Source organism: Parageobacillus sp. VR-IP, assembly GCF_013357975.1.
Taxonomy (GTDB): domain Bacteria; phylum Bacillota; class Bacilli; order Bacillales; family Anoxybacillaceae; genus Saccharococcus; species Saccharococcus caldoxylosilyticus.
The window spans coordinates 431,462-488,067 of the sequence record NZ_JABVYQ010000001.1 but is presented as its reverse complement, the minus strand read 5'-3'; the positions used below and the strand labels follow the sequence as shown (position 1 = coordinate 488,067).

63 protein-coding genes and 1 pseudogene (2 of these 64 running past the window's edge) are annotated in these 56,606 nt (G+C 44.6%); 11 read left to right on the top strand and 53 right to left on the bottom strand.

The features are described 5' to 3' along the window. From murB to HT574_RS02545, 17 genes are all read right to left on the bottom strand, one after another. Positions 1 to 554: the 5' portion of a UDP-N-acetylmuramate dehydrogenase gene (gene murB / locus HT574_RS02625; protein WP_175243366.1), read on the bottom strand. Its footprint begins 358 nt before the window's first position; the window shows 554 of its 912 coding nt (coding positions 1-554); the start codon lies at positions 552 to 554; its stop codon lies beyond the left edge, outside the window. A 129-nt stretch (positions 555 to 683) separates the two neighbouring features. Further along, entirely contained in the window at positions 684 to 1,784 is a 1,101-nt protein-coding gene (gene spoVE, locus HT574_RS02620) for a stage V sporulation protein E (protein WP_175243365.1), read from the bottom strand. A 52-nt stretch (positions 1,785 to 1,836) separates the two neighbouring features. Then, positions 1,837 to 3,192, bottom strand: a complete 1,356-nt coding sequence (gene murD / locus HT574_RS02615) for a UDP-N-acetylmuramoyl-L-alanine--D-glutamate ligase (protein ID WP_175243364.1) — start codon at positions 3,190 to 3,192, stop codon at positions 1,837 to 1,839. Next, positions 3,193 to 4,167, bottom strand: a complete 975-nt coding sequence (mraY, locus tag HT574_RS02610; protein ID WP_175243363.1) for a phospho-N-acetylmuramoyl-pentapeptide-transferase — start codon at positions 4,165 to 4,167, stop codon at positions 3,193 to 3,195. Further along, a complete protein-coding gene (locus HT574_RS02605) occupies positions 4,161 to 4,616 on the bottom strand; it encodes a hypothetical protein (protein WP_175243362.1) in 456 nt (151 codons plus the stop codon). The genes mraY and HT574_RS02605 overlap by 7 nt, the downstream gene beginning before the upstream one ends. Beyond that, on the bottom strand, positions 4,610 to 6,082 hold the full coding sequence (locus tag HT574_RS02600; protein WP_026078425.1) for a UDP-N-acetylmuramoyl-L-alanyl-D-glutamate--2,6-diaminopimelate ligase: 1,473 nt from the start codon (positions 6,080 to 6,082) through the stop codon (positions 4,610 to 4,612). Before HT574_RS02600 ends, HT574_RS02605 begins: the two co-directional genes overlap by 7 nt. A 115-nt stretch (positions 6,083 to 6,197) precedes the next feature. Then, complete coding sequence (locus tag HT574_RS02595) at positions 6,198 to 8,141, bottom strand: stage V sporulation protein D (RefSeq protein WP_175243361.1); 1,944 nt, start codon at positions 8,139 to 8,141, stop codon at positions 6,198 to 6,200. Positions 8,142 to 8,213: 72 nt separating this feature from the next. Continuing rightward, entirely contained in the window at positions 8,214 to 10,424 is a 2,211-nt protein-coding gene (locus HT574_RS02590) for a penicillin-binding protein (RefSeq protein WP_175243360.1), read from the bottom strand. Positions 10,425 to 10,430: 6 nt separating this feature from the next. Next, entirely contained in the window at positions 10,431 to 10,784 is a 354-nt protein-coding gene (gene ftsL / locus HT574_RS02585) for a cell division protein FtsL (RefSeq protein WP_017434695.1), read from the bottom strand. 72 nt (positions 10,785 to 10,856) lie between these two features. Next, positions 10,857 to 11,789 (bottom strand): 16S rRNA (cytosine(1402)-N(4))-methyltransferase RsmH, encoded by a 933-nt coding sequence (rsmH, locus tag HT574_RS02580; RefSeq protein ID WP_017434694.1) that lies wholly within the window; start codon positions 11,787 to 11,789, stop codon positions 10,857 to 10,859. A gap of 308 nt (positions 11,790 to 12,097) precedes the next feature. Next, the gene (gene bshC, locus HT574_RS02575; RefSeq protein WP_175243359.1) at positions 12,098 to 13,726 is read right to left on the bottom strand and encodes a bacillithiol biosynthesis cysteine-adding enzyme BshC; all 1,629 of its coding nucleotides are present in this window, start codon (positions 13,724 to 13,726) and stop codon (positions 12,098 to 12,100) included. 108 nt (positions 13,727 to 13,834) lie between these two features. Beyond that, positions 13,835 to 14,221: a DUF3397 domain-containing protein gene (locus HT574_RS02570; RefSeq protein ID WP_175243358.1), complete on the bottom strand. Its 387-nt coding sequence runs from the start codon at positions 14,219 to 14,221 to the stop codon at positions 13,835 to 13,837. Next, positions 14,214 to 15,113, bottom strand: coding sequence for a 2-dehydropantoate 2-reductase (locus HT574_RS02565; protein WP_175243357.1), 900 nt, complete (start codon positions 15,111 to 15,113; stop codon positions 14,214 to 14,216). Before HT574_RS02565 ends, HT574_RS02570 begins: the two co-directional genes overlap by 8 nt. Before the next feature lie 100 nt (positions 15,114 to 15,213). Next, the gene (locus tag HT574_RS02560) at positions 15,214 to 15,816 is read right to left on the bottom strand and encodes an RsfA family transcriptional regulator (protein ID WP_175243356.1); all 603 of its coding nucleotides are present in this window, start codon (positions 15,814 to 15,816) and stop codon (positions 15,214 to 15,216) included. 74 nt (positions 15,817 to 15,890) lie between these two features. Beyond that, positions 15,891 to 16,652, bottom strand: a complete 762-nt coding sequence (locus HT574_RS02555; RefSeq protein WP_175243355.1) for an enoyl-CoA hydratase/isomerase family protein — start codon at positions 16,650 to 16,652, stop codon at positions 15,891 to 15,893. 119 nt (positions 16,653 to 16,771) lie between these two features. Then, the gene (rpmF, locus tag HT574_RS02550; protein ID WP_003251950.1) at positions 16,772 to 16,945 is read right to left on the bottom strand and encodes a 50S ribosomal protein L32; all 174 of its coding nucleotides are present in this window, start codon (positions 16,943 to 16,945) and stop codon (positions 16,772 to 16,774) included. 67 nt (positions 16,946 to 17,012) lie between these two features. Beyond that, entirely contained in the window at positions 17,013 to 17,558 is a 546-nt protein-coding gene (locus HT574_RS02545) for a YceD family protein (RefSeq protein WP_175243354.1), read from the bottom strand. Positions 17,559 to 17,700: 142 nt separating this feature from the next. Here HT574_RS02545 and HT574_RS02540 point away from each other — a divergent pair, with 142 nt between their 5' ends. Continuing rightward, positions 17,701 to 18,906, top strand: coding sequence for a nucleotidyltransferase (locus HT574_RS02540; protein WP_175243353.1), 1,206 nt, complete (start codon positions 17,701 to 17,703; stop codon positions 18,904 to 18,906). A 22-nt stretch (positions 18,907 to 18,928) separates the two neighbouring features. Here HT574_RS02540 and HT574_RS02535 read toward each other — a convergent pair whose 3' ends face one another. After that, positions 18,929 to 19,942: a SepM family pheromone-processing serine protease gene (locus HT574_RS02535; RefSeq protein ID WP_017434686.1), complete on the bottom strand. Its 1,014-nt coding sequence runs from the start codon at positions 19,940 to 19,942 to the stop codon at positions 18,929 to 18,931. Further along, positions 19,942 to 20,727, bottom strand: coding sequence for a patatin-like phospholipase family protein (locus tag HT574_RS02530; RefSeq protein ID WP_175243352.1), 786 nt, complete (start codon positions 20,725 to 20,727; stop codon positions 19,942 to 19,944). Before HT574_RS02530 ends, HT574_RS02535 begins: the two co-directional genes overlap by 1 nt. A 152-nt stretch (positions 20,728 to 20,879) precedes the next feature. On the opposite strand from HT574_RS02530, the gene ylbJ reads away from it, so the two are divergent. Further along, positions 20,880 to 22,097: a sporulation integral membrane protein YlbJ gene (ylbJ, locus tag HT574_RS02525; RefSeq protein WP_175243772.1), complete on the top strand. Its 1,218-nt coding sequence runs from the start codon at positions 20,880 to 20,882 to the stop codon at positions 22,095 to 22,097. A gap of 51 nt (positions 22,098 to 22,148) precedes the next feature. On the opposite strand, the gene coaD is transcribed toward ylbJ, so the two are convergent. After that, complete coding sequence (coaD, locus tag HT574_RS02520; RefSeq protein WP_017434683.1) at positions 22,149 to 22,655, bottom strand: pantetheine-phosphate adenylyltransferase; 507 nt, start codon at positions 22,653 to 22,655, stop codon at positions 22,149 to 22,151. A gap of 4 nt (positions 22,656 to 22,659) precedes the next feature. After that, positions 22,660 to 23,229 carry a 16S rRNA (guanine(966)-N(2))-methyltransferase RsmD gene (gene rsmD / locus HT574_RS02515; RefSeq protein ID WP_175243351.1) on the bottom strand — a complete coding sequence of 190 codons (570 nt, stop codon included), beginning with the start codon at positions 23,227 to 23,229 and terminating at the stop codon, positions 22,660 to 22,662. A 396-nt stretch (positions 23,230 to 23,625) separates the two neighbouring features. Between rsmD and HT574_RS02510 the strand changes: the two genes are divergently transcribed. Then, a complete protein-coding gene (locus tag HT574_RS02510; RefSeq protein WP_017434680.1) occupies positions 23,626 to 24,015 on the top strand; it encodes a DUF7147 family protein in 390 nt (129 codons plus the stop codon). A gap of 58 nt (positions 24,016 to 24,073) precedes the next feature. Here HT574_RS02510 and HT574_RS02505 read toward each other — a convergent pair whose 3' ends face one another. From HT574_RS02505 to HT574_RS02470, 8 genes and pseudogenes are all read right to left on the bottom strand, one after another. Then, positions 24,074 to 24,355 (bottom strand): YlbG family protein, encoded by a 282-nt coding sequence (locus HT574_RS02505; protein ID WP_017434679.1) that lies wholly within the window; start codon positions 24,353 to 24,355, stop codon positions 24,074 to 24,076. A gap of 21 nt (positions 24,356 to 24,376) precedes the next feature. Then, positions 24,377 to 24,823: a YlbF/YmcA family competence regulator gene (locus HT574_RS02500; RefSeq protein WP_309138266.1), complete on the bottom strand. Its 447-nt coding sequence runs from the start codon at positions 24,821 to 24,823 to the stop codon at positions 24,377 to 24,379. Between the two features lie 117 nt (positions 24,824 to 24,940). Then, positions 24,941 to 25,330 carry a hypothetical protein gene (locus HT574_RS02495; RefSeq protein ID WP_175243350.1) on the bottom strand — a complete coding sequence of 130 codons (390 nt, stop codon included), beginning with the start codon at positions 25,328 to 25,330 and terminating at the stop codon, positions 24,941 to 24,943. Between the two features lie 39 nt (positions 25,331 to 25,369). After that, positions 25,370 to 25,603 (bottom strand): YlbE-like family protein, encoded by a 234-nt coding sequence (locus tag HT574_RS02490; RefSeq protein WP_017434676.1) that lies wholly within the window; start codon positions 25,601 to 25,603, stop codon positions 25,370 to 25,372. Positions 25,604 to 25,614: 11 nt separating this feature from the next. Next, a complete protein-coding gene (locus HT574_RS02485) occupies positions 25,615 to 26,004 on the bottom strand; it encodes a YlbD family protein (protein ID WP_175243349.1) in 390 nt (129 codons plus the stop codon). 103 nt (positions 26,005 to 26,107) lie between these two features. Then, the gene (locus HT574_RS02480) at positions 26,108 to 27,124 is read right to left on the bottom strand and encodes a CAP domain-containing protein (protein ID WP_175243348.1); all 1,017 of its coding nucleotides are present in this window, start codon (positions 27,122 to 27,124) and stop codon (positions 26,108 to 26,110) included. Between the two features lie 131 nt (positions 27,125 to 27,255). After that, positions 27,256 to 27,681: a CBS domain-containing protein gene (locus HT574_RS02475; protein ID WP_175243347.1), complete on the bottom strand. Its 426-nt coding sequence runs from the start codon at positions 27,679 to 27,681 to the stop codon at positions 27,256 to 27,258. A 65-nt stretch (positions 27,682 to 27,746) separates the two neighbouring features. Next, positions 27,747 to 27,937 (bottom strand): annotated as a pseudogene (locus tag HT574_RS02470) (CAP domain-containing protein); the annotation flags it as partial. Between the two features lie 255 nt (positions 27,938 to 28,192). Between HT574_RS02470 and HT574_RS02465 the strand changes: the two are divergent. After that, the gene (locus tag HT574_RS02465) at positions 28,193 to 28,552 is read left to right on the top strand and encodes a YugN family protein (protein ID WP_175243346.1); all 360 of its coding nucleotides are present in this window, start codon (positions 28,193 to 28,195) and stop codon (positions 28,550 to 28,552) included. An 85-nt stretch (positions 28,553 to 28,637) separates the two neighbouring features. On the opposite strand, the gene HT574_RS02460 is transcribed toward HT574_RS02465, so the two are convergent. The 8 genes from HT574_RS02460 to cyoE form a co-directional block, all read right to left on the bottom strand. Continuing rightward, positions 28,638 to 28,934: an Asp23/Gls24 family envelope stress response protein gene (locus HT574_RS02460; protein ID WP_175243345.1), complete on the bottom strand. Its 297-nt coding sequence runs from the start codon at positions 28,932 to 28,934 to the stop codon at positions 28,638 to 28,640. Positions 28,935 to 29,056: 122 nt separating this feature from the next. Beyond that, on the bottom strand, positions 29,057 to 29,512 hold the full coding sequence (locus HT574_RS02455) for a DUF420 domain-containing protein (RefSeq protein ID WP_081160321.1): 456 nt from the start codon (positions 29,510 to 29,512) through the stop codon (positions 29,057 to 29,059). Between the two features lie 44 nt (positions 29,513 to 29,556). Continuing rightward, positions 29,557 to 30,459 carry a cytochrome c oxidase assembly factor CtaG gene (gene ctaG, locus HT574_RS02450; RefSeq protein ID WP_175243344.1) on the bottom strand — a complete coding sequence of 301 codons (903 nt, stop codon included), beginning with the start codon at positions 30,457 to 30,459 and terminating at the stop codon, positions 29,557 to 29,559. Positions 30,460 to 30,581: 122 nt separating this feature from the next. Then, the gene (ctaF, locus tag HT574_RS02445) at positions 30,582 to 30,914 is read right to left on the bottom strand and encodes a cytochrome c oxidase subunit IVB (protein ID WP_017434666.1); all 333 of its coding nucleotides are present in this window, start codon (positions 30,912 to 30,914) and stop codon (positions 30,582 to 30,584) included. Between the two features lie 4 nt (positions 30,915 to 30,918). Continuing rightward, entirely contained in the window at positions 30,919 to 31,539 is a 621-nt protein-coding gene (gene ctaE, locus HT574_RS02440; RefSeq protein WP_017434665.1) for a cytochrome c oxidase subunit III, read from the bottom strand. Next, the gene (gene ctaD, locus HT574_RS02435) at positions 31,539 to 33,407 is read right to left on the bottom strand and encodes a cytochrome c oxidase subunit I (RefSeq protein WP_175243343.1); all 1,869 of its coding nucleotides are present in this window, start codon (positions 33,405 to 33,407) and stop codon (positions 31,539 to 31,541) included. Before ctaD ends, ctaE begins: the two co-directional genes overlap by 1 nt. A gap of 28 nt (positions 33,408 to 33,435) precedes the next feature. Then, positions 33,436 to 34,503: a cytochrome c oxidase subunit II gene (gene coxB, locus HT574_RS02430; RefSeq protein WP_175243342.1), complete on the bottom strand. Its 1,068-nt coding sequence runs from the start codon at positions 34,501 to 34,503 to the stop codon at positions 33,436 to 33,438. 92 nt (positions 34,504 to 34,595) lie between these two features. Next, positions 34,596 to 35,516: a heme o synthase gene (gene cyoE / locus HT574_RS02425; protein WP_175243341.1), complete on the bottom strand. Its 921-nt coding sequence runs from the start codon at positions 35,514 to 35,516 to the stop codon at positions 34,596 to 34,598. A gap of 474 nt (positions 35,517 to 35,990) precedes the next feature. On the opposite strand from cyoE, the gene HT574_RS02420 reads away from it, so the two are divergent. Then, positions 35,991 to 36,950: a COX15/CtaA family protein gene (locus HT574_RS02420; protein WP_175243340.1), complete on the top strand. Its 960-nt coding sequence runs from the start codon at positions 35,991 to 35,993 to the stop codon at positions 36,948 to 36,950. Positions 36,951 to 36,980: 30 nt separating this feature from the next. Here the strand turns inward: HT574_RS02420 and pyc are convergent, their stop codons facing one another. The 3 genes from pyc to HT574_RS02405 form a co-directional block, all read right to left on the bottom strand. Beyond that, a complete protein-coding gene (gene pyc / locus HT574_RS02415) occupies positions 36,981 to 40,424 on the bottom strand; it encodes a pyruvate carboxylase (protein ID WP_017434660.1) in 3,444 nt (1,147 codons plus the stop codon). A 64-nt stretch (positions 40,425 to 40,488) separates the two neighbouring features. After that, positions 40,489 to 41,700: an FtsW/RodA/SpoVE family cell cycle protein gene (locus HT574_RS02410; protein WP_175243770.1), complete on the bottom strand. Its 1,212-nt coding sequence runs from the start codon at positions 41,698 to 41,700 to the stop codon at positions 40,489 to 40,491. 127 nt (positions 41,701 to 41,827) lie between these two features. Then, entirely contained in the window at positions 41,828 to 42,121 is a 294-nt protein-coding gene (locus HT574_RS02405; RefSeq protein ID WP_081161298.1) for an Fpa/YlaN family protein, read from the bottom strand. Positions 42,122 to 42,351: 230 nt separating this feature from the next. Here HT574_RS02405 and HT574_RS02400 point away from each other — a divergent pair, with 230 nt between their 5' ends. After that, a complete protein-coding gene (locus HT574_RS02400) occupies positions 42,352 to 42,861 on the top strand; it encodes a hypothetical protein (RefSeq protein WP_042407293.1) in 510 nt (169 codons plus the stop codon). Positions 42,862 to 42,898: 37 nt separating this feature from the next. Here the strand turns inward: HT574_RS02400 and HT574_RS02395 are convergent, their stop codons facing one another. After that, positions 42,899 to 44,254 carry a PhoH family protein gene (locus HT574_RS02395; protein ID WP_175243339.1) on the bottom strand — a complete coding sequence of 452 codons (1,356 nt, stop codon included), beginning with the start codon at positions 44,252 to 44,254 and terminating at the stop codon, positions 42,899 to 42,901. Positions 44,255 to 44,370: 116 nt separating this feature from the next. Between HT574_RS02395 and HT574_RS02390 the strand changes: the two genes are divergently transcribed. Both HT574_RS02390 and HT574_RS02385 read left to right on the top strand, forming a co-directional pair. Then, positions 44,371 to 44,970, top strand: a complete 600-nt coding sequence (locus HT574_RS02390) for a YhcN/YlaJ family sporulation lipoprotein (RefSeq protein ID WP_017434655.1) — start codon at positions 44,371 to 44,373, stop codon at positions 44,968 to 44,970. A gap of 183 nt (positions 44,971 to 45,153) precedes the next feature. Beyond that, positions 45,154 to 45,354: a YlaI family protein gene (locus HT574_RS02385; protein WP_017434654.1), complete on the top strand. Its 201-nt coding sequence runs from the start codon at positions 45,154 to 45,156 to the stop codon at positions 45,352 to 45,354. A gap of 88 nt (positions 45,355 to 45,442) precedes the next feature. Here the strand turns inward: HT574_RS02385 and HT574_RS02380 are convergent, their stop codons facing one another. Genes HT574_RS02380 through typA form a run of 3 tightly spaced genes read right to left on the bottom strand, consistent with a single transcriptional unit; the run spans position 45,443 to position 47,924 of the window. Then, positions 45,443 to 45,736 (bottom strand): hypothetical protein, encoded by a 294-nt coding sequence (locus HT574_RS02380; RefSeq protein WP_017434653.1) that lies wholly within the window; start codon positions 45,734 to 45,736, stop codon positions 45,443 to 45,445. A 12-nt stretch (positions 45,737 to 45,748) separates the two neighbouring features. Then, a complete protein-coding gene (locus tag HT574_RS02375; RefSeq protein WP_017434652.1) occupies positions 45,749 to 46,066 on the bottom strand; it encodes a YlaH-like family protein in 318 nt (105 codons plus the stop codon). A gap of 13 nt (positions 46,067 to 46,079) precedes the next feature. Continuing rightward, positions 46,080 to 47,924, bottom strand: a complete 1,845-nt coding sequence (gene typA / locus HT574_RS02370) for a translational GTPase TypA (protein WP_175243338.1) — start codon at positions 47,922 to 47,924, stop codon at positions 46,080 to 46,082. A gap of 125 nt (positions 47,925 to 48,049) precedes the next feature. Between typA and HT574_RS02365 the strand changes: the two genes are divergently transcribed. After that, the gene (locus HT574_RS02365; protein WP_017434650.1) at positions 48,050 to 48,235 is read left to right on the top strand and encodes a YlaF family protein; all 186 of its coding nucleotides are present in this window, start codon (positions 48,050 to 48,052) and stop codon (positions 48,233 to 48,235) included. Between the two features lie 31 nt (positions 48,236 to 48,266). Here the strand turns inward: HT574_RS02365 and HT574_RS02360 are convergent, their stop codons facing one another. From HT574_RS02360 to HT574_RS02345, 4 genes are all read right to left on the bottom strand, one after another. Continuing rightward, positions 48,267 to 49,061, bottom strand: a complete 795-nt coding sequence (locus tag HT574_RS02360) for an inositol monophosphatase family protein (protein WP_175243337.1) — start codon at positions 49,059 to 49,061, stop codon at positions 48,267 to 48,269. Between the two features lie 125 nt (positions 49,062 to 49,186). Then, a complete protein-coding gene (locus HT574_RS02355) occupies positions 49,187 to 49,375 on the bottom strand; it encodes a hypothetical protein (protein ID WP_017434648.1) in 189 nt (62 codons plus the stop codon). Between the two features lie 165 nt (positions 49,376 to 49,540). Beyond that, the gene (locus tag HT574_RS02350; protein WP_017434647.1) at positions 49,541 to 49,813 is read right to left on the bottom strand and encodes a UPF0223 family protein; all 273 of its coding nucleotides are present in this window, start codon (positions 49,811 to 49,813) and stop codon (positions 49,541 to 49,543) included. A 17-nt stretch (positions 49,814 to 49,830) separates the two neighbouring features. Continuing rightward, positions 49,831 to 50,790, bottom strand: a complete 960-nt coding sequence (locus tag HT574_RS02345) for an NAD(P)H-dependent flavin oxidoreductase (protein ID WP_017434646.1) — start codon at positions 50,788 to 50,790, stop codon at positions 49,831 to 49,833. Between the two features lie 177 nt (positions 50,791 to 50,967). Between HT574_RS02345 and HT574_RS02340 the strand changes: the two genes are divergently transcribed. After that, positions 50,968 to 52,440 (top strand): aminotransferase class I/II-fold pyridoxal phosphate-dependent enzyme, encoded by a 1,473-nt coding sequence (locus tag HT574_RS02340; RefSeq protein ID WP_175243336.1) that lies wholly within the window; start codon positions 50,968 to 50,970, stop codon positions 52,438 to 52,440. Positions 52,441 to 52,573: 133 nt separating this feature from the next. On the opposite strand, the gene HT574_RS02335 is transcribed toward HT574_RS02340, so the two are convergent. Next, positions 52,574 to 52,699: a GapA-binding peptide SR1P gene (locus HT574_RS02335; protein ID WP_017434644.1), complete on the bottom strand. Its 126-nt coding sequence runs from the start codon at positions 52,697 to 52,699 to the stop codon at positions 52,574 to 52,576. 218 nt (positions 52,700 to 52,917) lie between these two features. Here HT574_RS02335 and HT574_RS02330 point away from each other — a divergent pair, with 218 nt between their 5' ends. Continuing rightward, positions 52,918 to 53,340, top strand: a complete 423-nt coding sequence (locus tag HT574_RS02330) for a DUF1885 family protein (RefSeq protein ID WP_175243335.1) — start codon at positions 52,918 to 52,920, stop codon at positions 53,338 to 53,340. A 30-nt stretch (positions 53,341 to 53,370) separates the two neighbouring features. On the opposite strand, the gene HT574_RS02325 is transcribed toward HT574_RS02330, so the two are convergent. The 4 genes from HT574_RS02325 to pdhB form a co-directional block, all read right to left on the bottom strand. Further along, positions 53,371 to 53,613, bottom strand: coding sequence for a hypothetical protein (locus HT574_RS02325; RefSeq protein WP_017434642.1), 243 nt, complete (start codon positions 53,611 to 53,613; stop codon positions 53,371 to 53,373). 134 nt (positions 53,614 to 53,747) lie between these two features. After that, the gene (gene lpdA, locus HT574_RS02320) at positions 53,748 to 55,160 is read right to left on the bottom strand and encodes a dihydrolipoyl dehydrogenase (RefSeq protein WP_175243334.1); all 1,413 of its coding nucleotides are present in this window, start codon (positions 55,158 to 55,160) and stop codon (positions 53,748 to 53,750) included. A 4-nt stretch (positions 55,161 to 55,164) separates the two neighbouring features. Next, entirely contained in the window at positions 55,165 to 56,472 is a 1,308-nt protein-coding gene (locus HT574_RS02315) for a dihydrolipoamide acetyltransferase family protein (protein WP_175243333.1), read from the bottom strand. Positions 56,473 to 56,548: 76 nt separating this feature from the next. Further along, positions 56,549 to 56,606, bottom strand: partial view of a pyruvate dehydrogenase complex E1 component subunit beta gene (pdhB, locus tag HT574_RS02310; RefSeq protein WP_017434639.1) — the end only. 920 nt of this gene lie beyond the right edge of the window; only the last 58 of its 978 coding nucleotides appear in the window; its start codon lies beyond the right edge, outside the window; its stop codon occupies positions 56,549 to 56,551.

Genomic DNA, 56,606 nt, shown 5'->3' with positions numbered 1-56,606 from the left:
ATCCCACGCCTTTTTGTCTGCAGCACAGAAGTGCGGTAGGCAAATTCCATTTCCTCCTTGGTTAGCCATTCAATTGTTCCATCCGAAAATAAAATGAGCGCTCTCTTTACAATCTGCGACATATCCGAACCGTGCGCCCCCGCGTTCATATAAACAGCTCCTCCGACGGAACCGGGAATGCCGCCGGCAAATTCCAAACCGGATAATCCTTGTTTACTCATGAGCGTAGCGAGGCGCACTAATGAATATCCTCCGCCGACCGTCACCGTTTCCCCATCGACATGCAATTCATCGAACCCTTCGCCTATTTTAATGACTGCCCCTTCGACTCCTGCATCGGAAACGAGCAAATTCGAACCGCGGCCGATCGCGCGCCACGGCACTTCATGCTGTTGAATAATCGCCATCGCTTTCTTAAGGCTTTCTACGCTGTCCGGCTCTATAAATACGTCGGCCGGGCCGCCGACTTTCATCGTCGTATGGTTCGCTAACGGTTCCATCTCCTTTACTTTTCCAATGTGCGCGCTTAACAGCTCTTTTACCATCGCCTTCATCACTGCCATCTCCTTTCCTAACCGCCTATGTATATACGTATGCGCGGCATATAACAAAAGCGCCCGTTTCTGCATATAAACAAAATGAGAGGGTGCCTCCCTGCATTAGAGAGATACCCTTTTTCCCTGTCAATACCTTGCGTGTTTGCTAATGTTTAATAACACGCCAATCGCCATTAGCATCAGCGTCAGAGATGAACCGCCGTAGCTTAAAAACGGCAGCGTAATCCCCGTTACCGGCATCAAGCCTGTAACGACGCCAATGTTAATCATTACTTGAATCGCCACCATGGAAATAATGCCGATCGCCAAAAAGCTTCCGTATAAATCCGGAGCTCCAAGCGCAATGCGGACTCCGCGCCAAAGCAACAGGCTAAACAGCAGTAATACAAGCGATCCGCCGATAAAGCCAAGCTCTTCCGCTAAAATTGCAAAAATAAAATCTGTTTGCGGCTCCGGCAAATAAAAAAACTTTTGCCGGCTTTGCCCTAATCCTAAACCGAATAAGCCGCCAGGACCGATCGCATAGAGCGATTGAATGATTTGAAACCCGCTGCCAAGCGGATCTTCCCACGGATTCAAAAACGACGTAATTCGCTTAATGCGGTATGGCGCTGACAAAATAAGCGCAGCAAAGCCTGCCAGTCCGAGCACCCCTAGCCCGATAAAATGGCTGATGCGCGCGCCGGCGACAAAAATCATCGCGATACACGTCCCGACCATGACAGTACCCGTTCCTAAATCCGGCTGAAGCATAATCATGCCAAACGCTGCAAATACCAATGTTAGCGCAGGCAGCAACCCTCGTTTAAACGAAGTGATGTTTTTTTGATTTTCCGATAAATATTTCGCCAAAAAAGCAATCATGGCAAGCTTCGTAAATTCGGACGGCTGAATGGAAAACGCTCCGACGCCGATCCAGCTGCGCGACCCGTTGCGGACCATTCCAATTCCCGGAATTAATACAAGAACGAGCAACACAAAACAAATAATCAGCAATGCTTTCGACCAATCGCGCCATGTCCAATAATCAATATTCATAATGAAGAACATCGCGATGACTCCCACGCCAGCAAACAAAAGCTGCCGCTTGGCAAAGAAAAAAGAGTCATGAAACTTATATTCCGCCCAAACGGCACTGGCGCTGTACACCATTATCAATCCGATGGCTAATAAAGAAAACGTAAGGATAATTAATAAAAAATCAGGCGTAGACTTTTTCCGCGGCAATGCCCAACACCTCTGCTTTTTTAAACTAAGGGGAAAGGCTGTCCTTCCCCTTCTATTTCAACTTATGCACGGCGTTGATAAAAATGTCCCCTCTTTGTTCAAAAGTTTTATATTGATCCCAGCTTGCACACGCCGGCGATAGCAAAATGACATCACCCGGTTTCGATAATTGGTAGGCAACCGGCACGGCTTTTTCCACATTATCGACATATTCAATCGTTTCTATTCCCGCTTGTTTGGCGATGCGGGCAATTTTTGGCGCCGTTTGCCCAAACAAGATGATCGCTTTGACATTACGCAAATAAGGAAGGAGGGCGTCAAACTCATTGCCGCGGTCTAGTCCCCCTGCTAACAAAATAACAGCATCATTTTCGAAAGCAGCCAGCGCCTTTTGTGTAGCCAAAATATTCGTTGCTTTCGAGTCATTGAAAAATCGTCTTCCATCCACCGTGGCCACATATTGCAGCCGGTGCTTCACTCCGGTAAACGTCGTCAACACTTGCCGAATCGCTTCGTTGTCTGCGCCTGTTAATTTAGCTGCGGAAACCGCCGCCAATATATTTTCCAAATTATGTTTTCCAGGGAGGACAATATCGGAAACAGCAATAACTTTTTCATCATTCCAATAAACCACATTGTCTTTTATATAAGCGCCTTGTCCTAGCACTTTTGTCGCGGAAAAAAGAACTTTTTGCGCCTGAATGTTTTCGGCAAGCCGCATTACCAGCTCGTCATCCGCGTTGACAACCGCATAATCTTCCTTTGTTTGGTTTTTAAAAATATTGGCTTTTGCCTGTGCATAAGCCTCTTTGGTACCGTGATAGTCTAAGTGGGCATCGAAAATGTTTAATAAAACGGAAATGCGCGGACGGAACTCACGAATCCCCGCGAGCTGAAACGAAGAAAGCTCTGTGACAAGCCATTGATCCGCCCTTGCTCCCTTCGCAACTTCACAGGCGACCAGTCCGATATTGCCGGCGAGCAGCGGCTGTTTTCCCCCTGCCTGCAGTATTTCATAAATTAATGTCGTTGTCGTTGTTTTCCCATTGGAGCCGGTAATGCCAATGAAAGGTGCTTCAGAAATATGGTAAGCCAACTCTACTTCGGTCACCACCGGCAATCCTTTTTCTATCGCCTTTTTTACCATCGGATTTGTATATGAAATCCCTGGGTTTTTCACAACGAAATCAAACGGCTCATCCAACAGCTCAAGCGGATGGCCACCGCAAATAACCCGGATTCCCCATTGTTCCAGCTGCTGCGCTTCTTGATTTTCCTCAAACGGTTTTCGATCATTGATGGTGACCATGGCACCTAGCTCATGAAGGAGCTTTGCCGCCGCAAATCCACTTTTCGCTAAACCGATGACTAACACCCGACGTTGTTGAAAAAAAGTTGTCTGTCTCAATTAGATCCACACCTCGATATAAATTCCTAGCATTGCAAATAGTAAGCCGACTGCCCAGAAGGTGACGACGACGCGCCACTCCGACCAGCCAATGAGTTCATAATGATGATGCAACGGACTCATGCGGAATACGCGTTTTCCCGTTGTTTTAAAGGAAATTACTTGAATGATTACCGATAACGTTTCAATGACAAAAACGCCACCAATAATGACGAGCAAAATTTCCAGCTTCGTTAAAATAGCGACAGCAGCGATGGCGCCGCCTAACGCAAGCGATCCCGTATCTCCCATGAACACTTTTGCCGGATGGGCGTTAAACACTAAAAAGCCTAGCACCGCTCCGACAACGGAAACACAAAAAATCGCAACATCGTATTGACCTTGGTTCCAGGCAAGAACGGCATAGGCGCCAAAAGCGATTGCCGCTGTACCGGCCAGCAATCCGTCCAGCCCGTCTGTTAAATTAACAGCATTCGAGCCACCGACAAGCATGAAAATAAGCATCAGCACATATCCCCAGCCAAGGTTAATGGAGAGATCGGTTCCCGGAATATGCAAGGCGGTAGAAAAGCCGCTGCGCTCATATACAAAGAAAAAGACAAGAGCGATCACTAACTGTCCGATTAGCTTTTGTTTGCTTGTCAAACCAAGGTTTCGTTTCATCACTACTTTAATCATATCATCTAAAAAACCAAGCACTCCGTAACAAATGGTAACAAACAGGAGCAAATACGTTTCCACGGAAAGAGAGGCAAACTTTTTTGTCATCCATAGAGTGGTGACAATGATAGAAAGCAAGATCATAATGCCTCCCATCGTTGGGGTGCCCGATTTTTTTTGATGCGATTTCGGCCCCTCTTCCCGGATGCTTTGCCCAAATTTTAACCGCCGTAAAAATGGAATGAAAATGGGCGATAATATCACTGTAATAATAAAGGAAAGCACAATCGCAAAAACAATGACTTGCTCTAGCATGATTGGTCACACCCTTCTTTTCCTTGGGCATCCGTCCATTTCTGCTGCAGCTGTTTTAACGCATCAAGTACCGCTATATCATATGAATCGATTCGTCCATTATGAGCAGAAATCGTTAAGTGAAATATCGTTTTTTCAACTGTATCGCTTTCCCACTGCCGATATGAATCTAGAAGTTTTTCTAACGCCTGAAGCGGCGAGGCGACAAAAAAGAGCGGAAACTGATTCGGAATGTAGCGCGGCAATTCTTCCTCTTCCCGCCAAAATGCCGCAATCGCACCATGCTCAATGGCAATGTTTAATGTTTCTGCCCCGCGCCCAAGCGGAACAAACAAGCCTTTTGGCGCGTGTTGGTAAGGGTCGACAAAAACATGGCGAAATGAAATCGTATCATCAACAATACCACGGGCTTGTTTGCACATCCGCTTTACCATCCCGTACGTTAACATGTTCCTCTTCTCTCCTTAATCGCTTTGCGGGCAACGGCACGGTCATCAAATTCCATGATGCGGTCGCCAATAATTTGATACGTTTCGTGTCCTTTGCCAGCGATTAAAATAATATCTCCTTCTTGCGCCTGTTCGATAGCATAGTGAATCGCTTCTTTGCGGTCGACAATCGTGACATAATGCCCTTGAACAACTCCTGCTTCCATATCGCGCAAGATTTGTTCCGGCGGTTCGGAGCGCGGATTGTCGGAAGTAAAAATCGCTACATCCGCGTACTTGACCGCTGTTTGTGCCATCAGCGGCCGTTTTGTACGGTCGCGGTCGCCACCGCAGCCGACAACGACATACACTTTTTTCTTGGCAAATTGCCGAATCGTTTGCAGGGCGTTTTTAAGGCTATCTGGAGTATGTGCGTAATCAACGATTACTATAAAGTTTTGCCCTTCATCAACCGTTTCAAACCGTCCTGCTACCCCCGTCATGTCATCGATCGCCTCGACAATTGCCGGGAGAGAAAAGCCTGATACAAGGCAGGCAGCTACAGCGGCCAGCAAATTATATACATTAAACAAGCCGATTAACTTTGTCTGCACCCGCACCGTACCATATGGCGTGACAAGGTCAAACGCCATCCCGTTTGGCGTCATCTCAATTTGTTTTGCCATAATATCGCTGTCTGTTTCCACGCCGTATGTAATGACGGTTGCCGCCGTCATATGCTTATAATATTGCGAAGCAGGGTCATCATTATTTAATACAGCAAACTTTGGCCGCTTATGGTCATAGCGGTTGCCAAGCTGAGCAAATAGCAATCCTTTTGCATTGCGATATTCTTCCATCGTTCCATGGTAGTCAAGATGGTCTTGAGTCAAATTCGTAAATACGGCCACATCATAATCACAGCCGTGCACCCGCCCCATATGAAGAGCGTGGGAAGATACTTCCATAGCCGCTATCTCAACACCTTCATCGACCATTTGCTTAAATATACGTTGCAATAGTAGCGATTCTGGTGTTGTATTTTGCGTCGGATACGTATGGTCGCCAATTTTCACGTTTACCGTCCCGATTAATCCCGTTTTTTTCTTCGCTTTTCTGGCGATGTGCTCTATTATATGTGTCGTTGTCGTTTTTCCGTTTGTGCCCGTAACACCGATTAAATGCAGTTTATGGGTCGGCTGCCCGTAAAAAGCGTCGGCGAGCACCGCCATTGCCCGCCGGCTGTTCCGTACAACCACAACAGGCACATCGACGTCAAGCGGCCGTTCGGCAATGATCGCTGCCGCCCCATTTTCAACCGCCTGTCTGGCAAAGTCGTGCCCATCGACGGTAAATCCCTTGATGCAAATAAACAACGCACCTTTTTTTACTTGCCGTGAATCCATTTCAATCGAAGTAATGTCAGGATTCTCCCCGACATACGCTGTAAAGTCGTGCAAATATGAGAGTAATGTCTGCAACCTCACTATTGTTCATCCCTTTCGTTTCATGGTTCCTGGAGGAAAATAAACGAGCAGCGGAAAAAGGGGCGAGACAGAATCGATGGTGTTTTGCATCAGCCGCCCCTTTATATCGCATGCTTTATTGTGTTTTTTCTTCAGAAACTGGCGTCTTCTTCGCCAAATAAATGCGGATCGTTGCTCCTTCTTTTACTTTTGCTCCCGGTTCCGGAGCCTGTTCGACGACAACGTCGCCTTCTCCACTAACATCTAATTTTAAGTTAAAAAGCTGCTGTTGCAAGTCTTTTTTTGTTAAACCGATTAAATTCGGGACTTTAATCATTTTTGGATCATTCCATGCCCGTTCTTTTTCCATCTGCTCTTTCCGCGGTTTTACACCAAGCACGCGCAAGCTGTCTTCCATAATTTTTCCAACAATCGGAGCGGAAACAACGCCCCCAAACTGGACCGTTCCTTTCGGGTTGTCAACGGCAACATACACGACAAGCTGCGGGTCGTCTGCCGGTGCAAAGCCGATAAAGGAAACGATATGGTTGTCTTTTAAATAACGGCCGCCTTTTGCTTTTTGCGCCGTTCCCGTTTTTCCGCCGACACGATATCCTTCGACATAGGCGCCTTTTCCTGTCCCTTGGGCGACCACGCTTTCTAAAGCATAGCGGACTTGCTTTGACGTTTCCTCGGAAATAACACGGCGCTTCGCTTTTGGTGTACGGCGGCTGATAACTTCTCCGGTTTCTGGATCGACCCATTGTTTAGCAATATACGGAGTATACAAAATTCCACCATTGACAGCTGCGGAAACGGCCGCTACCTGCTGGATCGGCGTCACCGAGACCCCTTGGCCGAATGCCGTCGTCGCCAGTTCCACGGGGCCTACGCGTTTCAAATCAAACAAAATGCCAGTTCCTTCCCCTTGCAGGTCAATCCCTGTTTTTTCGCCAAATCCAAATTGTTTAATATAATAAAACAATTTTTCTTTTCCAAGCCGTTGTCCCAGTTCGACAAAACCTGGGTTGCACGAGTTTTGCACTACCTCCAAAAACGTTTCGCTGCCATGCCCGCCTTTTTTCCAGCAGCGTAACGTCGCACCCGCCACTTTGACGTATCCAGGGTCATAAAAATGGTCTTTCAGCAAATTTACTTTTTTCTCTTCTAACGCAGCGGCAAGCGTAATAATTTTAAATGTCGAACCTGGTTCATATGTACTCCAGATCGGCAAGTTGCGGTTGTAAATTTCCGGCGGGACGTTTCGGTAGTTGGCCGGATCAAAGGTCGGCCGGCTCGCCATCGCCAAAATTTCCCCCGTGTTCGGATTCATGGCAATCGCAATAATGCCGTCTGGATTATACTTCGCTTCGGCAATATCGAGTTCCCGCTCCACAATCGTTTGGATGCGAGAATCAATCGTTAGCATTAAATTCAAACCATCCGTTGGCGGTGTATATTCGTCAGCTATATTTGGCATTCTATTTCCTTTCGCATCGGAATAAAATTGCACTGACCCGCGCTGGCCGCTCAGTTCTTTGTCATAATAAAGCTCCAGACCCATCAATCCTTGATTATCGATGCCGGTAAACCCTAATACATGGGATAAATAACTGCCAAATGGATAATATCGTTTCGTATCCTCGGCAATATATACCCCTTTCAAGCCGAGGGCACGAATTTCCTTTGCTTTTTCGTTCGAGATTTTTCTCCCTTCCGGAATGCGTTCGATCGACGTTTTTTTCGTAATACGCTTATATATTTTTTCTACAGGCGCATTTAACACTTTCGCTAATTTTTCCGCCGTATCGGCCGGATTTTCAATCTGCCGCGGAATGACGTATACCGTCGGAGCGCTCATATTCGTGGCAAGCGGAACACCATTGCGATCCAAAATTTCTCCGCGCTTCGGTTCGAACGGAATGTTTCGGCTCCATGAATCTTTCGCACGCTCGGTCAGCATATCTCCTAATACAAACTGCACATATCCAAGACGAATATCGATAATAGAAAAAATGAGCACCCCAACGAGGAAAACAATCATCAGCCGTTTACGGACAGTGACATGGGAAACGCGCATATAGCAGAACCTCCTTTATAATGGGCTCGTTCCACTATATGCTTGTACTCCTTATTATAGAACGTTCGAAAATCACTCCTGTGGACCGTCGCTTTTTTTCTCTGCTGCTTCTGTTTGCTTTTGTATTACCGCTTCATCCCATTCGCGCGGCTCTGCCAGTTCGACAATTAAGTAATCTCCTTTTTTAACGATTGCCCCCGGGCGAATATTTTGGCTCACCACATACCCGTTTCCTTTCGTGCTAGTGCGAAGCCCAAGAAGTTCCGCTGCCTTCATGACATCGCGCAGCGACCAGCCGCGGATATTCGGCATCACTGCCTCACCTTCCGTTTTTAACATCACCCGTTCCCCGGCAATGATACGCTCTCCCGCACGCGGTACATGCTTTTCAATTTGTTGTCCTTTTCCAATGACGACCGGGACAAGTCCTTTTTCTTTTAATTTCTGCACGGCCTCTTCGGTCGAAAAACCGGCATAGGAGCCAATTTCAATCCCTGTTGATGGCTTTTTCGCGGCCTTTCTTTCCGCCGAAGGCTGAATGTGCAAATATTGCAGACTGCTTTTCATCACGCTCGTAAAAATATGAGAAACCGGAGCAGCGCCTGTTTCCGTGTACGATAATTTCGGCTGCTGGACGGCCACATACATAAGGAGGCGAGGATTTTCTTTCGGAGCCATTCCTAAAAAAGAAAAAATATAATTTTCCCGGCCTGTTAAATAGCCCCCATTCAGTGATGGAATTTGCGCCGTTCCCGTTTTTCCGGCCACCCGGTAGCCTTCAATTTGATATGGACGTCCCGTTCCATGTTCGGAAGTAACGACCGTTTCCAATATATCCAAAACTTTATGCGCCGTATCTTCCGTAATCGGCTGACCGACGACTTCCGGTTCGTGTTTCATGATAACTTTTCCTGTATCTGGATCGACAACACGGTCGACCACATACGGCTTCATCATTTTTCCGTCGTTAGCGATCGCGGTAGCCGCCTGAATTTGCTGAATTGGCGTTACCGACGTCCCTTGTCCGAACCCGGTCGTAATCCGTTCGATCGGATAGCGATAATGAATTTGTCCTACCGCTTCGCCCGGAAGATCAATGCCAGTTTTTTGGTCAAAATGAAAACGATGTAAATATTGCAAAAAGCGGTCTTCTCCAAGCTTTTCTTTGACTAAAATCGAAAAAGCGACGTTGGAAGAGCGCTGGACACCCTCGTTAAATGTAATCGTTCCCCAGCCTACTTTATTATGGTCGCGAATAATATTCGGTCCTACTTTATAGGATCCGGAGCGGTATCGCTCATTGCCGTTATACACTCCTTCATTAATCGCGGCAGCAAGTGTAAAAATTTTCATCGTCGATCCCGGCTCATACGGGTAGGAAATCGCATCATTAAAATAGTTAGTGATATTGCGTTTATTCGGGTCAAAGCTCGGTCTTGTCGCCATCGCCAAAATTTTCCCCGTTTTCGGATCGGCGACAATGGCAATGATTTTTTTCGGCTTATATTGTTTTTCGACCTCATTTATCGCATCTTCCAAAAACGTCTGAATTTTTCCATCAATCGTTAAATATACATTGGCTCCGTTATCGGGCGGAACGATCTTTTCCTTTGTATTTGGCAGCCGGAATCCGTTTATATCTCCGGCAAAGGAAACGTAGCCATCTTTTTCATGTAAATACTTATCCAGCTTTTTCTCAAGCCCCATTTTTCCGACTGTTTCATTGTTCTCACTTTTTTGCGCATAGCCAATGACATACGAAGCGAAATTCCCGTTTGGATAAAATCGTTTCGTATCGCGAATAAATCCGATTCCCGGGAGATGGAGCGCCTCGATTTTTTGCTTTAGCTCATAACTAATATTTCGCCCATGGGGGCCAAATTCCACTTGCTTTGCATCTTTCTTTAAAATCCGCTCCACTTCATCGACATCCATGTCTAACAACGGGGCCAGCTTTTTGGCGGTTTTGTGCGGATGAACAACATGTCTTGGATGGTCAGGATCGGTCGTCATCTTTGGATCTAGGACAGCAACAACAGTATACGACGGCACATCCTGAGCCAGCACTTCGCCGTTGCGGTCAAAAATGGTTCCACGTTTTGCTTCGATCTTCCGTTGCTGTCTGTATTTTTCTTCCGCCTTCACCGCCAGCACTTGGCCGTCGGCGACTCCCGTTACTTGCAGCTGAACAAAACGGGCAAATAACACAAAAAAGAGCAGACTGAATATAAAAAATAATATAGCTGCTCCTTTATGTGTATTTTTATGCTTTTTCATATCCATCGGCCATCATTCCTGTACGACTTTCACATTGTTTTCGTTTAACGAGAGGCCGAGCTCTTTCGCCTTTTGCAAAATTCGTTCATACGTGCTTAACTGTTGCACTTCCACATATAAATCATTGTTTTGTTTTTGCTGTTCTTGAATCGTCTCTTCTAGTTTTTGGATATCTTTGTTCATTTGATAAATTTTCACTTGATTGGACACTATATGTACGGCTGCATACATGACAAACACGCAGAACGAAACAAATAAAAGCTTTTCCCCTAATGTAAAGCGAATGCGCAGCTTTCGTTGCTTTCTTGTATGGGAGCGCGGCGACGGACGGTGCTGTTCGTGAACTTTTACTGCGGTATTGTTCATTTTCTTTCACCCTCCTATAACTGATACGGTTTTATCGAATCTTCCATTTCTTGATAGCGAATAGAATCGCTCTTATAGTTTCTCGGCAATGCGCAACTTTGCGGAACGCGCGCGATGGTTTTGTTCTACTTCTTCTTCAGAAGGAACGATCGGCTTTTTCGTAATGATTTTTAGTACGGGGCGGTGCTGATCGGGAATAAGCGGAAGTCCGGGAGGAAGCTGCGGACCTTGGCTTGCTTCTTTAAAAGCCGCTTTACAAATACGGTCTTCTAGCGAGTGAAACGTAATCACACTAATTCTTCCACCGCATTTTAATAAATCAATTGCCTGTGTAATCGCATCTTTAAATGCTTGCAGCTCATCGTTGACGGCAATGCGGATTGCCTGAAAAATTCGTTTCGCAGGATGCCCCCCGCTCCGTCTCGCTGGCGCCGGAATCGCCGCTTTAATGATGTCGACTAGCTCCCCCGTCGTTTCAATTCGCTTTTCTTTGCGCACTTCTTCAATTTTTCGCGCCACTTGTTTTGAAAACTTTTCCTCGCCGTAATGAAAAAAGATATGAACGAGCCTCTCATACGGCCATTGGTTAACGATGTCATACGCCGTTAACGATTGCTCGCGGTTCATCCGCATATCCAATGGCGCATCATAGTGATAGCTAAAGCCGCGTTCCGGCATATCGAGCTGCGGCGAGGACACTCCTAAATCAAATAAAATCCCGTCTACTTCTTCGACCCCGCGCGCCGCCAGTTCTTCTTGCAGAAAACGAAAGTTTCTATGAATAAACGTTACTTGTTTTTCGTAACGCGCTAATCGCTTCTTCGCATGCTCGATGGCCATATCATCTTGATCGAAAGCAAACAACCGGCCTTTTTCCGACAATTGCGAAAGCAAATACTCGCTATGTCCTCCGCCACCAAGCGTGCAGTCGACATAAGTTCCATCTGGTTTAATGCGAAGCCCATCTACTGCTTCTTTTAATAGTACGGTTGTATGTTGAAACACATGTTCACCACCTTTATCTCTTTGAAAAGAATTCGCACCATCGCAGTCTAGCTTGCTAAATTTATTTTTAACAGGTCGATCGTTTATTTATTATACCGCAAAACACAACAAAATTTTAGCTTTTTTTGTAAAAACACGTCTTCTTCTGTTTGTTTTTGTCGCATTTCAACACTGCACTGAAGATTGCGAACAAATGTTTTTTATTTTTATTTCCACTCTCTTTTTGTATTGTTTAACTATTCATTTTCATAAAAAAAAATCCTGCAGCAAACAGGATTTTTCTTTTCGACTTTTTCTTTGAAAAACAATTATATATATACAATTTTATGCATCCCATTCCAATGGCCGTTTAATTGTAAAAGTTTTTCTACAAAATCAAATCCGTATTTGTTAATGTAATAGAAAATATTCCAAATCCGCTCCTGTGGCGCTCCGTCCGGTCTTAATGACATTTCCACGCGCAAAAATTTTTGCAACTCCGCCTCATATTTACGTATTAACGCCTTCTGCAACGTTTGCTGAAGAAAATCGATTTGTGCCTGCACGAAGGCGGCATTTTTCGTCAGCACCCCCGCTAATCCGCGGTCAATTTCCATGCCGATTTCCCGAAGCGGACGGTGAATCTTTTCGATTTCCTCCTTCGCTTTGGCGAATAGGTCTTCGAGCGGATAGCGGGCCTTTTTAGCCAGCCATTGTTGTTTTACCGCTTCGATACGCCCTTCAAGCACATCCATAATATCGATGCCAATGTCGGCTAAATCCGTTTGAATGGAGCGCTCGACAATCGTCATCTGGACGCGCGGAACGACTGGCGGCATTTGCAGACCAAAGACGGAAAATGCTTCTTTGAGCTCGGCCCAATAAGCGATTTCCCCGGGACCGGCCACAAACGCCAGCGTCGGCAGCAAAAACTCTTGCATAAGCGGGCGGGTCACGACATTATTGCTTAAACAGGCGGGCTTTGTTTTGGCCAATTGCATTAACTCTTCTTTCGCCAACATTATGTTCCCTTTTTTGCTGCGAAACATTTCTTTCTGCGGGTCATATTCGAGCAGCCAGCGCTCTCGTCCGTCGTAATAAAATAAATTCGCAGAATGCGCATGAATATCAAGCATCTGTTTATAGCCGAGCCGGCGAAGTTCTTCTTGCTTTTGCAATACCGCAGCCGTTATCTCGCGATGGCGCTCGATCAAAACCGTAAAAAAGCCGCTCTCTAGCGTACGCAGCCCGGCATCGGCCGCGTTCAGCACCACCAAGCCTTCTGAAGCGAACAGACGCAAAACAATCGAAGCGAAAAAGTCAACAAACGTTTGCGATTCTTCTAAACATCGGAATAGAAAATCGAGCAGCTTATTCGTCGTTTCTGTTTCGCCATACGTTTTGACGACACTAGTGACCCATTCATAACCAATTTGACGGTCCAGCGGTACGTCCGCTACCATGCGTTTTTCCTGTGGGGCATGGGGATAAACCACTTTTTTCATTTTTCCGCCTTCGACAACGTACACATGATTGACTTCGGCGATATCATGATCTTCGCCGGCAATCCAAAAAATCGGGACGACCGGCACGCCTAGCTGTCTCTCTTGTTCTTTCGCAAGCGTGATGATCGTAATAATCTTGTAAATAGTATAAAGCGGCCCGGTCAATAGTCCTGCTTGCTGCCCCCCGACAACTACTACGCTTTCTCGGTCAAGCAGCTTCTCGATATTCTCCATTGTTTTGGAGCCTGCCTGAAACCGTTTATGATAGGAGCGCAAATATTCAACGAGTTCGCGGCGTAAATAGGCTCTATTTTTTATATCAGAAAGCCGCCTCCAAAACACATCCTCGGCTTTGAGTGAATAAGAAAAACCTTTTTCTGTTGGAAAAACGCCGTTTATGTAATCGGTTGCCAACAATGTAGTAGCCCCCAAAGAAATCTCGCGAACCTCCATGTAAAAACTCCCTTTCTTATGGTCTTATGTATATAATATTCTTTCATGAGTATAGCACTTCTTTTTCGCAAATAAAAAAACAGTTGCTCATGATGGCCGCATGTTTTTTTATAAGTTGCCAGACACTCTTATGACCATTCCATAAACGAGAAGGCCGGCGTAAAGCATGAAAAACAATAGGAAGCTGGCCCGCCAAAACAGGCGGAAAATCACGGCAAAGTGAAAATCCTCCTTTTTCCGCCAATACCCGATAGCAATCAGCATATGCATCAGTAGCAAAAAAAGAACAATGTACCATAAATACGACTTCCCCGAAAGAATCATAAGCAAGAAGTGAACAGCGACAATAAAAAACAGCGTGGATACGTTTACTGCCGCATAAAACGATTTCCGTTTTCTTTTCCATAGCTTGCGCGCAAAGAAATAGACAAGAAAAAAGGCTAATAGCGGCATGGTGACAAACGTCGCGAGCAGCCATGCCAACAGCTCATCCATGTTTTTCTCCCCCTTCTTCCATCCCCTTGATCGCATAAAATAAAAATTGCGAGAGCGGCAACTCTATGCCAAGTTCGTCCCCTTTTTTTAACACATATCCTAAAATAGCATCTACTTCCGTTTTCCGATGTCGCGCGATGTCCATGTACATCGATGAATAGTTTTCTGCTGTTTTTTGACAAATGTTCACAATATGCTTCCATGCCGCCGCTCCATCTTTAATCGGCAATACTTGCTGCAATTCGGAAAACAATAGCTTCATCATTTCGTAATATGGCGCTACTTGCAGCAACTTTCCGTTTGGAACGCGCAAAAGCGCTGTCAATGGATTAATGACGGCATTGACGATCAGTTTCTTTACTAGTACTTGCTCCCAGTCGTCGGCAATTTCAAACGAAAAATCAGAAATACATCTTGCTGCTAGAGGCATGACGTCTTGCAATGTGCCATATAAGCTGGCTAGCACGATTTTGCCAATTCCGGTATGTTCTACCGTACGATCGTCCCGTTTTATCGCACCATGCTCCACCACACCGACAACAACATTTTTTTCGGCAAAAGCAGCTAACTTTTCCACATGTCCCATTCCATTTTGCAAAAAAACAATGGTTTGAACGTGGCGAAACCGTTCTGTGTTGTCAAGGACAGACGACATATCATATTGCTTCACCGTGATAAATACAATATCATCATCAATGGCTGCTTCAGCAAATGGCGCCGCCTGTATGGAAATGCACATGGTTTCTCCTTTTTTTTCAAGCCGCAATCCCTCATTCTGTAATCGCTTTGCTTGCGGCGAGCGCCTTGTGTACACAGTGACTTTATATTCTTTACCTAGATATGCGGCGACTAGCAAACCGATCGCTCCGCCGCCGACAATGCCAATTTTCACAACATCCCCCTGCCTTCCAACTAATTCATGTTAGTTAGTCCTATTTTAGCAAACAAGCGCTTTATACGTTAAGAAAAAAAGCTGACGTTGTCGTCAGCTTTTATGGCTTCTCTGCGTTTTCCGGAACGAGGTTTTGTTCGTGGGCATCTTTTTCGTTTTGCCCCTGCTCTTCTTCCAGTGCGATCATTTTTCGCGCCCGTTCCATAATGGCAAGCAATGTTTTATACTCTGCTTGAATAGTTGATAGTTCTTTTTGCAACGCTTCTTTCTCCGCTTGTAATTTCGTGATCATTTGCTGCAATTGCTCCATATCTTTCTTTAAAGCCCGGTTTTCATCTGCTATTCGTTGCGAGTCGCGCGCTTTTTGCCCGTATGTTTGCAAAAACGCGATTACATCAGACCATGTTAAGTTTTTCTCCAATCTTGCTTCCGCCCTCTTTTGCCCCCCTTCTTCATTCGATGCCGCTATTTCTTTTTTGCGCTCCTTCCGCTGTCTCTTTGCCAGCTCAATTTCCTCTTTATACTGTTTTCGCACATAGGAATTCCAGCGAAAACCGCACGCAGCTGCCGTGCGCGACAAACGCCGCCCTACTTCCTCAAAAGCTTGAAGCTGCGTGCCGCCTTCACGAATATAGCGCAAAACCACTTCCGCTAACAGCAAATCTTCCTCTTGCGTCCATGCATCCTGACGTACACTTGTCATCTCCTTCCCCCTCCCTAACAGCCACTTTTTTCACTATATGGTATGCGGCTAATAGAAAAGATAGAAGGGGAAAATTATGATTTCTGCAAAAAAGCCTGCACTGCTTTGGCATGTTCTTCCGAGCCCCATAATTCGGCGCACCGGCTGATTTCGGCAAAAAACCTCATGCGGAATTCATCACTTTTCCATTTTTCTACCGCCGCCAGCTTATAGGCGCGCAAGACAGCAACTGATTGCGATACGTACGGGGCGAGCAGTTGTCGACATTCTTCACGCAGATCATTGCCGGTCAGCACCGCATCGATCCATCCATATGCTTGCATTGTCTCCGCCTGAATTCTTTCGGCGCGCAGCAGTATATTCAGCGCTTGCGCGTAAGGGAGCTTTTCAAAAAGCATCGTTGCTCCGCCCCACCCGGTTGTTATTCCTAGCTTTCCTTGAATAAAGCCGATTTTGCTTCCCGATTTCGCGTAGCGAAAGTCGCAGGCCGACGCCAACTCACAGCCGCCGCCCATCGCAGCGCCATTGATCAAGGCAACCGTTGGTTTAGACAGCGTAAGCAACGAATATAAAAGTTCGCCCATCCTTTTTAACATTTGTTTCGCGCTTTCAGCTTGTAAATGTTGAAATTGGCTTAAATCGCCGCCAGAACAAAACGCTTCCTCGCCCGTCCCGGTGATGACGAGCATTTTTGCCTGCCTATCATTTTCCACCAGCTTTATCGTTTCTTTTAATTTGTCCATTACTTCGAAGTTAATAGCATTGCGTTTTTCCGGACGGCAAATCGTAAACCAAACAACCCCATCTCGGTCATGTTCTATGTTCGCTACTGTCATATTCTTTTTCCCCCTTTTAAAAAACAATTGGGCGTTAAGGACGCATTTTCCTGCATTGTCTGTATAAAAAAACAACAAGCACAAGTTTTTGCTTTCTTGTGCTTGTTGCTAATGAAAGATTATTTGTTGACAACTTCTCTTCCTTTGTAAGTTCCGCAAGATTTGCAGACGCGGTGAGCCAATTTCATTTCACCGCAATTTGGGCATTCTACCATGCCTGGCACTTGCAATTTAAAGTGAGTGCGGCGCAGTCTTTTTCTTGTTTTTGATGTTCTTCTAAAAGGTACTGCCATGCTTCCCACCTCCTTATCAGCATGTCGAAGTATCAGCAAAAATCCGGATTCAACCCGGGTGCTTTGCTTATTCCTTATTATCCTTATCAAAAAACTTCGCTAGGCCGGCCAGACGAGGGTCGATTTTCTGTTTTGCCTGTTCTGCCGCCATCTCTTCCCAGCGATCTTCCTGAATGACTTCCCATCCTTCTCCGGACTGAGGAGCCCCGCCTTGTGCCGTTCCTTCTTCCGCAAACACTTGCAGCGGAATTTCCAAAAGAATAAGTTCTTTAATAATCGGCATCAAATCTACTGTTTCATTTTTTACTAAATGTGTATCTTCATCTGTCGATACGATATCATAATCATTTGTAAAAAACGTTTCCGTCGTTTCAATGGAAAATGGGTACGAAACGTCGACCAACGTCCGCGAACAAGGTAGCACCATCGTCCCCGACACGGACAGATGAAAAGTGAATTTAGTCGGGCCAATATCCGCCTTTCCTTGTACATGCACGGGTGAAATATCTCGGATCAATGTATCAATTTGCTTTAAATCGGAAACATCGACATATTCGTCAATCGGCATTTCCCTATGTTGAAACTGCTGCAGTTGATGAACAGTCCATTTCATAAAAAATCACCTCAAGACAACAAAGAAAATTATACGTTTCATTTCTTTATTTGTCAATATTTTTTCTTTACAGTATAATTGTTGTCAGTTTCCGTACAATTTATCACCTTGCTCGATAAAATAATGATTAGGGAGAAGGCAAATGAAAGCGGCTGGAATTATTGTCGAGTATAATCCGTTCCATAACGGACATTGGTACCACCTGCAGGAAACAAAAAAACAAACTGGGGCCGATTGTGTCATTGCCGTGATGAGCGGAAATTTTCTGCAGCGTGGGGAGCCGGCGCTCGTATCGAAATGGGCGCGTACGAAAATGGCGCTCGCAGCTGGTGTCGATATCGTGATCGAACTGCCATATGCGTTTGCCGTGCAAGCGGCGGAGCGGTTCGCTAACGGCGCGGTGATGCTCCTTTATGCGTTACATTGCGCGGAAATTTGTTTTGGAAGCGAAAATGGAGATATAACGGCATTTCTTGACGCAGCCAAAACATTTTTGAAGCAAAAAGAGGAACATGACCGTTATGTACAGGAAGCGCTGCAAAAAGGACTCAGCTACCCACAGGCCAACGCGGAAGCCTGGAAACGATTCGGCCTTGCTTCGCTTGACTTAGCAAAACCAAACAATATGCTCGGCTTCGCTTATGTGAAATCGATTTTACAAAACCAACTTCCAATCGTACCGCGTACGATTCGCCGCATCGCTTCCAACTACCATGATGAAACCTTTTCGCATCCATCCATCGCCAGTGCAACCAGCCTGCGGAAGACGCTGCAAGGATCGGCTGGCAGGCTGGAAATGATCGCTCCGTATATACCGGCTGCGACGAAACAAGTATTAAGGCAATATACGGAAACATACGGCACCCTTCATGAATGGGAAGTCTATTTCCCGTTTTTAAAATACCGCATCATGACGGCAGAAGAAGCAGAACTTCGCGAAATCGCCGGCGTCGAAGAAGGAATTGAATACCGCCTAAAGCAAGCAATCGCCACCGCTTCAACGTTTTCTGCGTTGATCGATAAGGTGAAAACAAAGAGATATACATGGACGCGGTTGCAGCGAACATGCACCCATATTTTGACGAATTTTACAAAAGAACAACAAAACCAGGCGGAAGCGCCGACATACATTCGTTTGCTTGGCATGACGGAAAACGGGCGCCGCTACTTGCAGCATGTGAAAAAACATTTATTATTGCCGCTCGTCACGAAAGTGGCAAAATTAAAGAATGACCCGATTTACCGGCAGGAAAAAAAAGCGGCTTCTGCTTATGCCGCTATATTCCCCGAACCGCTTCGCACACAGGTGCTGAAGGAAGAATACGCAACCGCTCCGATTCAACTGTAGCAACCACCGACAAACAGCGAAACTATTGCATCTGTTTTAAATAGCGGATGGCATCATCAAACGTATCGACCGGGACAATTTTCATCTTTGTCCCAATTTTTTTCGCTGTTTTCACTGCTTCGCGATAGTTTGAATCAGCCGCGCCATGTTCATTAGGAGCAAAGAAAATTTCCGCTCCTTCGCGGTCAGCGGCGACAATTTTTTGTGAGATGCCGCCAATTGGACCGACTTCTCCTTCCATATTAATCGTGCCAGTGCCGGCAATTTTATGTCCTTTCGTAATATCTTCCTTCACTAATTGGTTATAAATTTCCAGAGAAAACATTAACCCGGCCGATGGTCCGCCGATTTGTTCAGAGTCAACGCGGACAGGCGGATTTGTAACGATGTCATAATCAGTTGCGAGTGAAATCCCAATGCCGATTTGTTTCGGCTCATGCGGGAATGGCATTAACGCCAGCGTCGCTTCTCTTTGTTTTTTGCCGCGAACAAATGTAACATGAATTTTATCGCCTTTTTTCTTTGCGCGGATATATTTTACCATCTGGTCCGATGTAGTCATCTTTTTTCCGTTGATTGCCACAATGCGGTCGCCGACTTTTAACTGTCCTTCCGCCGGCATATGCGGCAACACGCTCATCACATATACCCCTTTTGTTTTATAGGAAACAGGCTTGCCGGCTTTTTTATAGGCAACAGCAATCGCCGCTTCCTTTGACTGCTCCATCAGCTGAAGCTGGCGCATCGTGTATTCTTCATCTGTTTCCCCTTCTTGTTTAATTTCCTCAAGCGGATAAAGTTCATAAAACGGACGAGCATGGGCAAGAAGATAGGAGATGGCATTCGCTCTTCCCATTCTCACGGTCGTTAACATGAACGTCCCCGCATCATCATCGCCGTGCTCCACATGAACGAGCGGTTTTAAATCTTGTGCGCTTCCGGGCATCGTCACATAGTAGGGAAGCTTAATAAAAATAGCTAGTAATGCTATGATGACGCCAAAGAAAAACGCCATCGCATATGTTCGTTTCTTCATCAGCACGAATGCTCCTTCCACTTTTCAATTGCTTGGCGAATTTTTGCTAGATCTTTTTTTGCCTCCTGTTCTCCGGCCGCGATAATCTCTTCGACATGAGTGAATGCACGGGAACTATATTGCTCCAAACGCGGACGAATCATCACATCCGAGGAAAGCCGCCGATGAGAGACGATTTCGTCCTGCAAAATATCAAGACTTTGTAAAATAACATCGAATATGGAAGTAATTTCCCCATTTACATTCAGTGGTGACACATCAACAGCAATGACCATATCCGCGCCCATTTCACGGACAACGGAAACGGGGACACGGTCGACTACCCCTCCATCTACAAGCAGTCGCCCGCCGATCTCTGCAGGAACAAAAATACCGGGAATGGAAATGCTGGCCCGTACCGCGCGGGCTACCTCACCTTGACGAAACACCACCTTTTTTCCTGTCTTCAAGTCGGTAGCGACAATTGCTACCGGAATCGCTAGTTCCTCTATTTGTTTTCCTTTAGTGAGAAGCCGGATAAACTCGGTAATTCGTTTTCCAGAAATTAATCCCATTTTCGGGATCGTCAAGTCGATAAAATCATTGCGGCGAAACGATTTTGCGAGCTTATATAAACGATCAAGGCCGAGGCCGCTCGCATACAAGGCAGCGACAAGCGCTCCGATGCTGCTTCCTGCTATATAAGAAATTGGAATGCCCTCCTCTTCCAATACCTTCAGCACACCAAGATGGGCAAATCCTCTTGCTCCTCCTGAACCTAACGCCAATCCAATTTTCGGAAACACTCTGCCTCCCCCTTCCGTATGGCGTTCATGGTCCTATCTTATGGTCTAAAACTTCCCCCTATACTCGTATATTAGATTATATGAGGTTGTACATCGCAATAAGACGTTCAAAGGGGGGAGAGAAATTGTCTTCGGCCGGAGGCAGAACAAATATGAAGCAAAAAGCAAAAACCATCTTTCTCGCTTCAGCTGTCACTTTATTCGCCTTTTCCTTAATTTGTTACCCACAGCAATCATTAGAAGCGTCGATTCGCGGTTTAAATATGTGGTGGGAAGTGGTATTTCCATCACTATTACCCTTTTTTATTGTCTCCGAATTATTAATCAGCTTTGGCGTGGTGAATTTGCTTGGCGTTTTACTAGAGCCGCTCATGCGCCCTCTTTTTCGCGTTCCCGGCGTCGGTGGCTTCGCCTGGGCGATGGGAATGGCATCGGGATATCCATCAGGGGCAAAATTAACTGCTCGTCTCTATCAGGAAAAACAAATTTCTGCGATCGAAGCAGAACGGCTCGCTTCATTCACCAATTCGTCCAACCCATTATTTATTTTCGGTGCGGTGTCGGTCGGATTTTTTCATAATCCGAATCTTGGTCTTATTTTAGCCGCTTCCCACTATATGGGAAACATCTGTGTAGGCATGATCATGAGGTTTCACGGCAAAGCAGAAGAAAAAGAAAGACCAAAACGGCCGCGTCGCGCGTTTTCCCTTCCTTACGCTTTCCGTGTTCTTCATGAAACGCGCCTAAAAAACGAACAGCCCCTTGGAAAATTGTTAGGAGACGCCGTACGATCCTCCGTCCAAACATTATTAATGATCGGCGGATTTATCATTCTTTTTTCTGTCGTTAATAAACTGCTTTACATGATGCATATTACAGAACATATCGCTCTTATTTTTCAGTATGTCCTTCACTTGTTACAAATGCCCGAAGAACTTAGCATTCCAATGATTTCCGGCCTATTCGAAATTACGCTCGGCAGTCAAATGATCAGCCAAACCGATGAAGCCGAACTGCTGCAAAAAGCAATCGCAACAAGCTTTGTTCTTGCCTTTGGCGGATTTTCCGTACAGGCGCAAGTCGCAAGCATTCTCGCCGAAGCGAATATCCGCTTCAAACCGTTTTTTATTGCGCGGATGATGCACGGATGCTTTGCCGCTTGCTTTACATATATATTGTGGAAGCCTCTTTATTTGCAAACCGTTGGCAACAACGCAGGGGCCATCCCAGCGTTTTTCGCGGTTCATTCCGCCAGCGGATGGAACAATTACTGGAAGCTGATGCAGCAGTTCGGACCGATTGTGACTATCTCCTTTTTATGCCTTTATATATGGCTTACTGCTGCGGCTATGCCCAAAAAAAAGCAATAGCGCCAAATAAGACGAGGCTGACTTAAAAGAAACGCTCTTTTAAGTCAGCTGTTAATTGCCATCCCCGTTGGAAGCAATAGCAGCAAATTTCCTTTTCAGCGCTTCTTCGACGACAGGCGGCACTAAATCGGAAATATCGCCGTTATATTTTGCTACTTCTTTCACAATGCTCGAACTTAAAAAAGCGTACTGGCTGTTTGTCATCATAAAAAACGTTTCGATGTTTTCATCAAGGACACGGTTCATCGACGTGATTTGCATTTCGTATTCAAAGTCAGAAACAGCTCGCAGCCCACGTAAAATGGCATTGGCGTTTTTGCTGCGCGCATAGTCGACAAGCAGGCCGTGGAACGACTCTACATATACATTAGGAAACGGACGCGTGACCTCCCGCAATAGCTCTATCCGCTCTTCTACGGAAAACAGCGGTTTCTTGGAAGAGTTGTTCAAAACCGCCACATACACTCGATCAAACACCTTTGCGCCCCTTTTAATAATATCTAAATGGCCATATGTAACTGGGTCAAAGCTTCCTGGACAAACTGCAATGCTCGCCATTTTCCTATTCCCCTTTCTCCTCATCCGTATACCGGTAAATCGAAACCGCGGTAATCCCATACGTCTCCTGTTTCCATTTGTACAGGCCTCCTATCTGTTCAGGAAGGCGTATTTCCGCAGCATGTTCGGCAACGACAACACCGTCTTTTTCCAGAAGATGATGCGCATCAATAAAGGAAAGAAGCGATGGCAACTTTTGCTCTTTGTATGGCGGATCAAGAAAAATCACATGAAAGCAAAGCCCGCGTTTGACAATCGCCTTTAACGCCCGTTCGGCATCATTTCGATATATTTCGGCCTGATCTTGCAGTCCGCATGCCGCTACGTTTTTTTTGATCGTTTTCACCGCCTTGGCGTCATAGTCGACAAAAATGACCAGATCGAGCCCACGGCTTAATGCTTCAATTCCAAGACCACCGCTACCGCCGAATAAGTCAAGGCCAACACCGCCGGAAAAATACGGACCGATCATATTAAATATTGCTTCCTTCACTTTATCCGTTGTTGGTCTCGTCGACATTCCTGGAACCGCTTGCAGATGTCTGCCTTTACATTTTCCGGAAATGACTCTCATCGCTTTTCACCACGTTTTAACTTTGATGCTATTCAACGTTAATCCTATCATAAACTTTATTATAGTAAAACAGGCGAATTTTTCATAGTGGCATGTATAGAAATCAACAGACTGTCCATAATGAGTAATGACAACATCCACGCGGATGTTGTTGCCAACCACGGAGAAGACTTACGTTTCCCCATAAGTTCTTCCTCCGGTTTCTCCTCTCCCTTTTCTTTTCCTTTCGTTTGCTTGTTCCTCCGATGCGCGGAGGAAAGCAAATGTAAAGGATCCCTGCAGACAAAGTGCTGCAGGGCTTTTTTTTGTTTTGGAAACAAACGCGAAATTTTTATTTGAAATTTTGCTAAACAATGATTAAAGTTATGTATGAACCATATCATAAGGGGGATATCCATGATTCAGCGTTTTATCGAGCTAGGTGAAGGCTATTCGGATATATATGAATTAATAGAGCTGGCCCGAGCAAATCGCCATCGTTTATCCGGGCTTTTTGCTTTTCATACAGTGAAAAACGGAAAACCGGTAACGTCCTGCGTCGTCGTCCTGCATCCGACCGATCCAGGGGATTTCCAGCCGCTTTACATCTGCCGCGAAGGGATTCCTAATCCATCTGTAAAACCAAACAAGCGCTATGAGCTATTTGCCCAGCTGGCGAAAGAGCTGGGAACGGAGATTATTCATTTGGAAGTAAAACCTTCCACCCTTTTCGCAGAATTGGATCTATATTACCAGCATTTAATCGGCATTATGCGAATGAACCGCTTTATCCCTCCCCTTCAATAGGAAAAAGAAGAGAGGCTGACTTAAAGGCCGGATTAGCCGCCTACCGGGTCAGCCTCTCTTAGTCGGTCGAATATCCTAACGGATAAGAGGAGTCTTTTTCCTTTTCCTCTTTGGATTCAAACTCCAACTTTAAAAATGGGCGGTAAGATGGTTCTACCCGTTTGACAAACGGTAAGGAAGCAAGCTTTTTCATCATTTCATCGACTTGCTCCATATCGCAATATAAAACGACATATTTTAACCGTTTCGAAATATAATGAATGTTGCCGAATTTCCGCAAATGTCTACTATGCTTCAATGAATGAAGCCAAACGATAATTCCTTGTCGTTTTGGAAACATATCACCATTCCCCTTTTTATGCTATATGCGGCAACCGCAGCTTCCTCCCGCTCCGCAGCCGCCAGAACAGCTTGCGGACAAAAAGTACGGGTTTCCCGTTGGGACTTTAATTTGCTCGGATACCGCCTTGCCAATTAAGACACTAATCTCGTCCAGCAGCTCCTGAACCGCGTTTTCCGCTTTTTTAAAAGCGGCAATCGTCTCGTGAAAATCAAGCTCGCGCTTTGCTTCACGTACTTCTTTCATCACTTGATAATAATCAGGATGATACTTTCCAAAGCGCTGCACCTCTTCATATCGCTCCTTCGCTTTCGCAAAACGAGCGATAATATCTTGGGCAACGCGGTCTTGCTTCAGCCGTTGCAAGCAGCGGCGGTATTCTTCCGCCACTTCCGATTGTACAACCATTTTCGCTAATGCTTCTGCTTTATCTAAAATCTCGATGCGCTCGAGAGTTGCAATAATCACGTAATTAGCACCTCCACTGTAATGATACCATGAGAAGAAGGAAAATGAGAAGTGAGGAGGATCAGTTGAACAGGCGGTTAACATAAAAAAAAGTCTGACCTCCCCGTCAGACCTCTCTTATGGAATCGTTACGGAAAATTCATGCAACATTCCAGTGACTTTTCCATCATTATAAACGAGTTCAAGCCGGACGACATGTTTTCCGGCCGGTAATCCGCGCAACATAAATGCTGCTGTATATACCTCATTGATTTTCTGGCCGTTTAAATAGACGTTAATATGCCCGCCATTTTTCCCTTTTTGGAACGGAAAATTGGCAGCGACGCACTCAATCAATACGTCTTTCCCTTTTACACGATGTTTAACCTGGAACGATTTGCTGACTCCTGTCATCGCGTGTACGACGTTAGGCATATTTGTTTGCGGCGTCGGTTTATCATTCCCGCACGCGCCTAACAAAACTACGAAAAATAAACATAACATCATTATTCTTTGCGGCAAAGACATCACTCCTTTGAGAAATAGTCTTTGCCTTTTTGCAAAAAATTAGTCACGCATCGCCTGAAACATATGCAGCATTAAGGAAGCCATCTGCAAAGAATTAGCGATTTTCTCTACTTTATGCGGAATCGTCTGCTTATAGTAATGCAGCGCTTCTAACTCAAACGAAGGCAGCTTGTGCGGGTAGCGGGAGAGAAGGCGATACCAACGCGGCTGTTCGCGAATAAACGATTGCAGCATTTTTTTCTGGCGAATATATTGCATTACTTCTTTCCTCATTGGCGCCCCCCTTAATCTTTGCGAAACGAAAATGGATGTTCATCTTTTGCCGCACTTATATGCTGCTTTTCCGGCCCTTGAAATTGAGTAATAATATTTTGGATGGCAGCAATCGCTTGCTGAACGCTCTCCAAATGTTTCTGTACCTCATCTGAGTCCATATTTTGCAATATATTAGAAATTTTCTCAAGCCATTTGCTGCCTCCTTTCTCTTTTTGCTTCGCCGGTGACTGCTCTTGTTTATACGATTCCCACATTTCATCGTCCTCGCCAAATAAATACCAATCTTCGTAAAACTCTTTCCACGTCTTTTTTCCGCTGCGTACTTCCTGAATAATTTTCGGATGTTTTTTTACAAACTGCTTAAACTTTTCCACCGAAGGATGTAGATGTTTGGCCATCGAATACCTACTCCCCCTTTATCCACTCATGCCTATCTACCATATACTATCGCATATATTGGATTGACGTGCGCCCATTTTTTCCACCATAATGGAAAAGTCATCATTCCTTTTGTTCCCACGTCTTTAAAAAGTCTTGCGTATAATAATCACCGGAAACGCCAACGCCAAGATCAGTAAATTGCTCGTTTAATAATGTTTCGCGATGACTTTTGCTGTTCAGCCACTCCTCTACTGCTTCAATGCCGTCCACCTGATGCGCGGCAATATTTTCCCCAGCCATTTGAAATTTTATATTTGCCTTCAATAGTCGATCTTGCAGATCTCCGTGCTTTGGCGATTCATGAGAGAAAAAATGATGGTCTTGCATATCTTTGCTATGCATGTAAGCGGCGATTGCCGCTTTCTCATGCCAGCGGACCGGATCTACGCGATGGCGGTGCCGGATGACATTCGTAATATCAAAAATTTGCCTTGCGTTCGCCAATTCGACTTCCCGCTGCTTTTTTGCGGATAAAGGAGCGGGATTAGGCAAGATGCCGCGGTATACAAGCTCATACGGCCGTATTTTTACAAATGTTTCCTTTGTCATTAGACGAATGCTTGAAACCTTTCCCGTAAAACGATCGACATATAATTGCGCATAGACATCACCGATTTTGACAATCGGTCGAGAGGCATAATCTTGTTCCGATAACTCGAAGCGGTATGTTCCCGTGCTTAATTTTATTTCCACATTGGACAAAACAGGCATCATTTTAAATAATTCCGAAAGTGGTTGACCAATGTAAAACGGTTTTGCATTTACATGTTCTCCGCATACAAATGCCGTAACAACCTTTCCGTCCATCATCCCTATTTGGAAGTATTCGCTCGCCTTTCGATTATAAATCCACCATTCATAGTCATAGGCAGAAGCGTCGATTCTGGTTGGCGTGCCAAACTTCTTTTTTACATCTTTTTCTGTTTTTCCAATCAGCGAAACAATGCCGCTTTCGACCTTCGGTTCCTTTACAATATGTTTGTTCGATTCTTCTTGCGGCGGGCTAAGTGGAGAGGGACTTGGTGCAAAATAATAAAATCCAATTAATAATAACAAAACAAGGAAAAACCATTTCACATGGCAACTCTCGCTTTCCGAAAAAGATATCCTATTGTCATTATAGCCTTTTTCCCACCGCAAAAAAACGCAAAAAGAAAACGAATCCCCCGCTCTTTCAGGGGAATTCGCCTATACGAACTAATTGCGTTTTAATGAAGAAAATCCCGTTCCGAAATTTCGGTTAATGCCCGACCCGCGCTTTCATCGGAATAACGGTTTGTGGCAAGGTCGCCAAGGGAAACGATCCCTACAAGCTGGCCGTTTTCCACCACCGGAAGACGGCGGATTTGATGACGCGCCATTTGCTCTGCCGCTTCTTGTACAGAAGCATCAGGAGTTACTGTAATTAATTGATCGCTCATTACTTCCGTCACTTGGGTAGAACCTGGTCGCTTTTCGGCGATTCCGCGCACGACTAAATCACGGTCTGTAATCATTCCGATCAATCGTCCATGATCAACGACCGGAATCGCCCCAACGTTTAAATCACGCATTTTTACTGCTACTTCGTATACGTTATCGACAGGTGTGCAATATTCCACATTGGTTGTCATCACATCACGCACTGTTTGCATGATCCTTCTCTCCTTAAATATTTAGTTAGCTATTTCCCAATGAACATTTGTGTCCAATAATGGCCTTATGAACTGCCTTTTGCATAACCGACTCCAATATGAGTAAAATTTTTGTTTAAAATATTGGCACGATGGCCTGGCTATTCATCCATGCGTTGACTACTTCTTGCGGAGTGCGCTGACCTGCAGCAATATTTTCTCCAGCTGTACGGTAACGCATTCCAAAATTTTTCATCATCGTAAATGACAATCCATACTTGGCGTGCCGGCTCCCCATTTCCTGCAATGAATAATAAAACAAGCATAAGTTTTTCATGGCTTATGCCTCCACCTTTTCGCTTTTAGTTTCACCAAATTTTAAAAAAATAACAATTAAAATTTATTTCAAATGGAAAAATGCCGCAAAATAGTAAACAATTCATTGAAAATCCAACCACTTTCATACTATTATAAATGAAGGAATATCTTCTTTTTCGCGTACTAGCATATCGTGTTGTTAGGAGGAATAGAGATGAAATTTGAAAATACTGGAATTGAAAATCAAACCGTCGAGCTTTCTCGCTTAGATGACGTAATGGAACGATTTGGATTCGTTAGAGCCGCCCAATGGGACTATGAAAGAGTTACATACGACCGCAAATTCCAAATCAAGGGAGATATTTTTTATCTGCGCGTGCAAGGATATGCGGTCGAGGGAGACGTCGATTCCCGCTATGCCTTGATCAAATTGCTTACTCCTATTTTAGGCAAATATTATTATCCGCACGGCGTCGAATACGGGGAGGATGAACATTTCCCTTCTTCCCTTGTCAATCAATGTCAAGCGATTTTAGTGCAAGTGAAAGAAGAGCTTGACAAAATTCAAGACTAAATGGCTAGTTTCCAGGAAGAAAAACTGTTGCCGCGAAATTAGCCCATATCAATATAAAAACGCATGAGCAATTTCTCATGCGTTTTTATATCGCCAAGCGTTTCACCACTACATGTACTGCATTCACGGTAAAAGGAGTCATAAATGCGATTTCCTCTGCAATATGCTTTTGTATTTGCTGGCACAATAAAAGAAGCGGTCCTTCTTGCTTCATCACTAATGATACTGTAACCGTACAGCGGCCATCATCGGTAACAACGACATGAACTTCACAATCATCAGCGATGATTTCATTTCGGCCTTGCAGACACATCATCACAATCGTGTGCAGCGTAGCTTGTGCGGCACTCCATTTGCGGAGGCGGGCGGCAACCGTTTTCATCCCTATCTCCCTCCTGCTTTCTCGCCTCACACCAATCATCGGATGTTTTATAAATAAAATATATGCCGTTTTTCCTCAAGCTGCCACTATGAAGAAAAAACCCGACAAAACGGCCGCAGGGTTTAAAAACCTAAAATCGCCTTAATCATCGACGTCGTTTCCCCGCCTTTATAAAATACGTAAAGAAGCAAATAAACAACAACACCGGTTATAGCTGTAAAAAACCATATGACACTGGTAACCGGCCCAAGCCGTCTATGACGGGCCCGTACATCTTTTAAGCCCGTCCAAAGTGTGACAATGCCAAAAATTGCTCCAGCCATAGCCAAAATAATATGAAACACAAGAAAGATCGTATAATACACTTTCACATTGTCAGGACCGCCAAAACTCGTGTTCCCAATAAAAATCGTTCGCGATAAATAAATAATAAAAAACAATAAAGCGAACATCGCTGCAGTTAACATTACCTTTTTATGGGCATCAATGTTTCTCCTCCGTATTAAATACCATCCATACGCTACTAATGCTGCACTAATGACAATACAGCCCGTGCTGATCGTCGGTAAAATCGGCATTCTGTTTCCCCTTTCACGTTATCCGCTTTTTTCTCTATTCATTATTACTTGCCTGGCTGTGGAGAGATAATGGTTTCCACCGACTCTTTTTCCCGCTCTTTTCGATACCAGTCAATAAAAATGAAAAATAACATTGTGCCGTACACAATCTCTTGAATAATTTTCATTAGCACGCCGCCAAGCTGCTGATCATACAGCGGTGGCATCGATAAAAACATTTGCGGACCAGTTAAATTCAACGACGCTAATGTTCCTTTCGGAACACATAATTGTAAGGAAGTAAGCCATGTTTGTGGGTCTGTAAACGTTTGGTACAACGGCGAATTCGCAAAAATAATTAATGCGCATGCCGGCGTCAACAATACCCCATCAGCGAAAATAAATCCAACCTTTCTTAGGCCTGAAAGTGTTTGCCATTGCGGCAATTTGTTTACTAGCGGCCACCACATAAAAAACGCTACGATAAAAATGGCAGTCGTGACGACCGCATGATATAAGGCATTGGTGTTAAGAAAATCAAAAATCAATGGAACGTGGTAAAACGAAAACAATCCATTAAACAATAGGAGGGCAACAAATGGTTTGGTAAAGAACAAAAAAATTCCTTTCACCGCTCTCACTTCGAACATGCGTTCATATAACCAGTTTGGAATTCCTAAAATAAAACACTGTGGAATCATCAGATATAATATAGCCATTTGGATCATATGTGCGCTAAACATCAAATGGCTAAGCAAATCAAGCGGCGATCCTTTACAAAGGTAAAGAAGAACAATCCCTGTTAAAAAATAAACTTTTTGTTTCGGTGTAGCTGGCCCTTCTTTTGTAAATTTATGATGCCATGGGCCAACAATAAGCATATACATAACCGCGATGCATAAGAGAAACAAAAGAAAAAACGGGCTCCACAATGCACGGAATCCGAACATTTGCAACGATGCAATCATTATGTTCACCTCAATTCTTTTCAAGCAACATTATACTATTATAGTCATTTCTTATTCCATGTAGTCATTTCTTATTCCATGTTGAAAAGGGGAATCAGCAATACGCTGATTTCCCCTTTTTTTTACCACCAAACCACCGTCACAAACGCCCAAACGGTAAGAAACGCAACAAATACACCTGCGTAAATAAACAGCGCTGGAAGTTCGTGTCCTTTATGGCTCATATGCATGAAATAGTACAATTGGAATGCTACTTGCACTACTGCAAGAAGAAGAATAAATGGAATTGAAAACCAATGAGAAAATTCATCATAACCGACCGCAGCAAACGAAATTAATGTTAGCAAAATCATTAATACAAAGGAAATAACTTGATGTTTCATTTCCTCCGCGTTTTTTCTGCGGCGATATGCTAAATCAACACGCTCGTTTCCGGAGTTTGTTTGATTCACCATATATTCACCCCACCATTCCCATTAGGTATACGACGGTAAAAATGAATACCCATACAACGTCGATAAAGTGCCAATATAAACTTGCCACATAAAATTTTGGCGCGTTATACAAGTTTAACCCGCGTTTGGCATTGCGAATCATTAATGTCAAAATCCAGGACAGCCCGAACGCAACGTGGCTTCCATGCGTTCCGACTAACGTATAAAATGCAGAAGCAAATGCACTTTTCGTGAATACGTGGCCTTCATGAACGTATTCATTAAACTCGTAAATTTCCAACCCCAAAAATCCTGCCCCTAACAAGACGGTGATGCCAAACCAAAGCATCATTTTCTTAAAATCGAAATTTTTCATATGATAAATCGCATAGACGCTTGTTAAACTGCTCGTTAAAAGAAGCATCGTTGCCACAAACACAAGCGGCATTTGAAACAATTCTTCCGCGGAAGGCCCACCGGCGGTCTTATCTTTCAGCGCCAAGTAGGTAGCAAAGAGGGAGGCGAAAAGAACCGTCTCTCCCCCTAAGAATAACCAAAAACCAATAAATTTATTTTTTCCTTCGAGGGTGGCTCTTTCTGGTGAAGACGGGAACGTTTCCGCTGTTAATTTTTCTTCCACTTGCATTATGCTTTAGCCCCCTTTTTCTCCAATTCAAGAACTTCTTCTTTATGAATATGGAATCCGTGATCATCAATTACCGAACGCAAGAACATCGAACCAAATGTAATCAGCAATCCGATAATGCCGACTGGCAATCCCCAAGAATAATCGTTGTGGTACGTAAAACCGAATGCAGCAACAAACAAACCAAATGAAATGATAAACGGCAGGAAGGAAGAGTTTGGCATATGAATGTCCCCAAGCGGTTCGGCTGGTGTCAGCTCTTTCTTTCCTTCCATTTTTTCAATCCAATATGCATCCAGCCCACGTACAAGCGGAGTTTGCGCAAAATTATATACCGGAGGTGGCGATGAAACCGCCCATTCGAGCGTACGGCCGTCTCCCCAAGCATCCGCTTCCGCTTTTTCGCCTTTTACCGTTGTAATGACAATATTAATTAAAAGAATTACCGTTGCTGCTGCCATAAAGAATGCACCAATCGTACTGATAAGGTTGCCTGTTTCCCAACCTTGGTTCGGCAAGTACGTAAAGACGCGGCGCGGCATTCCCATTAATCCAAGGAAATGCTGAATGAAGAATGTTAAATGGAAACCGATAAAGAATAGCCAGAATGTAATTTTACCAAGTGTTTCATTTAACATTTTACCGAACATTTTTGGCCACCAATAATGGGAGCCTGCTAATAGAGCAAACACAACCCCACCGACGATAACATAGTGGAAGTGCGCTACAACGAAATAACTGTCATGATATTGATAATCCGCTGCTGCTGCTGCGTTCATTACTCCTGTTACACCGCCCATGACGAAAGACGGAATGAACGCGACCGCATAATGCATCGGTGTTGTAAATCGGATATTTCCGCCCCACATCGTAAAGAGCCAGTTAAAGATTTTAATACCTGTAGGAACAGCAATTGCCATCGTCGCAACCGCAAAAATTGCGTTCGCAACTGGCCCCATACCGGTTGTAAACATATGGTGTGCCCATACCATGAATCCTAAAAATCCGATTAACACAGTCGCAAACACCATGGAAGAATAACCGAATAGACGCTTTTTGGAGAACGTCGCAAAAATTTCCGAGAAAATACCGAACGCCGGCAGTACAAGAATATACACTTCCGGATGCCCGAAAATCCAGAATAAATGCTCCCAAATGATCGTATTTCCGCCCGCAGCCGGGTTAAAGAAATTACCGCCAAACAAACGATCCATCATCATAAAAATGAAACCAACGGTAAGCGGCGGGAAGGCAAACAGAATAAGCGCAGAAGTAACAAACGTCGCCCATACGAACATCGGCATGCGCATGTACGTCATGCCCGGAGCACGCATGTTAATAATCGTGACAAGGAAGTTGATCCCTCCCATTATTGTACCAAAACCGGAAATTTGCAAACCGAGCACGTAAAAATCAATGCCATGGGTTGCTGATTCAAGAGATAATGACGCGTATGATGTCCAGCCAGCGTCTGGCGCTCCACCTAAAAACCAAGAACAGTTCAAGAAAAGACCGCCGAAGAAGAACAACCAAAAACCTAACGCGTTTAAGAATGGGAACGCGACGTCACGCGCACCAATCTGAATCGGAACAACTGCGTTCATCATTGCGAAAACAAGAGGCATCGCTGCCAAGAAAATCATTGTCGTACCGTGCATGGTTAATACTTGGTTATATAAACCACCGACTAGAAAATCATTGTTCGGCTTTGCCAGCTGAATGCGGATGAGCAGTGCCTCAATACCGCCCATTATGAAGAAAAGACCACCAGCAATCAAATAAAGATGGGCGATTTTTTTATGGTCTACCGTTGTCAGATAATCCCAAATAACGGCACCGACACCCTTTTTACGTGCTAAGGTACTCACAGTGAAACCTCCCTTTGTTCAATCTCTTTTACTCTACTTTTAAGCTCATTAAATATTTCGCAAGAGCATTAATTTGCTCTTCTGTTAATTTACCATATGTACCTGTCATTTTGTTTCCAGGTTTTACACTTTCAGGATCTCTCAACCATTTCTTTAAGTTTTCTTCATTGTGATCTAAAATGCCAGCAATGCGCTCGCGATCGCCAAAGTTGGCCAAGTTTGGCGCTGTACGCGCTTGTTCCGGACGTTTGTCAACTGGAGTAACAGCGTGACAGCCAATACAGCTTTTATTGAAAATTGCTTCTCCTTGCTTAGCAACCGGATCCGTAACAACCGGTTTCGCATTTTTCATTTTTTCAATCCATTGATCGAATTCTTTTCTAGGAACTGCTTTTACTTTGAAGTCCATCAATGCATGGGAAGGACCGCAAAGCTCCGCACATTTACCGTAGAAAACGCCGCCTGCTTTGTCAGCCGCTTTTTGGTCAAACTCAAGCCAGAATTGGTTTTTGTTCTCTGTATTTGTATCCATTTTTCCACCAACGGCTGGAATCCAGAACGAGTGTTTTACATCGGATGCTTTTAGATTAAAATATACCCGTTCGTTGGTTGGAACGACTAAATCTTGACTTGTGATAACCCCATAGTCTGGATATTCAAATTCCCACCAATAAAGGTTTGCACGAACATTGACAACAAGCGTATCTTTATCGCGCTTTTCTTTATTCATCGGCTTGACATCCGCCAGCTTAAACGTTGCGGAAACCGTTGGAACTGCCAAGATAAGCAATAGAATAATTGGAATGACAGTCCAAATGATTTCAAGTTTATGGCTTCCTTCCACTTGTTTAGGAATTTTGTTTTCCTCGCCCTTACGTTGCCGGAATCGAATGACAACGTATACAAAGATAATCGTTACAACAACAATAACGAGAACCATAATGGCCGTGCTAAGCAGCATCAGCGAATATTGCATGTCTGCTACTTCGCCTGCCGGCTGAAGCGTCGATAAAAACGGCTTTCCACAGCCGGCTAACAGAAGCGCCATCACACTGAAAAGAGAAAACAAGCGCCAGTTACGTAGCCATTTCTTCATAGCCTAATCAAACCCCTCTTTCTACTTGATGAAATAAAAATAAATTTATATGAATTCTTTCTCTTATGGAAAGAATTTTAAACCGCCTTTGTTTACCACAGGGTGGCGATGACCATCGCCACAAATAAAATCGTCAAATAGTTAAGTGAATAAATAAACATCCATTTTGCCCACTTCAAATCATCTTTCATTTTAAATCCATAAAGCCCCAGTGCAAGCCACCCCACGTTTAATAACGTAGCAACAGTTAAAAACGGCACGCCTAATGAAAACAAATAAAACGGTAGCGGCAATAAGCACGCAACCCATACAATGATTTGCCGTTTCGCCATCGCAAAACCATGAACAACAGGAAGCATTGGGATGCCTGCAGCACGGTATTCTTCGCACCGCTTCATTGCTAGTGCCAAAAAGTGTGGCGGCTGCCATATGAACATGATTAAAAATAGAATGAGCGGAACAACATGGAAGCCTGGATCTACCGCTGTCCATCCAATTACCGGCGGCACTGCACCAGAAATGCTGCCGATAACAGTATTAAGCGTATAATTCCGCTTTGACCACATCGTGTACAAAAATACGTAAGTTACCATTCCGATCAGCCCAACGACAGCAGCGGTGGCCGTCGTCATTAGCAAGCTAATCGTTCCTACCGTTACGAGGGCGACTCCAAGCCAAAGCACCCGCTTTGGTTCTATCGTTCCCGTTACGGTCGGCCGTGTTTTTGTCCGTTCCATAAACTGGTCGATATCGCGGTCGATAAAGTTATTAATGCTGCATGAACCTGCTATAACAAGCGCAGCACCAAACAACGTAAAGAATACAATATGGAGGTTTTCCAAAAAACCTTCCCCCGTAAAATAGAGAGCCAACCATAGTCCGGTAAAAGTGGTGATTAAATTCGAGTTGACGATCCCTATTTTTATGACGGAGGAAAGCTCTTTCCAAATGGTCCCTATATTTACACGCGGGCGATCTCCCGCATGGGCAGTATTTGTTTTTAAATTTGACATTCTCCTGTTCCTCCTCATCACACCGCCCACTTTTATACGCTCAATGAACGGTGCCATATAAAAAAATTTTCTTCATGTCCATCATATCATAATGCATTAGCAATCATCTTTGCAGAAAAATGAAAAATATTTCTTAGCATTAGAACAAATAAACCTATTTTCTCTTTATATTAAATCACATTTTCACGGCATAATGTGAACTTTTTTTGAATAATTTGTGTCAAATTTTCGAATTAAAAAACACATTTATTCTCTCTATCAGCAGAAAACGCTTTTACTACTTATCCCATTAATATTTCTAACAAACTTATTCAACTTATTCAATATGTAAACGTCATTTTGTTTTCTGCGTATCATCATGTAAAATTGTATTTGGCTAAATTGCCGTTTTTATTTCTTTTTTGTAAGATAAATGTATACTTTACTAAAATTATTGACAAAATAATGATTTCTCATTACAAGAAGGTGAAGATTTTGCAACGGTCTTTAAAATGGTTTGCATCGGCTACGACATTGGCAATGCTATTTGTCCTTATCGGCGGGGCACTCGTAACAAAAACCGGATCCGGCATGGGGTGTGGACGATCATGGCCGCTTTGCCACGGTCAATTCATTCCTTCGCAAATTACCCCTGAACTCGTCATTGAATTAAGCCACCGGCTCGTATCCGGTTTAGCTGGAATAATGGTGCTTGTCCTATCTGTCTGGGCATGGCGAGCAATCGGGCATATTCGCGAAACAAAGTTTTTAGCGATCGTTTCCTTTGTCTTTCTCGTGTTGCAAGGATTAATCGGCGCCGCTGCCGTCGTCTGGGGGCAATCTGATTTTGTCCTTGCGCTGCATTTCGGCATCTCCCTCATTTCGTTCGCAGCCGTTTTTTTGCTAACGCTTCTTATTTTTGAAATCGACAAAAAATTTGACGCCGAGTCGCTCGTATTGGATCGAAAAATGAAATTTCACATTTACGGCGTCATCACTTATTCCTATATCGTTGTTTATACTGGCGCATTGGTCCGCCACATGCAGGCAAGTTTAGCATGTCCAAGCTGGCCAATTTGCGCGAAAGCACGCATCATGCCTATACAGCTTCATGAATGGGTGCAAATGGGGCATCGCCTTGCTGCAGCGCTTATTATTGTTTGGATTTCGGTAGCAACGATCCAGGCAGTGAAATATTATAAGCAGCAGCGCGTTGTCTACTGGGGATGGATTATTTCTCTCGTCCTTGTTTTGTTACAAATGATAACGGGCGCGCTGATCGTATTGACTCAATTAAATTTATATATCGCTTTAGCGCATGCGTTCTTTATTTCTTGTTTATTCGGCGTGCTCAGCTATTTGATGATGCTCGCACTGCGCAGCAATCACCATCAGCAGCAAGTGAAGGAAACCAATGAGCCGACTAAATCAGTTCCATCAATATTGCTAAAATAAAGCGCTTGGGGCAAACCCAAGCGCTTTATTTTATTTCGTCAATTCGATTAACAGGTCACCAGCCTGAATGGCGTCGCCATTTTTTACATAAATGTCTTTGACAATACCCGAGAACGGCGCCTGCACTGTCGTTTCCATCTTCATCGCTTCCGTAATCATTAAATGGTCGCCTTTATTCACTTTTTCCCCTTTTTCGACGAGCACTTTCACGACCGTTCCTGGCATTGTCGCCGCAATATGATTCGGATTGGCGCGATCTGCTTTAATACGTTCGACGACTGCCGATTTAATGCTTTCATCGCGGATAATCACTTCGCGCGGCTGTCCGTTTAATTCGAAGTAGACGACGCGCGTTCCGTCCGCCTGCGGCTGCCCGATCGAAACGAGCTTGACAATGAGCGTTTTTCCTTTTTCGATTTCCACTTCGATTTCTTCGCCAAGACGCATTCCATATAGGAAAGTCGGCGTGTCCAACACCGAAATATCGCCATATTTTTTGACCGTTTCCGCATATTCTAAAAATACTTTCGGGTAAAGAGCGTAGGCTAGCACATCAAAATCGGTCACTTCACGGTCAAGAGCATGGTATAATTCTTCTCTTAATCGATCAAAATCTACCGGCTCTAGCAATTCCCCAGGCCGAACGGTAATCGGCTCGCGCCCTTTTAAAATAATGCGCTGCAATTCTTTCGGGAATCCGCCGTGCGGCTGTCCTAAATATCCTTCAAAAAACTCCACAACCGAATCCGGGAAGTCAAGCGTTTCACCGCGCTCGAAAATATCTTGTTCCGTCAAATTGTTTTGCACCATATAAAGCGCCATATCGCCGACGACTTTGGATGACGGCGTTACTTTGACGATATCGCCAAACAAGTCATTGACGCGGCGGTACATTTCTTTCACTTCATCCCAGCGGTCACCAAGCCCAACCGCTTTAGCCTGCTGCTGCAGGTTGCTGTATTGTCCGCCCGGCATTTCATGCATATACACTTCCGTATGCGGAGAATTCATGCCGCTTTCAAACTCTTGGTAAAACTTCCGAACGTCTTCCCAATAGCGGGAAAGCTGCTCGAGTCCATGTATATTGATCTCCGGCGCGCGCTTCGTTCCTTCTAACGCGTAATAAAGCGTATTGGCGCTCGGCTGCGACGTTAAGCCCGCCATGGAGCTAACAGCAACGTCAACGATATCTACTCCTGCTTCAATCGCCTTCGCATACATATAAATGCCATTTCCGCTCGTATCGTGCGTATGAAGATGAATTGGAATATCCACCGTTTCTTTCAACGCGGAAATAAGCACATAAGCCGCCTCCGGCTTTAATAAGCCAGCCATATCTTTAATTGCCAAAATATGCGCTCCCGCTTGCTCCAGCTCTTTGGCGATTGTTTTATAATAATCGAGATTATACTTCGGACGGCTTGGATCTAAAATATCTCCTGTATAGCAAACGGCCGCTTCAGCAATTTTGCCTGTTTGCCGAACGGCGTCAATGGCCACCGTCATTCCTTTTACCCAGTTTAAGCTATCAAAAATGCGGAATACATCAATGCCGGCTTGTGCTGATTTTTCGACAAATTCACGAATGACATTATCTGGATAGTTTTTGTAGCCGACAGCGTTGGCAGAGCGCAGCAGCATTTGGAACAAAATATTTGGAATTCGTTCTCGCAATTTTAACAAACGGTCCCACGGATCTTCTTTTAAGAAGCGGTACGCAACGTCAAACGTCGCCCCGCCCCACATTTCAAGCGAGAACAAATTTGGCAGCAGGCGCGCCGTCGGTTCGGCGATACGAACTAAATCGACCGTGCGCACACGCGTCGCCAGCAATGATTGATGGGCGTCGCGGAATGTCGTATCCGTCAGCAATACGCGGTCTTGCTCTTTTATCCATTGAACGAGCCCTTCCGGCCCTTTTTCATCTAAAATTTGCTTCGTCCCGCCCGGAACCGGTTCAGCATAACTTACTTTCGGGATGCGTGGTTTATCAAATACCGGTTTTTTCTTTTTCCCGATTCCAGGAAAGCCGTTTACCGTAACCGTTCCAATATAGGTCAACATCTTCGTCCCGCGGTCTTTCCGGCGTGGGAAGACGAACAGTTCCGGCGTCGTATCAATAAACGACGTATCATATTCTCCCGATAAAAACTTTGGATGTTGCACGACATTTTCTAAAAATGGAATATTTGTTTTAATTCCACGGATTCGGAACTCCCGCAAGTTTCGCAACATTTTTCTTGCTGCTTGCTCAAACGTAAGCGCCCATGTGGACAATTTCACAAGCAAAGAATCATAATATGGCGTAATCACTGCCCCTTGGAAACCGTTGCCCGCGTCCAAACGAACGCCAAATCCGCCGCCAGAACGGTATGCCATAATTTTTCCGGTATCCGGCATAAAATTGTTGAGCGGGTCTTCCGTCGTTACGCGCGACTGAATCGCATACCCGTTGATGCGAATATCTTCTTGCTTTGGAATGCCGACCTCTTTGCTATGAAGCGAATAGCCGTCGGCAATCAAAATTTGCGATTGGACGATATCGATTCCTGTGATCATTTCCGTAATCGTATGTTCCACTTGAATGCGCGGATTGACTTCAATGAAATAAAAATCGTTGCCGGATACAAGAAACTCTACCGTCCCCGCGTTCACATAGCCTACATTTTTCATGAGTTTGACCGCAGCTTCACATATTCTTTGCCGCAATTCATCTGATAGCGAGACGCTAGGCGCCACCTCTACCACTTTTTGATGCCGGCGCTGTACGGAGCAGTCCCGTTCATAAAGGTGGACGATATTCCCTTCGTAATCCCCCAAAATTTGCACTTCAATATGTTTCGGTTTTTCAATCAGTTTTTCCACGTACACATCATCGCTGCCAAACGCCGCTTTCGCTTCGGATTTGGCGCGCTCGAACGCTTCTTTTACTTCCGATTTCGACCGGACGATACGCATGCCGCGGCCGCCGCCGCCCAACGCCGCTTTAATAATGATCGGATAACCATACGTTTCCGCAAAGCGCACGACCTCTTCCAAACTACGCACCGGCCCGTCGCTTCCCGGAATGACGGGAATCCCTGCCAATTCCGCCTGATGGCGGGCTTTTACTTTATCGCCGAACATATCTAAATGCTCTTCGTTCGGACCGATAAAAATAATTCCCTCTTCACGGCAACGTTTAGCGAATTGAATATTTTCCGAAAGAAAACCGTATCCTGGATGAATCGCATCGACATCGTGGGCTTTGGCAATTTCAATAATTCCTTCAATATCTAAATACGCTTCAATCGGCTTTTTTCCTTCGCCGACTAAATACGCTTCATCCGCTTTATAGCGATGATAAGAACCAGTGTCTTCCTTCGAATAAATAGCGACCGTACGGATGCCAAGTTCCGTGCAGGCACGGAAGACACGAATGGCGATTTCTCCACGGTTTGCGACAAGTACTTTGTTAATTCGACGTGTTTTCATATGTTTCTCCTCTCCTCCTTTCTAATAAAACTATAACGGTTTTCGCTTTTTGTAAATACGTTCTCTAAAAAGTCAGACCTTTTTTTTGCACTTTTTTAACAGTTTTTACCTTTCGTTTATAGTTTTCTTCGTATTTCGTAAACATCGATATGTTGACAAGCACTCCAAGAGAGGTCATAAACAGCATAAGCGAGGATCCTCCATAACTAACAAGCGGCAATGGAACTCCAGTAAGTGGAATCACTCCTGTTACGCCTCCCACATTAATAAACGTTTGAATGCCAATCATGACAGAAATTCCAATCGCAAGAAGACTGCCAAACGCGTCATTGCATTTTCTCGCAATCCATAATCCTCTTAACACAATGAAAGCTAAAAGGCCTAATGTAAATACTACCCCAAAAAGTCCTAGTTCTTCAGCAATAATTGCTATAATAAAATCGGTGTGCGACTCAGGTAAATAGCCATATTTTTGAATGCTTTTTCCTAATCCTAATCCTTTTATTCCTCCTAATCCAATTGCCAAATAGGAATTAACGAGTTGAAACCCTTCGTCATTAGCATATTTAAACGGATCTAAAAAGCTATAAATCCGTGACATCCGCTCCTTGGAAAAAATTTTATCGCCAAGGATAGGGATAATAATCGGGGACACGATAATGAACATAAGCATAAAGAACAGCAGCTGCTTAAACAACAAACGGAGCCGCAGCCCTGATGACAAAATTAAACACGAAGCAATCGCCAACACAATCATCGCTGTGCCAAAGTCGGGCTGAATCGCAATTAAAAAGCAAATAAACAACGTATAGTAAATCGGAAATAAATTGCTTTTTACAGGCTGTGATAATCTTTTTTGTTTATTGGCAAATGCCGCCGCTAAGTAAACGATCAGTCCGAACTTTGCCAGCTCGGCTGGCTGTAAGCTTAACGCGCCGACCCGAAACCAGCTTGTTGCGTTGTTCGCTGTATGTCCAAGAAACGCCACCGCGATTAACAGAAGCGGGGAGACAAAAAAGATTAATTTAACTATCTTTTCCTTCGCCCATACTTTATAAGGAATAATCAGTGTGATGAAAAATCCAATAAATGCTATAACAAGCCATAGCTTTTGCCGCTGATAAAAATAGTCGCTCGGCACCTCGAAGCGAATGACGGCGGTGATCATGCTCGAACTATAGACCATAATCAAGCCGAACAATGAAAGCATCACCACTGCGATAATCAACGGATAGTCATAACACTTTAGCACCTTTTTCATGAGTTCCTTATCCATCATTCCTCTTCCTTATTTGCTAGTATGTACATTAAAATCATTCGTAATTGCCCTTTGTTTTCCTTCTTAAAAACAGAAAAACTCAAACGATTGCAACTTACCAACCGTTTGAGTTAACGATTTATTTTTATCGTACGCGCTTTTTTGTTACCGCCTCATGCAATGCGGAAAGCTCGCGCTCGAGTCGGTCGAGCAGCGCTTTGCCTTCCTTCTCATTCACCAGACCGAGACGCACGGCAAAATCAATTTCCCGTGATAGACCGAACATTTGCGTATCAAGCACTTCCTCATAGAGTGGACATTGCGGCATCGTCAAATTATCCATTTGCACTTGAATTAGCTTTACAATTTTATCGGCATCCGCTTGCAGAAGCGCGTACGCTTTTTCGCGATAGTTAATTGCATCGCCAGTCACATCCATCCCTCCGTTCTCCCCTAATCCTTCTTTAAATCTTAACGTGAAACATGCAATTTTGCAAGTTGAAACACTTGTCAATTGGAATGATAGAAGCGAATGAACAGCTTTGAGCATCAGCCGTAAACATTCTCCTCATATAATAGGAAAAAGATATGAACGCACATTACACATGACAAACTATCCATTTACCATTATACTAAAAACAGCAGCTGATGTAGAGGAGAGGATCAAAAATGAACGATATTATTCTGATAACGGGAAATGTAAAGTTTACCATTACGCTGGACCCGGGAGTATGGATTTTTGATGATCGTAAAATAGATTTACACACATACTTTTTAAACCCTTCCCATGGGCAGCAGCATGAGCAACAGGAAGAAGAAGAGGAAATCAAAAAGTTATCTGCTTTTTGGGATCGGGAAATTCAGGAAGGTGCCGTTTCTCCGCCTACGTTAAAGACAGAAAAACGTTTTTTGAAGGAAAAAATCATTACGGGGACGTTTGCAATGCCGCTCGCTCCCTTTTTGCGCAATGCGGAGCCGCTGCCGGATGCAAAGGAGCTGACAATCGTAACCGAGCATGATGAAATAACGATTTCGCTTCAACAAGCATATGAAGCGATTCTCGGCTTTTCCAAAGATGGAAAACCATTAAGGGAAGACGGGCCCGTACATTTTTATTTTGGCGACGGTTCCAACCGCGAAACGCCGATTACCCATGTTCGCCGCTTTGTTGTCCGCTAAAGCTGAATGCCCCAGCGCCTGGGGCACCCAGCTTTTTTTACAGTATATCCGCAGCAAGCTGCGCCAATGCAGAGCGCTCTCCTTTGATCAGGCGGACGTGCCCGGCAATCTTCTGGTCTTTAAATTTCTCTACGACGTACGTGAGGCCGTTGTTATATTCGTCCAAATATGGGTGATCGATTTGCTCCGGATCGCCCATCAAAATGATTTTGCTTTTCTCGCCGACACGCGTTAAAATCGTTTTTACTTCGTGTTTCGTTAAATTTTGTGCCTCATCAATGATAATAAACTGCTCTGGCAGGCTGCGGCCGCGTATATAGGTGAGCGCTTCTACTTCAATCGAACTCATTCCCGCTAAAATCGCATCTAATTCCCCTGTTTTTTTTGTGTTAAACAAGTATTCTAAATTATCGAAAATCGGCTGCATCCACGGACGCAACTTTTCTTCCTTTTCCCCCGGCAAAAAGCCGATATCTTTTCCCATGGGGACGATTGGTCTGGCGACAAGCAGCTTTTTATACGTGCGTAAATCTTCCGTCTGCATCAATCCCGCCGCAAGGGCAAGCAGCGTTTTTCCCGTTCCCGCTTTGCCAATCAAGGTGACAAGCTGGATGTCATCGCGCGTAAGCAGTTCAAACGCCATCATTTGTTGCACGTTGCGCGGGCGAATCCCCCATATATGTTCATGATGAAACACAAGCTTTTTCACTTTTTTTCCGCTGTGATCGACAATGCCTATGGCAGAGGTGGAACCGCCAAACGCATCTTTCATAATGATAAATTGGTTTGGGTAAAAAGGATGATTGGCAATGTCGGCCAAAACGAGTTCTCCTTTTTCATAAAATCGTTGCAAGTGCTCTGTCCCTATGTATAGCTCGAGAAACCCAGTATAAATATGGTCCACATCGACAACGCGGTCGCTTAAAAAATCTTCTGCTTGCAAGCCGATTGCATCTGCCTTCACGCGCACAAGCGCGTCCTTGCTGACTAAAATAACAGAACGTCCATTTTCTTTTGCCTGTTCCTCGAGAGATAAGTTTTTTGCTACCGCTAAAATGCGATTGTCATTTGTTTTTTCCACAAAAATTTCCTGCAGTTGCTGAAAAGAGCGATGATTTAATTCAATGCGCAGCACTCCGCCGTTTTCGAGCGGAATTTTTTCATGCAGCTTTCCGTTTTCGCGCAGACGGTCGATCAGCTTCGATACTTGCCGAGCGTTTCTACCGATTTCGTCCATGTATCTTTTTTTCGAGTCAACTTCCTCGAGCACGACCGCCGGAATGACCACTTCATTGTCTTCAAACGAAAAGATGGAATATGGATCTTGCAGCAGCACATTTGTATCTAATACATATATTTTTTTTCCCAAATTACCACTCTCCCCATTTTTCATTTTTTACTTTCCACTATTGGACAGGAATGGTTGTTATATAAGATATGAAAAAATGCATAAAGATAGAAGAATGTTTGCAAAATAAAGTAAAAAAATGAGATAGAGGTGTGCAAACGATGAACTGGATCCGGTATTTGTTGGTTGCCTTATGCATTTGCTTATTGGGTGGATGTAATATAGGAAATGATGAGCGTGCTAATGACACAGAACGCTCGCTTGTTCGTGTCAAAAACACGACAGATGAAAAAATAACGAACAAGGCAGGCCAAGACATTGCCCACCGCCTCGCTGACTTAGCCAAGCGCGTGCCAAACGTAAACGATGCGACCGTGCTTGTGGTCGGAAAATACGCCATTGTTGGCATCGATATCGATGCAAATATGGATGCTTCGCGGGTCGGAACGATTAAATATTCCGTTGCTGAAGCGCTGCAAAAAGATCCTTATGGAGCTAACGCCATTATCATCGCTGATCCTGACCTGTATGCCCGCTTGAAAAACATCGCCAGACAGGTGGATAACGGTCGGCCTGTTCAAGCCTTTATGAACGAAATTGCCGACATCGTCGGACGGGTCATGCCGGAAGTGCCTAGCGATTTATTGGAAACGACACCACCGGAGCCAACCGACGAAAATGATTCGCAACTAAACAAGAAAGAAGAGCAGCAGCTTCATCGCCGTCAGGAAAAACAATCGAATGAATATTTAAATCAATAAAGAGCTTAGCTCAAAGCTAAGCTCTTTATTGATGGATGGCGTTGCATTGCCGCATATGTATCATCCATGTTCGGATTCATGATATAATAAAATTAAGACAACTCTTCTTCGGCTTACCCATCAATTAAAGGGAAGTCTTCTTATTTTTCTGATACAAATTTGTATGAGTCAACGAGGTGGACAATGAGAGTTAAATGTGTTCTTTGCGACCGAATCGATACGATTGATGATGAATCGCTGCTGGCAAAACGGCTACGAAACCGCCCTATTCACACCTATATGTGTAAAGAGTGCTACGATCGCATCGCCGAAAAAACGAAGGCGCGGCTAGCAACTGGAAAATTTCGCATATATCGTTCCACATTGTCCGACGATGAATGGTAAATATCGGTGTAGCCGGCCTTCTTTCCCGCTTACCAGCAGCATCCTGAATTTTGCATCAAAAAAGCCGGGGACAAAAAACCCGGCTTTTTTAGGAAAGATAGTTGCGATATTTTTCTGGATTCTTTTCTATTTGCTCCAACATCACATCAATCAGTTCCACCGGAAACCGCGCCATTTGTTTTTCCCCGTTTCGCTCGTAGTGAACGATATACATTTCCCCGGCTCCATCTTTGTTTACTTGCAGTTCGGTAATTTGAAAATCGTGCCTTAGTATTTCGTAAAAAAAGGAAGCTGTCTCTTGGGCCGCCATATCGTCCGGACGCGCCTGTGCCACCACATAAATCGTCAGCCAATTATAAAGAGCATCTTGCAACGATTTCATCGCTTCACCGCCTTATTTTTCTTCTTTCATCTCGTGTCCTTTGGATTGGTATAGGCGGACTTTATAAATAATTAATACGAGAGCGGCAACCACCAATCCTTCCGCAATCGGCAAAAATACGGCAAAAAAGGTTAAAATCGTGCAGCCTAACGCCAACAACACATAGATAATGACGTTTTTAAGCAAGGGAAGCTTCTTGGCAAAACCGAGACGGTACACAACGGCAGCCAAAACAAAAATCGTAATGTAAAGAAGCCACATCCCTTTCTCCGGATTTGCGTCCACTTTATATAGCGATGCAAAAAACGTCAGGCGTTCTAAAACATCCACCAAATTCCCCCCCTTATTTCGCCTGCTGCGCTGCTTTCTTTTTCTTCTCCACCTTTTCGCGCTCGCTTTTATTTAATATTTTTTTGCGCAGGCGAATCGATTTTGGCGTTACTTCGCAATATTCGTCGTCATTTAAATATTCAAGCGCTTCTTCAAGCGTCATTAAGCGCGGCTTTTTCATCGTAACCGTTTGCTCTTTTGTCGACGAGCGGATGTTCGTCATATGTTTTTCCCTGCAAATATTGACGACCAAATCGTTTTCGCGATTGTGCTCGCCAACAATCATTCCCTCATATACCTCCGTCCCCGGCTCGACAAAAATCGTTCCGCGGTCTTCTAGCTGCATAATGCCATACGCCGTTGCTTTGCCGGTTTCCATGGAAATGAGCACTCCTTGGCGGCGGCCGCCCACTTGCCCTCTTTGCGCCGGCGCATAATGGTCAAATGAATGATTTAAAATTCCATATCCGCGCGTTAATGACATAAATTCCGTTCGATAACCAATCAATCCACGCGAAGGCACCATAAAGACGAGGCGCACTTGCCCATTTTCATTATGGACCATATCCACCAGCTCGCCTTTGCGGGCCCCGATCGATTCCATAATTGCACCGGTGTATTCTTCAGGAATATCAATAATAACCCGTTCCACCGGCTCGCAAAGCACGCCATCAATTTCTTTCATAATTACTTCCGGCTTGGATACTTGCAATTCATATCCCTCGCGGCGCATGTTTTCGATCAAAATCGATAAATGGAGCTCACCGCGCCCGGAAACGATCCACGCATCAGGGGAATCGGTGTTTTCCACGCGCAGGCTGACATCCGTCTCGAGCTGGGTGCGTAGGCGCTCTTCCAGCTTTCTTGCCGTTACATATTTGCCTTCTCGTCCGGCAAACGGGCTATTGTTCACTAAAAACGTCATTTTCAAAGTCGGTTCATCAATGCGAAGCGGCGGCAATGCTTCTTGATGATCAAGCGGGCATACCGTTTCCCCGACGTTAATATCTTCCATTCCCGCCACCGCGACAATATCTCCTGCTTCTGCCTCGGTAATTTCTATCCGTTTTAAGCCAATAAACCCAAACAATTTGGTGACACGGAATGTTTTCACGGAACCATCCAATTTCATTAGCGCTACTTGCTGTCCGACTTTCATCGTCCCGCGAAAGATACGGCCGATGCCGATGCGCCCAACGTACTCGTTGTAATCAAGCAGCGCCACTTGAAATTGCAGCGGTTCCTCCCGATTGTCCACCGGCGCTGGAATATGATCGATAATCGTTTCAAATAATACACTCATATCTTTCTCTTGTTTGTGAGGATCCAAGCTGGCTGTTCCGTGCAGCGCCGAAGTATAGACAACCGGAAACTCAAGCTGGTCTTCCGATGCTCCTAATTCAATAAATAAGTCAATCACTTCATCAACGACTTCCTCTGGCCGCGCAAACTCACGGTCAATTTTATTGACGACGACAATCGGGACGAGCTGCTGCTCAAGCGCCTTTTTCAGCACAAAGCGCGTCTGCGGCATGCAGCCTTCATAAGCGTCGACTACCAATAAAACACCATCGACAAGCCGCATAATCCGCTCTACTTCACCGCCGAAATCAGCATGTCCCGGCGTGTCTAAAATATTAATGCGCGTCCCTTTATACTGAACGGCAGTATTTTTGGCTAAAATGGTAATCCCACGTTCTCTTTCTAAATCGTTCCGGTCCAAAGCACGCTCTTCTACGTGTTCGTTTTCACGGAACGTTCCCGATTGCCGCAATAATTGATCCACCAACGTTGTTTTGCCATGGTCTACGTGTGCGATAATTGCAATATTGCGAAGATCTTCTCTTCTTTTTGTCAAGGTGTGTCACTCCTATGTGTAAACTGCTCGTTTATTATATCATAAAGATAGAAAAGCGGCATATTTTCCTGTACACTAAAGAAAACGCAAAATTTTACCGTAAGCACACGAAAGGAGAATAGACAATGAAGCAAATCCAACCGATTCCGCTTTTATTAGCGATATTCGCGGTCATCGCCATTATGGCCGTCGGCATTTTTATCGCGGAACAAAGCATCATCGGTGTTATTTTATCTGTCGTCGCTTTATTTGTGATTGTCGGCATCGGATTTGCCCGCAAAAAACGAATGCGCGAAAAAGGAATGCTATAGAAAATGGGACAACTTTTCAGTTTGTCCCATTCTAATGATGAATATATTTTTTTAAAATTTCCTCATGCAATCCCGGTTTTGACACAAATACGGAGTTTCTTTCCAGGAGACGAAGCGGCTCACCATATAAATTTGTCACAATGCCGCCGACTTCCTGCACAAGTACAAGCCCACCGGCGAAATCCCACGGCGACAGGCGCATCGTAATATAGGCGTCCAAGCGGCCTGCGGCAACATATGCCATTTCGAGCGCCGCCGATCCGTATGAACGCGTTCCTCTCGCATCTTTGACAAGCGGAGCCAATACGCTCGGATCGATTCGTTTATTTTCGGTCACCCATGTAGCATTTAACGAGATGAGCGCTTCAGAAACAGATACCGGTTCCAAAGGGGAAAGCGGCTTATCGTTCAAAAACGCCCCTTCGCCTTTGCGCGCGGCATACAGCTCATCCTGCACGACATCGTACACATATCCCAACATTCCGACTCCCTTTTCAAACACACCGATCGAAATCGCAAAGTTTCGCTGCTGGTGAACAAAATTCATCGTCCCATCGATCGGATCAATAATCCAAACAATGCCTTCGAGGGTGGTGATATTATCGCCGAATCCCTCTTCCCCTAAAACACGATGATCAGGAAATGTTTTTCTTATATTTTCAATAAAAAAGCGCTCTATTTCACGGTCGACATTGGTGACGAGATCGTTGCGGTGCGATTTCGTTTCCACCGTCAGCTTTTCTGCAAATGTAGCGTGGATCCTCGCACCTGCTTCCCTTATCCATTGTCGGGCATAGTGATCAATTTCTTCCCATTTCACTTGCATATCCAGTCCTCCTGCTTTTACGAAATATGTACGCATCAAAAATATTTCCGTCATCAACGAAAGGGATGCTGGCACAATTCAAGAAAAAAACGAACCGCTGAGGTGGTTCGCCTTAAAATGTGTTGTCATACTTGAAGGCGCATTAATTCTTGACGCAGTTTTTCCAATCTTCGTTTGCATTCTTTTTTCTTTTCTTCATCGTTTTCCATCATCGCTTCATACAGCGTCGCTAACTCATAATCTAGTTCCAACCGCAATACCGCCATGCGCTTCTCTCCATCCGTACGCTTCACCGAATTCATTGTTTTTTTCATGTGCATAGCACCCCTTTCGCTATGATCCCGAAAATCCTTTTGTATAAATAACGGAGTTTTCTGATAGCTATTTTGTTTTATATATATTATGTGAAAAAAAGGGGGTATGCAACAAATTTGTGTATTCACCTACTTTTCGCGCTGTACCATCTCTATGCGGTGCATTCATTCCATGTGAATCCAATCGCCGTTTTTTGCTGCTTTCGCTTTTTTCATTACTTGATAAGATGAATAGCCGCTTGCCTGTTCAAATTCATCGCATAACTTTTTTTCTTCGCTTTTGCTTGGAACAATTTCTTTAAAGCGGCGGTATGTGTTCATTAGTTTTTCTCGTTCCATTCCTTTTTCATAGACGGTTTCAATCGCTTCAAAAAATTTGATGACATCAATAATTTCTTGCGTCGACCAGTCATAGGAAAACGGGTAGGAATAATTCATCGCCCACACCTCCAACGTTAGTTTGCCCACCTGCGCCGGATTTGTTCCGCTTCGCCAATCATGCGCGCAAATAATTCCGCTACTGTTGGAACATCTTTAATTAATCCCATTACTTGCCCGGCCCAGGCAAACCCTTCGTTTATTTTTCCTTCGTAAATAAAGCGCCGGTTCGCTTCGCCGCTGATATATTCTTTCAGCTGCTCGTAGGTGCCTCCCTTGTCCTCGATCTCTAATATTTTTTGCGTCCACTCATTGGCAATCGCACGGCCTGGCGCTCCTAACGTCCGTTTAATGACAACAGTATCATGCTCCGATCCTTTCACCAGCATTTCTTTATAGATCGGATGAGCATGGACGCATTCCTTTGTCGCAATAAATCTCGTTCCCATCTCAATACCTTCTGCCCCAAGCGCCAACGCCGCCATCAAACCGCGCCCGTCGCCGATGCCACCTGAAGCGATAACCGGAATCGACACCGAATCGACTACTTTCGGAATCAGAACAAACGTCCCTGTATCGTATTTTCCTAAATGGCCGCCCCCTTCCTGGCCGACCACCATCACTGCATCGGCGCCAAGCTCTTCTGCTTTGACCGCTTGGCGAACAGCGGCAACCAACACCAACTTTTTCACGTTTGTCCCCTTTAGTTGTTCAAAAAACGGGGCCGGATTTCCTCCCGTGACGGAAACAACGGGCACACCTTCCTCCAATGCGGCTTCGAGCATATGCTGAAACGGACGGCCGTGCTGCCCGATCGCAAAATTGACGCCAAATGGACGATCGGTTTTTTCTTTTACCTTGCGAATTTCCTCGCGCAATCGCTCCGGACTTTCCAACGACATCGCCGTAATTTGTCCTAAGCCTCCGGCGTTAGAGACCGCGGCCGCCAAATCGGCGTATGCTAAATAGGCAAGCCCTCCTTGAATAATTGGATATGTAATGCCAAGCAACTCTGTTACTCTCGTTTTCCAAATCATGCTTATCCCTCCTTCTCACTAAGTATACTATTTTTCTTGTTGACATGGCTATTTTCCTCTTTTATTCTCAATCTATGTAAATAGAAATTTTACAATCGATTCATGCTTTGCAAATAAAAAAATACATGCTATAATGCATTTGTTTTATTTTTATGCAAAAAGAGGTGTGAAAAAACATTGTCACAGTTTGAAACACCATTATTTACTGGACTATTGGAGCATATTAAGAAAAATCCTACTCAATTTCATATTCCTGGTCATAAAAAAGGAGCAGGGATGGACCCTGAGTTTCGAGACTTTATTGGAGAAAATGCGTTATCGATGGATTTGATTAATATCGGTCCACTTGATGACCTCCATCATCCAAAAGGCATTATCAAGCGCGCTCAAGAACTAGCCGCTGAAGCATTCGGGGCTGATTATACATTTTTTTCCGTCCAAGGAACAAGCGGTGCCATTATGGCAATGGTGATGTCAGTTGCGGGTCCCGGCGATAAAATTATCGTTCCGCGTAACGTGCATAAATCGGTCATGTCTGCCATTGTCTTTTCTGGTGCAACACCAGTTTTCATTCATCCGGAAATTGATAAGGAGCTCGGGATTTCTCATGGAATTACACCTGAAGCGGTAGAAAAAGCACTTAAGCAACATCCCGAAGCAAAAGGAGTTCTCGTTATTAATCCGACTTATTTTGGCATCGCCGGTGATTTAAAGAAAATTGTTGAAATCGCTCATTCCTATCATGTTCCTGTTCTTGTTGATGAAGCACACGGTGCCCATATTCATTTTCATGAAGCTCTTCCGCTTTCTGCAATGCAAGCTGGAGCGGATATGGCGGCAACAAGCGTTCATAAACTAGGCGGTTCTTTGACACAAAGCTCTATTTTAAACGTACGTGAAGGGCTTGTATCTGCCAAACACGTACAAGCTGTTTTAAGCATGTTAATGACTACATCTACTTCTTATTTATTGCTAGCCTCTTTGGATGTTGCACGCAAACAGCTTGCTACACGAGGGCGGGAGCTTATCGAAAGAGCTATTCAGCTTGCTGAAAAAACCCGGAAACAAATAAACGAAATTCCTTATCTTTATTGTGTAGGAAAAGAAATTTTAGGAACGGAAGCAACATATCATTACGACCCGACCAAACTGATTATTTCCGTTAAAGAGTTGGGATTAACGGGATATGACGTCGAAAAATGGTTAAGAGAAGCGTATAACATTGAAGTAGAGCTGTCCGATTTGTATAACATTTTATGTATTATTACTCCTGGAGACACCGAACAGGAAACGGACATGCTTGTTCGTGCGCTTCGCCATTTGTCGGAGCAATTCCGCCATCAGGCGGCGGAGGGAGTAAAGCCGAAAGTATTATTGCCGGACATCCCTGCTCTTGCTTTAACTCCGCGCGACGCGTTTTACGCGGAGACGGAAGTCGTGCCATTTGACGAATCGGCAGGACGAATTATCGCGGAATTTGTCATGGTATATCCGCCGGGAATCCCGATTTTTATTCCTGGGGAAATTATTACCCAAGAAAATTTAAATTATATCAAAAAGAATTTAGAAGTCGGTCTGCCGGTGCAAGGGCCCGAAGACGACACGCTACAAACATTGCGGGTGATTAAAGAGCATAAGCCAATCCGATGAACCTCTCCTGAAAAAAGCGCAGGCCAAATACTGGCTTGCGCTTTTCTTGTTCTTTATAAAAGTAAAAGGCGCGCATGTGCCCCTTTCACATGCGCGCTATGTGTAAACCTTCCCCCACCGTTTGACCGTTTCTTTATTCTTCCTCTTCTGCAGTCTCGTCGCTATTGCATTTGCAACATTTTCCGTAAAGCGTTGTCACTTTTTCGTCTTCAAAATGCGCAATGGTCGCATCACATGTTTGACATACGATTGTGCCCATCCCCAAAACTCCTTTGTGATGATATATTCGTTCGTTAACTTCATAATAATATATCACATTTATGATGTCAATAGTATATTTGTATGTCACATTTATTTTTTATTAAGCAAAATAGGAGTGTTTTTTCACCATTCTAAAAACAAATAAAAATCAATAACCCGCCTTTGCGTAAACATGGTACAATAAAAATCAGGATATTCACGATAGGGGGAGAGAATATGGCGACACATGCTTACATAAAGCTCGTTCCTGCGTCGAAACAGAAAACGATTACATTAGAAGAAGTAAAACAATTGTTTCACTATTACCGAGATATCTTAAGTAAAACGGGGGAGCAGCTTGGTTGGAGGTACGAACAGGCCGCCTTTCCTTATCAGCTGGTGGAAACGGACGAAGGAAAGGGAAAATGGTTTTACTTAAAAGGGGACGGCCACCGGTATCGAGCAATAATCATCGGTGTCGGGCCGCATACGGAAACAGACTCGGAAGCAGAATCATCACTGATTCAAATTACGTTGCCAAACGAGGCGACATACGGTGATAAGGGGAAAGCGAACGAATTCTGCAAGTTTCTCGCCAAAAAACTAGAAGGCGAGCTTCATCTGTTTAACGGAAAGGTGATGTACTTTTGCAAGCGATAGTGGTTCCCGCTATCGTTTTTTTATTTTTTCTTATCGAAACGCTTCCCAGACAAAATGCTGACAAGTAAAGTACGTAACAGCCGTCAATGCCGTTGTCCAAAACGCTTTCCGGGTGCGTAAGCCAAGTTTTCGCGCTAATAAAAAGGCCATATATAAAAACACGCAAAGCATCATCCCTTTAAAAAATGGCCGGTCGCGCCCTGACAGCCATTCGATCAGGGAAAAACTGCTCCAAATCATCATGTGCAGTAAAAATGCCACATATTCTTTCATCGATCATCCCCCGCATCTCCTCTACCATAACGATATGAACGAGCAAGGGAAAATATTATTGATCAGTGGACAAGAAAGGTCATTTATAAAACAAAAATAGGTTTCAGACAAATGTCTGAAACCTATTTGTCCACTTACTTAGTGATAATATGGATTGGAGTGCCAAGAACAGCTTCTGCTGCTTCCATTGCAATTTCGCCTAACGTTGGGTGAGCGTGAATCGTTAACGCGATATCTTCCGCCGTCATTCCCGCTTCGATGGCAAGCCCAAGTTCCGCGATCATATCGGAAGCATTCGGACCGACAATTTGCGCGCCGATGATGACACCGTCTTCTTTGCGAGCGACGAGCTTCACAAATCCGTCTGTATCGTTCAAAGAAAGCGCACGGCCGTTTGCGGCAAACGGGAATTTTGCCGTTACCACATTGATTCCTTCGTCTTTTGCTTGTTGTTCAAAATAGCCGACAGAAGCGCATTCCGGATCGGAGAACACAACAGCTGGAATTGCGATGTAATCCACTTCAGACGGTTTTCCGGCGATCGCTTCGGCAGCGATTTTTCCTTCATAAGACGCCTTATGGGCAAGCGCTGGTCCCGGAACGATATCGCCGATGGCGAAAATATTCGGAACGCTTGTCCGGCATTGTTTATCCACTTCAATTAAGCCGCGGTCCGTCATTTTGATGCCGATTTGTTCTAAACCGATCTCATCAGTATTCGGACGGCGTCCTACCGTTACGAGCACATAGTCTGCGTCAATCGTTTTCGCTTCCCCTTTTACTTCAAAGGTAACCGTCACGCCGTCTTCCCGTTCTTCCACACCTTTAGCAAGCGCATTGGTGAAGATTTCGACGCCTTTTTTCTTTAAGCGGCGTTTCACAATGGCCGTCATTTGTTTTTCAAAGCCGGATAGAATTTCGTCTGCACCTTCAATAATCGTTACTTTAGTGCCAAAGTTCGCATACGCAGTGCCTAATTCCACGCCGATATAGCCGCCGCCAATAACGACAAGCGATTTTGGAATTTCCTGTAAGTTAAGTGCACCGGTGGAATCAAGCACACGAGCGGAAAACTTAAAGTTCGGAAGTTCGATCGGACGGGAGCCCGTTGCGATAATAGCGTTTTTGAATGTATATGTTTGCGCGCTATCCCCGTTTACGACACGCACCGTATTGGCATCGACAAAATATGCTTCGCCGCGCACAATTTCCACTTTATTTCCTTTCAACAAACCTTCGACGCCGCCAGTTAACTTTTTCACGACGCTTGCTTTCCATTGTTGCACTTTCGAAAAATCAACGGTAACATTTTCCGCTTTAATGCCAATATCTTCCGAATGTTTCGCTTCTTCATAACGATGGCTTGCGGAAATAAGCGCTTTAGACGGGATACATCCGACGTTTAAGCATACTCCGCCAAGGTTGCCTTTTTCCACAATGGTTACTTTTTGCCCCAGCTGGGCTGCGCGAATTGCAGCCACATAACCGCCAGGGCCTGCACCGACAACAAGCGTTTCTGTTTCAATTGCAAAATCGCCAACTACCATGTTTTTACGCCTCCATTAATAATAATTCAGGGTCATTTAATAGACGTTTAATGTGATTCAACGCTTTTTGCGCTGTAGCACCGTCAATCATGCGATGGTCAAAGCTTAACGACAGCGCTAATACCGGAGCGACTACAATTTCGCCGTCACGGACAATCGGTTTTTCGGCAATGCGTCCAATGCCAAGGATAGCTACTTCCGGATGGTTAATGACCGGAGTAAACCATTGACCGCCGGCAGAACCGATATTGGTGATCGTGCAAGACGCACCTTTCATTTCGTTTGGCATTAGTTTTCCTTCGCGTGCTTTTGTCGCAAGTTCATTAATTTCTTTTGCAAGTGCAAAAATCGGCTTGCGATCCGCGTGTTTGATAACCGGAACGAGCAAACCGCGGTCCGTATCAGCGGCAATACCGATGTTGTAATAATGTTTATGAATGATTTCTTCCGTTGCGTCGTCAATGGATGTATTTAAAACTGGGAATTCACGCAGCGCTGATGTCAATGCTTTTACCACATATGGCAAGAATGTAAGCTTGATGCCTTTTTCCGCTGCAATCTCTTTGAATTTTTTGCGATGTGCCACCAGTTTTGTCACATCCACCTCGTCCATTAAAGTGACATGTGGCGCCGTATGTTTCGAATTGACCATCGCTTTGGCAATCGCACGGCGGATGCCGCTCATTTTCTCGCGAGTTTCTGGGAACTCGCCTTCTAGCACAACAGGTTGTTGAGCTGCTGCAGCCGCTGTTTTTTCTTCTTTTGCGGTTGGTGCTTCTTGTTTTTGCGCCGCTGCCGCACCGCCGGCAAGGAATGCGTCAATATCGCTTTTTAACACGCGACCATTTTTCCCGGTTCCTTGCACAAGGCGAATATCGACACCTTTTTCACGGGCGTATTTACGCACAGAAGGCATCGCAATGACACGACGGTTTGGATCGACTTCCGGCTGTCCAGCTGGTTCTGTTTGCGGAGCTGCCGCTTCGCTCTTTTCTTCTTTCGACACTTCTTGCGGTTTTTCCTGCTGTTTCGTCTCATCTTGTTCCTGGCCTTTAAACGTCACGTTTTCATATCCAGGCGCATCAAACGTAATTAACGTTTGGCCAACGGTTGCTACCGTTCCTTCTTCGACTAAAATTTCCAATACTTTCCCTTTTACCGGAGACGGAATTTCCACAACCGCTTTATCGTTTTGCACTTCGCACAAAACATCGTCTTCATTGACTTCATCGCCAGGTTTGACAAACCATTTGACGATTTCCCCTTCATGAATGCCTTCGCCGATATCCGGCAGCTTAAATTCAAATGCCACTGTTTGTCGACCTCCTATTATTTTCCAAAAAGTATGAGGGGGGAAGAAGCAATGCGCTTCTTCCTAATTGTCACTCTTAGAAGTTAATGACTTTTTTCGCCGTTTCAATCACATCTTTGAAGTTAGGCAGCCAT

Bases quoted from the DNA above. Each gene is read 5' to 3' on its own strand.
- HT574_RS02555 (WP_175243355.1), bottom strand. From the start codon at position 16,652: ATGACAGTAGCGAACATAGAACATGACCGAGATGGGGTTGTTTGGTTT.
- HT574_RS02595 (WP_175243361.1), bottom strand. From the start codon at position 8,141: ATGCGCGTTTCCCATGTCACTGTCCGTAAACGGCTGATGATTGTTTTC.
- HT574_RS02390 (WP_017434655.1), top strand. From the start codon at position 44,371: ATGAACTGGATCCGGTATTTGTTGGTTGCCTTATGCATTTGCTTATTG.
- ctaG (WP_175243344.1), bottom strand. From the start codon at position 30,459: ATGATTGCATCGTTGCAAATGTTCGGATTCCGTGCATTGTGGAGCCCG.
- pyc (WP_017434660.1), bottom strand. From the start codon at position 40,424: ATGAAAACACGTCGAATTAACAAAGTACTTGTCGCAAACCGTGGAGAA.
- HT574_RS02590 (WP_175243360.1), bottom strand. From the start codon at position 10,424: ATGGATATGAAAAAGCATAAAAATACACATAAAGGAGCAGCTATATTA.
- HT574_RS02535 (WP_017434686.1), bottom strand. From the start codon at position 19,942: ATGAAGAAACGAACATATGCGATGGCGTTTTTCTTTGGCGTCATCATA.
- lpdA (WP_175243334.1), bottom strand. From the start codon at position 55,160: ATGGTAGTTGGCGATTTTGCAATTGAAACAGAAACGCTTGTTGTCGGT.
- HT574_RS02345 (WP_017434646.1), bottom strand. From the start codon at position 50,790: ATGATTTGGAAAACGAGAGTAACAGAGTTGCTTGGCATTACATATCCA.
- HT574_RS02360 (WP_175243337.1), bottom strand. From the start codon at position 49,061: ATGCAAGTGAAATGGGAAGAAATTGATCACTATGCCCGACAATGGATA.
- HT574_RS02350 (WP_017434647.1), bottom strand. From the start codon at position 49,813: ATGAATTATTCCTACCCGTTTTCCTATGACTGGTCGACGCAAGAAATT.
- HT574_RS02395 (WP_175243339.1), bottom strand. From the start codon at position 44,254: ATGAAAAATGGGGAGAGTGGTAATTTGGGAAAAAAAATATATGTATTA.
- HT574_RS02510 (WP_017434680.1), top strand. From the start codon at position 23,626: ATGATTCAGCGTTTTATCGAGCTAGGTGAAGGCTATTCGGATATATAT.
- HT574_RS02405 (WP_081161298.1), bottom strand. From the start codon at position 42,121: ATGGATGTGACTGGCGATGCAATTAACTATCGCGAAAAAGCGTACGCG.
- HT574_RS02490 (WP_017434676.1), bottom strand. From the start codon at position 25,603: ATGAGGAAAGAAGTAATGCAATATATTCGCCAGAAAAAAATGCTGCAA.
- HT574_RS02540 (WP_175243353.1), top strand. From the start codon at position 17,701: ATGAAAGCGGCTGGAATTATTGTCGAGTATAATCCGTTCCATAACGGA.
- cyoE (WP_175243341.1), bottom strand. From the start codon at position 35,516: ATGTCAAATTTAAAAACAAATACTGCCCATGCGGGAGATCGCCCGCGT.
- bshC (WP_175243359.1), bottom strand. From the start codon at position 13,726: ATGGAGGTTCGCGAGATTTCTTTGGGGGCTACTACATTGTTGGCAACC.
- HT574_RS02380 (WP_017434653.1), bottom strand. From the start codon at position 45,736: ATGAAATCGTTGCAAGATGCTCTTTATAATTGGCTGACGATTTATGTG.
- HT574_RS02605 (WP_175243362.1), bottom strand. From the start codon at position 4,616: ATGTTAACGTACGGGATGGTAAAGCGGATGTGCAAACAAGCCCGTGGT.
- rpmF (WP_003251950.1), bottom strand. From the start codon at position 16,945: ATGGCAGTACCTTTTAGAAGAACATCAAAAACAAGAAAAAGACTGCGC.
- HT574_RS02460 (WP_175243345.1), bottom strand. From the start codon at position 28,934: ATGAAAACGGTTGCCGCCCGCCTCCGCAAATGGAGTGCCGCACAAGCT.
- HT574_RS02455 (WP_081160321.1), bottom strand. From the start codon at position 29,512: ATGCCGATTTTACCGACGATCAGCACGGGCTGTATTGTCATTAGTGCA.
- HT574_RS02475 (WP_175243347.1), bottom strand. From the start codon at position 27,681: ATGCAAACAGTGCGTGATGTGATGACAACCAATGTGGAATATTGCACA.
- ftsL (WP_017434695.1), bottom strand. From the start codon at position 10,784: ATGAACAATACCGCAGTAAAAGTTCACGAACAGCACCGTCCGTCGCCG.
- HT574_RS02545 (WP_175243354.1), bottom strand. From the start codon at position 17,558: ATGAAATGGACTGTTCATCAACTGCAGCAGTTTCAACATAGGGAAATG.
- HT574_RS02335 (WP_017434644.1), bottom strand. From the start codon at position 52,699: ATGGGCACAATCGTATGTCAAACATGTGATGCGACCATTGCGCATTTT.
- HT574_RS02410 (WP_175243770.1), bottom strand. From the start codon at position 41,700: ATGGATAAGGAACTCATGAAAAAGGTGCTAAAGTGTTATGACTATCCG.
- ctaE (WP_017434665.1), bottom strand. From the start codon at position 31,539: ATGCAAGTGGAAGAAAAATTAACAGCGGAAACGTTCCCGTCTTCACCA.
- HT574_RS02505 (WP_017434679.1), bottom strand. From the start codon at position 24,355: ATGTTTCCAAAACGACAAGGAATTATCGTTTGGCTTCATTCATTGAAG.
- rsmD (WP_175243351.1), bottom strand. From the start codon at position 23,229: ATGAGAGTCATTTCCGGAAAATGTAAAGGCAGACATCTGCAAGCGGTT.
- HT574_RS02465 (WP_175243346.1), top strand. From the start codon at position 28,193: ATGAAATTTGAAAATACTGGAATTGAAAATCAAACCGTCGAGCTTTCT.
- HT574_RS02400 (WP_042407293.1), top strand. From the start codon at position 42,352: ATGAACGATATTATTCTGATAACGGGAAATGTAAAGTTTACCATTACG.
- HT574_RS02365 (WP_017434650.1), top strand. From the start codon at position 48,050: ATGAAGCAAATCCAACCGATTCCGCTTTTATTAGCGATATTCGCGGTC.
- coaD (WP_017434683.1), bottom strand. From the start codon at position 22,655: ATGGCGAGCATTGCAGTTTGTCCAGGAAGCTTTGACCCAGTTACATAT.
- HT574_RS02485 (WP_175243349.1), bottom strand. From the start codon at position 26,004: ATGGCCAAACATCTACATCCTTCGGTGGAAAAGTTTAAGCAGTTTGTA.
- HT574_RS02330 (WP_175243335.1), top strand. From the start codon at position 52,918: ATGGCGACACATGCTTACATAAAGCTCGTTCCTGCGTCGAAACAGAAA.
- HT574_RS02385 (WP_017434654.1), top strand. From the start codon at position 45,154: ATGAGAGTTAAATGTGTTCTTTGCGACCGAATCGATACGATTGATGAT.
- HT574_RS02560 (WP_175243356.1), bottom strand. From the start codon at position 15,816: ATGACAAGTGTACGTCAGGATGCATGGACGCAAGAGGAAGATTTGCTG.
- HT574_RS02570 (WP_175243358.1), bottom strand. From the start codon at position 14,221: ATGGATGAGCTGTTGGCATGGCTGCTCGCGACGTTTGTCACCATGCCG.
- mraY (WP_175243363.1), bottom strand. From the start codon at position 4,167: ATGCTAGAGCAAGTCATTGTTTTTGCGATTGTGCTTTCCTTTATTATT.
- coxB (WP_175243342.1), bottom strand. From the start codon at position 34,503: ATGAAGAAATGGCTACGTAACTGGCGCTTGTTTTCTCTTTTCAGTGTG.
- ylbJ (WP_175243772.1), top strand. From the start codon at position 20,880: ATGAAGCAAAAAGCAAAAACCATCTTTCTCGCTTCAGCTGTCACTTTA.
- HT574_RS02355 (WP_017434648.1), bottom strand. From the start codon at position 49,375: ATGAAAAAAACAATGAATTCGGTGAAGCGTACGGATGGAGAGAAGCGC.
- ctaF (WP_017434666.1), bottom strand. From the start codon at position 30,914: ATGGTGAATCAAACAAACTCCGGAAACGAGCGTGTTGATTTAGCATAT.
- HT574_RS02495 (WP_175243350.1), bottom strand. From the start codon at position 25,330: ATGTCTTTGCCGCAAAGAATAATGATGTTATGTTTATTTTTCGTAGTT.
- HT574_RS02325 (WP_017434642.1), bottom strand. From the start codon at position 53,613: ATGAAAGAATATGTGGCATTTTTACTGCACATGATGATTTGGAGCAGT.